The organism is Bacillus sp. 166amftsu (genome assembly GCF_900107445.1).
Classification (GTDB): domain Bacteria; phylum Bacillota; class Bacilli; order Bacillales; family Bacillaceae_G; genus Bacillus_A; species Bacillus_A arachidis.
In genome coordinates this window covers 1-57,671 of record NZ_FNQA01000010.1, presented here as the reverse complement: position 1 = coordinate 57,671, position 57,671 = coordinate 1, and the positions used below count along the sequence as shown (strand labels likewise).

At 35.2% G+C, this 57,671-nt stretch carries 52 protein-coding genes and 2 pseudogenes (1 of these 54 running past the window's edge); 38 read left to right on the top strand and 16 right to left on the bottom strand.

Annotation, left to right across the window (positions count from 1 at the left end):
• From BLV40_RS19380 to BLV40_RS19365, 4 genes are all read left to right on the top strand, one after another.
• Positions 1-1,011: the 3' portion of an amino acid permease gene (locus BLV40_RS19380; protein WP_026593941.1), read on the top strand. The gene continues 405 nt to the left of window position 1, outside the view; only the last 1,011 of its 1,416 coding nucleotides appear in the window; the start codon falls outside the window, past its left edge; its stop codon occupies positions 1,009-1,011.
• 124 nt (positions 1,012-1,135) lie between these two features.
• Positions 1,136-1,696 (top strand): class I SAM-dependent methyltransferase, encoded by a 561-nt coding sequence (locus BLV40_RS19375; RefSeq protein ID WP_090692935.1) that lies wholly within the window; start codon positions 1,136-1,138, stop codon positions 1,694-1,696.
• 232 nt (positions 1,697-1,928) lie between these two features.
• Positions 1,929-2,306 carry an ArsR/SmtB family transcription factor gene (locus tag BLV40_RS19370; RefSeq protein ID WP_026593939.1) on the top strand — a complete coding sequence of 126 codons (378 nt, stop codon included), beginning with the start codon at positions 1,929-1,931 and terminating at the stop codon, positions 2,304-2,306.
• A gap of 27 nt (positions 2,307-2,333) precedes the next feature.
• Positions 2,334-4,694 (top strand): heavy metal translocating P-type ATPase, encoded by a 2,361-nt coding sequence (locus BLV40_RS19365; RefSeq protein ID WP_090692933.1) that lies wholly within the window; start codon positions 2,334-2,336, stop codon positions 4,692-4,694.
• A gap of 29 nt (positions 4,695-4,723) precedes the next feature.
• Here the strand turns inward: BLV40_RS19365 and BLV40_RS19360 are convergent, their stop codons facing one another.
• The 3 genes from BLV40_RS19360 to BLV40_RS19350 form a co-directional block, all read right to left on the bottom strand.
• The gene (locus BLV40_RS19360) at positions 4,724-6,187 is read right to left on the bottom strand and encodes a nicotinate phosphoribosyltransferase (protein ID WP_026593937.1); all 1,464 of its coding nucleotides are present in this window, start codon (positions 6,185-6,187) and stop codon (positions 4,724-4,726) included.
• Positions 6,188-6,389: 202 nt separating this feature from the next.
• Positions 6,390-7,484 carry a DUF1648 domain-containing protein gene (locus tag BLV40_RS19355; protein WP_090692931.1) on the bottom strand — a complete coding sequence of 365 codons (1,095 nt, stop codon included), beginning with the start codon at positions 7,482-7,484 and terminating at the stop codon, positions 6,390-6,392.
• Entirely contained in the window at positions 7,468-7,872 is a 405-nt protein-coding gene (locus BLV40_RS19350) for a GntR family transcriptional regulator (protein ID WP_090692928.1), read from the bottom strand. Before BLV40_RS19350 ends, BLV40_RS19355 begins: the two co-directional genes overlap by 17 nt.
• A gap of 160 nt (positions 7,873-8,032) precedes the next feature.
• Between BLV40_RS19350 and BLV40_RS19345 the strand changes: the two genes are divergently transcribed.
• The 5 genes from BLV40_RS19345 (at position 8,033) to BLV40_RS19325 (ending at position 12,316) form a co-directional block, all read left to right on the top strand.
• On the top strand, positions 8,033-9,304 hold the full coding sequence (locus BLV40_RS19345) for a helix-turn-helix transcriptional regulator (RefSeq protein WP_026593935.1): 1,272 nt from the start codon (positions 8,033-8,035) through the stop codon (positions 9,302-9,304).
• Between the two features lies 1 nt (position 9,305).
• Positions 9,306-9,434: an NprX family peptide pheromone gene (locus tag BLV40_RS19340; protein WP_090692926.1), complete on the top strand. Its 129-nt coding sequence runs from the start codon at positions 9,306-9,308 to the stop codon at positions 9,432-9,434.
• Between the two features lie 177 nt (positions 9,435-9,611).
• Positions 9,612-11,312 carry a M4 family metallopeptidase gene (locus BLV40_RS19335; protein ID WP_090692923.1) on the top strand — a complete coding sequence of 567 codons (1,701 nt, stop codon included), beginning with the start codon at positions 9,612-9,614 and terminating at the stop codon, positions 11,310-11,312.
• Between the two features lie 160 nt (positions 11,313-11,472).
• A complete protein-coding gene (locus BLV40_RS19330; RefSeq protein ID WP_016115627.1) occupies positions 11,473-11,787 on the top strand; it encodes a PadR family transcriptional regulator in 315 nt (104 codons plus the stop codon).
• 1 nt (position 11,788) lies between these two features.
• The gene (locus BLV40_RS19325; protein WP_090692919.1) at positions 11,789-12,316 is read left to right on the top strand and encodes a DUF2812 domain-containing protein; all 528 of its coding nucleotides are present in this window, start codon (positions 11,789-11,791) and stop codon (positions 12,314-12,316) included.
• 224 nt (positions 12,317-12,540) lie between these two features.
• Here BLV40_RS19325 and BLV40_RS19320 read toward each other — a convergent pair whose 3' ends face one another.
• Positions 12,541-13,089, bottom strand: coding sequence for a TVP38/TMEM64 family protein (locus BLV40_RS19320; RefSeq protein WP_090693080.1), 549 nt, complete (start codon positions 13,087-13,089; stop codon positions 12,541-12,543).
• A 434-nt stretch (positions 13,090-13,523) separates the two neighbouring features.
• On the opposite strand from BLV40_RS19320, the gene BLV40_RS19315 reads away from it, so the two are divergent.
• Together BLV40_RS19315 and BLV40_RS19310 are read left to right on the top strand one after the other, a co-directional pair.
• Positions 13,524-14,042 (top strand): RNase A-like domain-containing lipoprotein, encoded by a 519-nt coding sequence (locus BLV40_RS19315; RefSeq protein ID WP_026593930.1) that lies wholly within the window; start codon positions 13,524-13,526, stop codon positions 14,040-14,042.
• 15 nt (positions 14,043-14,057) lie between these two features.
• Positions 14,058-14,330, top strand: a complete 273-nt coding sequence (locus BLV40_RS19310) for a hypothetical protein (RefSeq protein WP_090692915.1) — start codon at positions 14,058-14,060, stop codon at positions 14,328-14,330.
• A 4-nt stretch (positions 14,331-14,334) separates the two neighbouring features.
• Here the strand turns inward: BLV40_RS19310 and BLV40_RS19305 are convergent, their stop codons facing one another.
• The 3 genes from BLV40_RS19305 to BLV40_RS19295 form a co-directional block, all read right to left on the bottom strand.
• Positions 14,335-15,588, bottom strand: coding sequence for a VanW family protein (locus BLV40_RS19305; RefSeq protein ID WP_090692912.1), 1,254 nt, complete (start codon positions 15,586-15,588; stop codon positions 14,335-14,337).
• A gap of 242 nt (positions 15,589-15,830) precedes the next feature.
• The gene (locus BLV40_RS19300; protein WP_090692910.1) at positions 15,831-16,844 is read right to left on the bottom strand and encodes an LCP family glycopolymer transferase; all 1,014 of its coding nucleotides are present in this window, start codon (positions 16,842-16,844) and stop codon (positions 15,831-15,833) included.
• 193 nt (positions 16,845-17,037) lie between these two features.
• Entirely contained in the window at positions 17,038-18,216 is a 1,179-nt protein-coding gene (locus BLV40_RS19295; protein WP_090692907.1) for a NupC/NupG family nucleoside CNT transporter, read from the bottom strand.
• Positions 18,217-18,307: 91 nt separating this feature from the next.
• Here BLV40_RS19295 and BLV40_RS19290 point away from each other — a divergent pair, with 91 nt between their 5' ends.
• The 3 genes from BLV40_RS19290 to aspA all read left to right on the top strand — a co-directional run bounded on the left by BLV40_RS19290 (position 18,308) and on the right by aspA (position 21,792).
• A complete protein-coding gene (locus tag BLV40_RS19290) occupies positions 18,308-18,694 on the top strand; it encodes an SMU1112c/YaeR family gloxylase I-like metalloprotein (protein WP_026593925.1) in 387 nt (128 codons plus the stop codon).
• Positions 18,695-18,855: 161 nt separating this feature from the next.
• Complete coding sequence (locus BLV40_RS19285) at positions 18,856-20,172, top strand: hemolysin family protein (protein WP_090692905.1); 1,317 nt, start codon at positions 18,856-18,858, stop codon at positions 20,170-20,172.
• Between the two features lie 186 nt (positions 20,173-20,358).
• Entirely contained in the window at positions 20,359-21,792 is a 1,434-nt protein-coding gene (gene aspA / locus BLV40_RS19280; protein ID WP_090692902.1) for an aspartate ammonia-lyase, read from the top strand.
• A 112-nt stretch (positions 21,793-21,904) separates the two neighbouring features.
• Here the strand turns inward: aspA and BLV40_RS19275 are convergent, their stop codons facing one another.
• Positions 21,905-23,533, bottom strand: a complete 1,629-nt coding sequence (locus tag BLV40_RS19275) for a lactate permease LctP family transporter (RefSeq protein ID WP_090692899.1) — start codon at positions 23,531-23,533, stop codon at positions 21,905-21,907.
• Between the two features lie 739 nt (positions 23,534-24,272).
• On the opposite strand from BLV40_RS19275, the gene BLV40_RS19270 reads away from it, so the two are divergent.
• Positions 24,273-24,560, top strand: a complete 288-nt coding sequence (locus BLV40_RS19270) for an ArsR/SmtB family transcription factor (protein WP_026593921.1) — start codon at positions 24,273-24,275, stop codon at positions 24,558-24,560.
• Between the two features lie 116 nt (positions 24,561-24,676).
• Entirely contained in the window at positions 24,677-24,856 is a 180-nt protein-coding gene (locus BLV40_RS19265) for an acid-soluble spore protein H (RefSeq protein ID WP_026593920.1), read from the top strand.
• A 28-nt stretch (positions 24,857-24,884) separates the two neighbouring features.
• Here the strand turns inward: BLV40_RS19265 and BLV40_RS19260 are convergent, their stop codons facing one another.
• Together BLV40_RS19260 and BLV40_RS19255 are read right to left on the bottom strand one after the other, a co-directional pair.
• Entirely contained in the window at positions 24,885-26,276 is a 1,392-nt protein-coding gene (locus tag BLV40_RS19260) for a peptide MFS transporter (RefSeq protein ID WP_026593919.1), read from the bottom strand.
• A gap of 378 nt (positions 26,277-26,654) precedes the next feature.
• Positions 26,655-27,620, bottom strand: coding sequence for an ABC transporter substrate-binding protein (locus tag BLV40_RS19255; protein ID WP_026593918.1), 966 nt, complete (start codon positions 27,618-27,620; stop codon positions 26,655-26,657).
• Between the two features lie 173 nt (positions 27,621-27,793).
• On the opposite strand from BLV40_RS19255, the gene BLV40_RS19250 reads away from it, so the two are divergent.
• From BLV40_RS19250 to BLV40_RS19240, 3 genes are read left to right on the top strand one after another with little or no spacing between them, the layout of a single operon-like run.
• Positions 27,794-28,798, top strand: coding sequence for a FecCD family ABC transporter permease (locus BLV40_RS19250; protein WP_090692897.1), 1,005 nt, complete (start codon positions 27,794-27,796; stop codon positions 28,796-28,798).
• Positions 28,795-29,853, top strand: coding sequence for a FecCD family ABC transporter permease (locus BLV40_RS19245; RefSeq protein ID WP_090692894.1), 1,059 nt, complete (start codon positions 28,795-28,797; stop codon positions 29,851-29,853). Before BLV40_RS19250 ends, BLV40_RS19245 begins: the two co-directional genes overlap by 4 nt.
• Before the next feature lie 54 nt (positions 29,854-29,907).
• Positions 29,908-30,735, top strand: a complete 828-nt coding sequence (locus BLV40_RS19240) for an ABC transporter ATP-binding protein (RefSeq protein WP_026593915.1) — start codon at positions 29,908-29,910, stop codon at positions 30,733-30,735.
• A gap of 26 nt (positions 30,736-30,761) precedes the next feature.
• Here the strand turns inward: BLV40_RS19240 and BLV40_RS19235 are convergent, their stop codons facing one another.
• The gene (locus tag BLV40_RS19235; protein WP_090692891.1) at positions 30,762-31,493 is read right to left on the bottom strand and encodes a class I SAM-dependent methyltransferase; all 732 of its coding nucleotides are present in this window, start codon (positions 31,491-31,493) and stop codon (positions 30,762-30,764) included.
• Positions 31,494-31,706: 213 nt separating this feature from the next.
• On the opposite strand from BLV40_RS19235, the gene BLV40_RS19230 reads away from it, so the two are divergent.
• Both BLV40_RS19230 and BLV40_RS19225 read left to right on the top strand, forming a co-directional pair.
• Positions 31,707-32,897, top strand: a complete 1,191-nt coding sequence (locus BLV40_RS19230; RefSeq protein ID WP_026593913.1) for a glycine C-acetyltransferase — start codon at positions 31,707-31,709, stop codon at positions 32,895-32,897.
• A gap of 46 nt (positions 32,898-32,943) precedes the next feature.
• The gene (locus BLV40_RS19225; protein ID WP_090692889.1) at positions 32,944-33,909 is read left to right on the top strand and encodes an L-threonine 3-dehydrogenase; all 966 of its coding nucleotides are present in this window, start codon (positions 32,944-32,946) and stop codon (positions 33,907-33,909) included.
• A gap of 86 nt (positions 33,910-33,995) precedes the next feature.
• On the opposite strand, the gene BLV40_RS19220 is transcribed toward BLV40_RS19225, so the two are convergent.
• Entirely contained in the window at positions 33,996-34,274 is a 279-nt protein-coding gene (locus BLV40_RS19220) for a hypothetical protein (RefSeq protein WP_035415677.1), read from the bottom strand.
• Positions 34,275-34,489: 215 nt separating this feature from the next.
• Here BLV40_RS19220 and BLV40_RS19215 point away from each other — a divergent pair, with 215 nt between their 5' ends.
• Complete coding sequence (locus BLV40_RS19215) at positions 34,490-34,912, top strand: NUDIX hydrolase (protein WP_090692885.1); 423 nt, start codon at positions 34,490-34,492, stop codon at positions 34,910-34,912.
• 91 nt (positions 34,913-35,003) lie between these two features.
• On the opposite strand, the gene BLV40_RS19210 is transcribed toward BLV40_RS19215, so the two are convergent.
• The 3 genes from BLV40_RS19210 to BLV40_RS19200 all read right to left on the bottom strand — a co-directional run bounded on the left by BLV40_RS19210 (position 35,004) and on the right by BLV40_RS19200 (position 39,464).
• Positions 35,004-36,884: a vWA domain-containing protein gene (locus BLV40_RS19210; protein WP_090692882.1), complete on the bottom strand. Its 1,881-nt coding sequence runs from the start codon at positions 36,882-36,884 to the stop codon at positions 35,004-35,006.
• 3 nt (positions 36,885-36,887) lie between these two features.
• On the bottom strand, positions 36,888-37,781 hold the full coding sequence (locus tag BLV40_RS19205) for an ATP-binding protein (protein ID WP_026593908.1): 894 nt from the start codon (positions 37,779-37,781) through the stop codon (positions 36,888-36,890).
• Between the two features lie 153 nt (positions 37,782-37,934).
• The gene (locus BLV40_RS19200) at positions 37,935-39,464 is read right to left on the bottom strand and encodes a cardiolipin synthase (protein ID WP_090692878.1); all 1,530 of its coding nucleotides are present in this window, start codon (positions 39,462-39,464) and stop codon (positions 37,935-37,937) included.
• A 338-nt stretch (positions 39,465-39,802) separates the two neighbouring features.
• Here BLV40_RS19200 and BLV40_RS19195 point away from each other — a divergent pair, with 338 nt between their 5' ends.
• Positions 39,803-40,141 carry a hypothetical protein gene (locus BLV40_RS19195; RefSeq protein ID WP_026593906.1) on the top strand — a complete coding sequence of 113 codons (339 nt, stop codon included), beginning with the start codon at positions 39,803-39,805 and terminating at the stop codon, positions 40,139-40,141.
• 172 nt (positions 40,142-40,313) lie between these two features.
• On the opposite strand, the gene BLV40_RS19190 is transcribed toward BLV40_RS19195, so the two are convergent.
• Entirely contained in the window at positions 40,314-41,738 is a 1,425-nt protein-coding gene (locus tag BLV40_RS19190) for an amino acid permease (protein ID WP_090692873.1), read from the bottom strand.
• A gap of 450 nt (positions 41,739-42,188) precedes the next feature.
• Here BLV40_RS19190 and treR point away from each other — a divergent pair, with 450 nt between their 5' ends.
• From treR to BLV40_RS19115, 15 genes and pseudogenes are all read left to right on the top strand, one after another.
• On the top strand, positions 42,189-42,899 hold the full coding sequence (gene treR / locus BLV40_RS19185; protein ID WP_026593904.1) for a trehalose operon repressor: 711 nt from the start codon (positions 42,189-42,191) through the stop codon (positions 42,897-42,899).
• 157 nt (positions 42,900-43,056) lie between these two features.
• Positions 43,057-44,484: a PTS system trehalose-specific EIIBC component gene (treP, locus tag BLV40_RS19180; RefSeq protein WP_090692871.1), complete on the top strand. Its 1,428-nt coding sequence runs from the start codon at positions 43,057-43,059 to the stop codon at positions 44,482-44,484.
• 13 nt (positions 44,485-44,497) lie between these two features.
• The gene (treC, locus tag BLV40_RS19175) at positions 44,498-46,159 is read left to right on the top strand and encodes an alpha,alpha-phosphotrehalase (RefSeq protein ID WP_090692867.1); all 1,662 of its coding nucleotides are present in this window, start codon (positions 44,498-44,500) and stop codon (positions 46,157-46,159) included.
• A gap of 311 nt (positions 46,160-46,470) precedes the next feature.
• A pseudogene (locus BLV40_RS29415) lies at positions 46,471-48,018 on the top strand (histidine kinase); the annotation flags it as partial.
• Positions 48,018-48,314 (top strand): annotated as a pseudogene (locus tag BLV40_RS19165) (TasA family protein); the annotation flags it as partial. The pseudogenes BLV40_RS29415 and BLV40_RS19165, both read left to right, overlap by 1 nt.
• Positions 48,315-48,539: 225 nt before the next feature.
• Positions 48,540-49,511 carry a phosphotransferase enzyme family protein gene (locus tag BLV40_RS19160; protein ID WP_090692860.1) on the top strand — a complete coding sequence of 324 codons (972 nt, stop codon included), beginning with the start codon at positions 48,540-48,542 and terminating at the stop codon, positions 49,509-49,511.
• Positions 49,512-49,674: 163 nt separating this feature from the next.
• A complete protein-coding gene (locus BLV40_RS19155) occupies positions 49,675-51,135 on the top strand; it encodes an alanine/glycine:cation symporter family protein (RefSeq protein ID WP_026593899.1) in 1,461 nt (486 codons plus the stop codon).
• A 143-nt stretch (positions 51,136-51,278) separates the two neighbouring features.
• On the top strand, positions 51,279-52,007 hold the full coding sequence (locus BLV40_RS19150; protein WP_026593898.1) for an amino acid ABC transporter ATP-binding protein: 729 nt from the start codon (positions 51,279-51,281) through the stop codon (positions 52,005-52,007).
• Positions 52,008-52,019: 12 nt separating this feature from the next.
• Positions 52,020-52,856 carry a glutamate ABC transporter substrate-binding protein gene (locus BLV40_RS19145; RefSeq protein ID WP_026593897.1) on the top strand — a complete coding sequence of 279 codons (837 nt, stop codon included), beginning with the start codon at positions 52,020-52,022 and terminating at the stop codon, positions 52,854-52,856.
• Positions 52,857-52,922: 66 nt separating this feature from the next.
• On the top strand, positions 52,923-53,579 hold the full coding sequence (locus BLV40_RS19140) for an amino acid ABC transporter permease (RefSeq protein ID WP_090692855.1): 657 nt from the start codon (positions 52,923-52,925) through the stop codon (positions 53,577-53,579).
• Complete coding sequence (locus BLV40_RS19135; RefSeq protein ID WP_026593895.1) at positions 53,580-54,224, top strand: amino acid ABC transporter permease; 645 nt, start codon at positions 53,580-53,582, stop codon at positions 54,222-54,224. It abuts the gene before it with no gap.
• A gap of 231 nt (positions 54,225-54,455) precedes the next feature.
• Positions 54,456-55,880 carry an amino acid permease gene (locus BLV40_RS19130; protein WP_090692852.1) on the top strand — a complete coding sequence of 475 codons (1,425 nt, stop codon included), beginning with the start codon at positions 54,456-54,458 and terminating at the stop codon, positions 55,878-55,880.
• Complete coding sequence (locus BLV40_RS19125) at positions 55,858-56,238, top strand: OsmC family protein (protein WP_090692849.1); 381 nt, start codon at positions 55,858-55,860, stop codon at positions 56,236-56,238. The genes BLV40_RS19130 and BLV40_RS19125 overlap by 23 nt, the downstream gene beginning before the upstream one ends.
• A 244-nt stretch (positions 56,239-56,482) precedes the next feature.
• Positions 56,483-57,022: a DUF3967 domain-containing protein gene (locus BLV40_RS19120; RefSeq protein WP_026593892.1), complete on the top strand. Its 540-nt coding sequence runs from the start codon at positions 56,483-56,485 to the stop codon at positions 57,020-57,022.
• Positions 57,023-57,218: 196 nt separating this feature from the next.
• A partial coding sequence (locus BLV40_RS19115) for a hypothetical protein (protein ID WP_139265571.1) occupies positions 57,219-57,671 on the top strand: 453 nt, incomplete at its 3' end.

The following is a 57,671-nucleotide window of genomic DNA, read 5'->3' as shown; positions in this document are numbered from 1 at the left end:
GGATTGGGAATTGAAATTCCAAAAGCCTTGTTAACGATTCCATCGCAAGGTGGTATGGTGAACTTACCAGCAGTTATTGTTACATTGGTGATAACTTGGCTATTATCACGAGGTACGAAAGAAAGTAAGCGTGTGAATAATATAATGGTATTAATTAAAATTGGTATTGTTGTTTTATTCATCGCAGTCGGTGTATTTTACGTGAAACCAGAAAACTGGGTACCATTTGCACCGTACGGTTTAAGTGGAGTTTTCGCGGGGGGAGCAGCAGTATTCTTTGCTTTCTTAGGATTTGATGCATTAGCAACTTCAGCAGAAGAAGTAAAAAATCCACAGCGTGACCTTCCAATTGGTATCATTGCTTCGTTAGTTATTTGTACGATCATTTATGTTGCAGTTTGTCTTGTTATGACTGGTATGGTTTCTTATAAAGAATTAGATGTACCAGAAGCGATGGCTTATGTACTGGAAGTTGTAGGGCAAGATAAAGTGGCTGGTGTAATTGCTATTGGAGCTGTAATTGGTATTATGGCTGTAATTTTTGCATACATCTACGCAACAACACGTGTATTCTTCGCTATGAGCCGTGACGGTTTATTGCCAGAATCTTTCGCGAAAATTAACAAGAAGACAGAAGCGCCAACATTTTCAGTTTGGTTAACAGGAATCGGTAGTGCTTTAATTGCTGGATTTATCGATTTAAAAGAATTGTCGAATTTAGCGAATATTGGAGCGTTATTAACATTTGCGATGGTTGGTGTATCAGTAATCCTTCTTCGTAAAACACATCCGAAATTACAGCGTGGATTTATGGTGCCACTTGTGCCAACTTTACCGATCATTTCAATCGTGTGCTGTCTATTCTTAATGGTAAACTTACCATTAACGACATGGATATACTTCGGTGCTTGGTTAGCAATTGGAGTAGTCGTATACTTTGTTTATTCGAAAAAACACAGTCATTTAAAAGAAGATGAAAGTTCGCAAGATAGCTTAGAAAAAGCTAATTAAGGGGATATAAAACATGTAAGCCTTGTGCGTCTAGGGAGCGCGCAAGGCTTTTTCTTTTGGCCAAAGGAGGAGAAAATAGCAACTTATGGAATTTGTATGTTGAAATATTCAAAGGGGTGAAATGATGGTTGTAAAAGAAGAATTAAAAATCGTTGTGGGTGCAGGGGAATTTAACAATAACCCGGGTTGGTTACATACAAATGAAGAAGAATTAAATTTATTAAAAAGAGAAGATTGGATAAAAAAGTTTGATCCTAGCTCTTTAGCAGTAATTTTAGCAGAGCATGTATGGGAACATTTATCATATGAAGAAGGCATAGAAGCAGCGAAAGTATGCTATGAATTTTTGAAGCCGGGTGGTTATATTCGATGTGCGGTTCCGGATCGCTTTTTCCCAGATGAAGAATACCAAGAAGGGGTAAAAGTTGGAGGACCTGGACCGTTAGATCATCCAGCAGCGAGCCATAAAATTGTTCATAATTATAAAACGATGACATCTATGTTTGAGAGTGCGGGGTTTCAGGTGAAACTTTTGGAGTATTGTGATGAAGATGGAGAGTTTCATTATAATGATTGGGATGAGAAGGAAGGGTTTATTTATCGTTCTAAGCGTTTTGATTATAGAAATCAGGACGGAAAGTTAGGGTTTGTTTCTTTAATTGTTGATGCTGTAAAGAGTGAATAGATAAGAATAAAGAGGATGTGCTAAAGGGATACGGTTTTAGCAACATCCTCTTTTGTATGAAGCATATAAAGTGTGAGGAGAATATGTTATATATGCTTTCGTTTAAATGTGAACAAAATATTCGAAAAAATGATTGTGGATTTTATTGACACATATGAACGGACGCTCATATAATAAAGGTATAAGATATATGAATGGTTGTTCATATGTTTAGATAAAGAGGTGAGCTATAATGGCTGAAAATAAAGTGGAAACATGCCAAGAGGCGTGTTCTCAAACGATTATCCATGAAGACGTTGTGGATCAAGTGAAACAAACAATTCCGAATGATGAAAGCTTAAGTAAAGTAGCGGAGTTATTTAAAGTGTTAGGCGACCGTACACGTACGAGAATTTTACACGCATTATTTGAAGCAGAAATGTGCGTGTGTGATTTAGCATATTTACTTGGAATGACACAGTCGTCTATTTCACATCAGCTTCGTGTATTAAAACAAGCAAAGCTTGTGAAAAACCGTAAAGAGGGAAAAGTGGTTTATTATTCATTGGCGGACCATCACGTAATCGGTATCTTTGAGCAAGCATTTGAACACGTAAATGAAGAAGAATAGAAAATAAAAGCACAAGGAGGGAGAAAGATGGCAGAACCACTAGTGAAACGAAAACTTGTGTTAGAAGGACTGGATTGTGCGAACTGTGCGATGAAAATCGAAAAAGGCGTTGGGGGATTAGATGGTGTCTTATCTTGTTCCGTGAACTTCGCAACTAAGACAATGGTGTTAGAAACAGAACAAAATAACGAAAAACATGTTATTACTGAGGCGATGCAACTTGTTACGAAATTAGAGCCTCATATTAAAGTACAGGAAGAACAACAATCAAAAGTTGCGAAAGAAGTATTTGTATTAGAAGGATTAGATTGTGCGAATTGTGCGATGAAGATTGAAACAAAGGTAAAGGAAATGCCTTCTGTTTCAAATGCTACAGTGGATTTTGTATCGAAGAAATTAAAAATAGAAGTTGCAAATAAAAAAGAACTTGAAACGACAGTACAAGATATCAAAATGATTGTTCATAAGTTAGAACCAGATGTAAAAGTTGTTCGCGAAGAGAAGGAAAGCCATAATCGTAGCCACGACCATGGTGAAGGAAATGTGAAGAAAATGATTTGGCGTTTAGCAATTGGTGGCGTTTTAACAGGGATAGCTGCACTAGCGGGATTACCACAAATGATGACAATTCCACTTTTTGTTATTGCGTACCTACTAATTGGTGGAGATATCGTTTGGCGAGCTGTAAGAAATATAACACGCGGCCAAGTATTTGATGAAAACCTTTTAATGGCGATTGCCACACTTGGAGCTTTTGCGATTGGGCAGTATCCAGAAGCAGTTTCTGTTATGCTCTTTTACCAAGTAGGTGAATTATTCCAAAGTATCGCTGTAAATCGTTCTCGAAAATCAATTACTTCATTAATGGATATTCGTCCTGATTATGCAAACGTGAAAGTTGGAAACGAAACAAAACAAATTTCACCAGAAGATGTTAAAATCGGTGACTACATTATTGTAAAACCAGGTGAGAAAGTACCGTTAGATGGAAAAGTAGTTGAAGGAGCATCGATGGTAGATACTTCAGCGTTAACAGGCGAATCTGTACCGCGTGAAGTAGAGGTTGGTAATGATGTATTAAGTGGTTTCGTGAATCAAAATGGTGTATTGACAATTGAGGTAACGAAAGAGTTTGGTGAATCTACAGTATCTAAAATTTTAGACTTAGTGCAAAATGCAAGTAGTCGAAAAGCACCAACAGAAAACTTTATTACGAAATTTGCTCGTTACTATACGCCAGCTGTCGTAATTACAGCTGCAGTATTAGCGTTTGTTCCACCTCTCATTTTAGAAGGTGCTACATTCTCAGATTGGATTTATCGAGCTTTAGTATTCCTTGTTATTTCTTGTCCTTGTGCGTTAGTAGTGTCCATTCCACTTGGATTCTTTGGCGGTATTGGTGGAGCATCTAAAAACGGGATTTTAATCAAAGGTAGTAACTATTTAGAAGCGCTAAATGATGTGAAACATATCGTCTTTGATAAGACAGGAACATTAACAAAAGGTGTTTTCAAAGTAACGAAGATGGAGCCAAGTGGAACAACTACAAAAGAAGAGCTTCTTGAGTATGCGGCATTTGCAGAAGTGTACTCAAATCATCCAATTGCGCAATCTATTCGGAGTAGCTATGGAAAATCAATTGATGAAAATATGATTGAAGATTATAGTGAAATCTCTGGTCATGGTACAGTTGTAAAAGTGCAAGGTAAAGAAATTTTTGCAGGTAATGCAAAATTAATGAAAAAAGAAAGCATTACATTTGAGCAGCCACAAACTGTAGGTACTCTTGTTCACGTTGCTGTAGATGGTGCATATGCAGGGTATATTGTCATTTCGGATGAAGTGAAAGAGGACTCAAAACAAGCGATTCAAAAATTAAAAGAGCTTGGGATTAAGAAAACAGTCATGTTAACAGGTGATGCAAAGTTAGTTGGAGAAGCGGTTGGTAAAGAGCTTGGTTTAGATGAAGTTCATGCTGAATTATTGCCACAGCAAAAAGTAGAAGAAATTGAAAAAATTGATGGAGCAAAACAAGCAAAAGAAAAAATTGCGTTCGTTGGCGATGGTATTAATGATACACCAGTATTAGCAAGGGCAGACGTCGGAATTGCGATGGGTGGATTAGGATCTGATGCAGCGATTGAAGCAGCGGATATTGTAATCATGACAGATGAACCTTCTAAAATCGCAACGGCTGTCAAAATTGCCAAACGTACACGCAATATTGTATGGCAAAATATTATCTTTGCACTTGGTGTAAAAGGGCTTGTCCTATTACTTGGTGCATTCGGAATTGCAACAATGTGGGAAGCAGTTTTCTCAGACGTGGGTGTTACATTACTTGCTGTATTGAATGCGATGCGTGTGCTTAGAGTGAAAGATTTGTAAAATAAAAAGAGAAGCGAAGGCTTCTCTTTTTATTTTTGTATATTTTTTGCAACTTGATCTCGTACTGTTTGAATATAATTCATTTTATGATCCCAGCACTCTTGACTTAAATCTACAGGATATTCTTCGGGATTTAGCGTTCTCATATATTCTTCCCAGAATAGTGCTAAGCTGCTTTTAGTGTATTTTTGAATGTCTAATATATTTGGTAATTCGTATGTTCTTCTACCATTTGTGAAAATGGCATGATGAAGCTCGCGTGCTTCAAAGTTTGTTACGAATTTACTAATATACGTATGAACAGGATGGAACATTTTTAAACGCTCTTCCTGTTGAGGTTCTTCGGATTCTAAAGCGATATAATCACCTTCTGCATGATTGTTCACGCGATTAATGATTCGATAAATTCGTTTTAATCCTGGTGTTGTGATCTTTTCAGGGTTAGAAGAGATTTTAATTGTGTCATTTAATATGCCATTTGCATCTTCAATCGCAACTAATTTATAGACAGCGCCTAATGCAGGTTGTTCAAATGATGTAATCAGTTTTGTTCCGACGCCCCATACATCAATTTTTGCTCCCTGTGATTTTAAATGCATAATTGTATATTCATCTAAATCACTAGAAGCAATAATTTTTGTATTTGTAAACCCAGCTGCATCAAGTAGTTTTCGTGCTTCTTTTGATAAATAAGCCATATCGCCACTATCGAGACGAATGCCATAAAAATCAATGTGGTCACCGAATTCCTTAGCAACGCGAATCGCATTTGGTACACCAGATTTTAACGTATCATATGTATCAACAAGAAAAACACATTTTTGGTGCGTTTCAGCGTACTTTTTAAATGCAACATATTCATCACGATACGCTTGGACAAAAGAATGAGCATGCGTACCAGCAACTGGAATACCAAAGCGTTTTCCAGCACGGACATTGCTTGTAGAAGAAAATCCACCGATAAAGGCCGCTCGTGTACCCCAAAGGGCAGCGTCAAATTCGTGAGCGCGGCGGGTACCAAACTCTAAGAGTTCATCATTGTCCGCTGCATGTTTCATGCGAGCTGCTTTTGTAGCGATTAATGTTTGGTAATTCACAATATTTAACAAGGCGGTCTCAATAATTTGAGCTTCACCAAGAGGTGCGTCAACACGCAATAATGGTTCGTTATTAAAAACAACTTCTCCTTCTTGCATACCACGAATTGTCCCAGTAAATTTCATGTTTTGTAAATAATGTAGGAACTCTTCTTCAAATTGTAGTTCTTTTAAATAAGCGATGTCACTTTCGGTAAAACGAAAAGTCTCTATGTATTCTATAATTTTTTCAAGACCAGCAAAAATGGCGTAACCATTTTCGAATGGGAGCTTTCGGAAATATAAATCAAAAACAGCACGGCGATTATGAATCTTGTCTTTCCAATATGTATAAGCCATGTTGATTTGATATAAATCTGTGTGTAAGGCGTAACTATCATCTTTATAATGATTCATTGTGAAAACACCTCCGTAATTTGGTTATATTATATCGTTTATTTGTAGTTTATCCCGCATTAACCGGCAGTAATACTTTCACCTCAAAATTCAGCGAAAGCATTGTCCGGCTAATAATCAGAGGGGGATGAAGCCCCCTCTGATTAAAGTTTCACTTTATGCCAAAGCAGCTACTTCAATTAAGAGTAGATTTTACCCGGGATTATGCAGTTAATAGAACAATTCCAAAAATGAGCACGAGAGGACCGAATAAAATCCCCCATGCTATGGTGCGAGCGAAATTGAAAGTCCATCCAAGTCCAAAGCGCTTTTCTAACATGAGTGTAGGATCATTTCGATTGTAATAAAATTGTCCCAGTTTCCAAAAATGATCATCATCTTGTTGAATAGAAAAATTTTCATTGCTTGATAAAGTATCTTGATTTATTGGTTTTCGTGCAATAATGATTGCCCAAGTAATTGTTATTGTAGTTATGATAATGGTGCTAATGATTAATTTAAGAGGTGAAAATGGAACGATATAAGAAATTTGGAACAAAGTGAATAGAAATACAGACAGCAAGGAAGATCCAATCATAAATAATGACCACTTTCTGCGGGATTGAATGCTAGAAATTTTAGATGCATCTGCATTTTGAACATTGAGTTGTTGCTTAGCGCGTTTTAATAGTATATTGATACCCATAAAAAGCAGAATTGTTACGAATTGAATAAGTGGAAAAACAGAGAAAAGCCCGATTGTTTTTTCACTATAGGTTGTTATAGTGCCATCCCAATTGAATTTCGTTGGGATTTGATTTGGCAATTCAGGATAGAACGAGATAGTAATAAGAATTGTTATAAAACATATGAATGCATGAATGGAAAATAATCCGTTAGAATAGGTTAATTTTTCATTTCGAAAAGATGTATCAATTACAATAGGTTGCTTTTTTTCAATAGCCCAATTCATATTATTTCGGATGACTTTCATTTTTTTATGACAATGTAAATAAATAAAAAAATCGGCAATTAGAAATCCGATAATACAAATAATAAGGCCTGTTGCTTGTGCTGCTTCATTTGAAAAATATACTGAAATACTGATGAAAAAGATTGTAAATAACAAGCTGAAAAGCAAGTGGGTGTTCCGAAATTTTTTACGCAAGAGGACAATTTCATCTAAGTTATATGCGTTTTCGGGGATTCGGATACCAAAACTATATATATTTGGAGTCATTTGTGGCGTAAAAGTAATAATGAGGAAAAATGGTGCTAGTATCGCTACAAATAGAATGATATTAATCCATATGTCCATGTTTTGTTTCCTCCCATTCAAAATGATTCGCTAAAGATTGTACAAATTGCAAGAGTGCTTTTTTTGAAATACCACGACATTTTGCTTCTGCTATAAATGGTTGTAGAGTCAGTTCACTCCTCTCAAAAAATGCGGAGTTATCATGTAATTGTGTTGTATTTACAGTAGCTCCTTTTTGTCGATGAATTTGAATAAATCCTTTTTGTTTTAGCAGTTGATACGCTTTATTAACAGTGAGCATATTTACACCTAAATCAGAAGCAAGTAATCGAACAGAAGGTAAAGTTTCGCCTTCTTTTAGTTCTTCTTTGGCAATTCCTTCGATAATTTGATGAACGAGTTGTTCGTATATTGGAATATTAGACTGTATGTTAATCGTTATAAACATGTTGCACCTCCTTTGTCGCTATAACTGTTATACATATAATATAACAGTTATAGCGACAAAAGGCGAAAAATGTTTAGAAAATTTACATTTATCAATTTATATTTTTGGCATTTTTATGTATTATTAAAGTAGTGGGGGTAAATGAGAATGGAGGAGGACAATGCAACAAACATTAGAGAAAATCGGGAAACAAGTTTTTTATAAGCGACTGCAGCAAAAAATGACACAAGAAGAATTATGTCAGGGCATTTGTTCCGTCTCATATTTAAGTAAGATTGAAAATGGAAAGATAGAAGCATCAGAAGAAATCTTGCAGCTGCTCTGCGCGAGGTTAGAGATTGCTGTGTCGGATTTGAGAGATGTAGAAGAAGAAGTGAAAGAGAAGTTAGATGATTGGTTAAACGCGTTAGTTCATTTGGACAAAGGGCAAGTTGAACGCATATATAATGAGTTACAAGGTGAAATGAAGCATGTTTTAGATTTTGAAATCATAAACTATTATAAATTACTCTATACTCGTTATTTAATTATGAAAAGAGATCTTCCTGCACTTGAAGAAGAACTAGAGAAGTTGAGAAAAATGTATAAGAAGTATTCTCCGTTTCAAAAAATGTTATATACGTATAGTAGAGGGATATTATATTGTTTGCAATATAAGTGGAAAGATGGCCTCGATTATTTACTAGAGACAGAAGTGATGGCTAAAGAACAAGGGTATTATGAAACTGGGATTTATTATAATATTGCTCTTACATATACTCATTTAGAAATTCATCATCTTGCACTGCATTTTGCTAATGTTGCATTAGAGGGATTTCGAGGTGAATACAAGTTTAGGAATGTGATTAACTGTCAAATTCTTATTGCACTAAGTTATGCGGAAAAAGGTCAATATAAAGAGGCTTTGGAAATGTACGAAAGTATATTGAGAGAAGCATCATCTTTTGCAGACGAAGATGTACTTATAGCTATTACTTTAAGTAATATTGGAAATATATACTATAAAAAAAGACAGTATCAGCGGGCGAAAGAATGCTATTTAAAAAGTTTGCAATTTCAGAATCAAATAGATTTAAATTATATAGATACATTATATGAAATGGCATTACAATGTATTAAACTAGAGCAGCTAGAAGAAGCGAAAGAATGGATTGATAAGGGAGTTATTGCTGCTAAGCAGGAAGAAAGGTTTAATACAAAGTTATATCTACTTCTTATGCTTCGGTATAAATATTTTGAAGACGCAAAAGCCTATAAATCATTTTTGGAAGCAGAAGCTATTCCTTTTTATAAGTCGGCAGGAAATAAAATTGAATTAAAGAAAGTATATATAGAGCTTGCGGAATATTTCGCTCGGTTACTACATTTTGAAGAAAGTAATCGATATTATAAGTTAGTTATTGAAGTGCTAGAAGATCATAAGGAGGGTTAAAATGAAAAAAATATTAGCAGGAATTTTAGTGGTCGCAGTAGTATTTACCGTGGTAGGTGGTGTGCAATATACGAGTAAACCTGATACTTTTGGATTAGACTCTAATTTATCACAAACAGTAAATGTATAATAATAACCAAAAGGCCCTTTCCAAATTGGAAAGGGCCTTTCTCAATAATTGCTCCCCAAAATTCTACAAAACTTGAGAAAAGAATTTTTTGAATTTTTAGTATATAAATAGTGGAAACTAGATGATAATATAAAACTACTCTTTTTCAAAAAAATTTTTTATTAGGGGGAAGGTTATATGAAAAAGAAGAGTTTAGCATTTGTATTAGCGGCAGGAATGGCAGTTACAACATTTGGAGGGACAAGCTCTGCGTTTGCAGATTCAAAGAACGTACTCTCTACGAAAAAGTACAATGAAGCAGTGCAGTCACCTGAGTTTATCTCTGGAGATTTAACAGGAGCAACTGGAAAGAAAGCAGAATCTGTTGTGTTTGATTATTTAAATGCAGCAAAAAAGGAGTATAAGTTAGGAGAAAAGAGTGCAGAGGATTCTTTCAAAGTGAAACAAGTGAAAAAGGATTCTGTAACTGATGCAACAGTGGTACGTATGCAACAAGTATATGAAGGTACACCGGTATGGGGGTCTACCCAACTAGCGCATGTTAGTAAAGATGGTTCATTAAAAGTATTATCTGGAACAGTTGTACCGGATCTAGATAAAAAAGAAAAATTAAAAAATAAAAATAAGATTGAAGGTAAAAAAGCGATTGAAATCGCACAGCAAGATCTAGGGTTAACCCCTAAATATGAGGTAGAGCCATCAGCGGATTTATATGTATATCAAAATGGTGAGGATACAACTTATGCATATGTTGTGAAATTAAATTTCTTAGATCCGAAGCCAGGTAACTATTATTATTTCATTGAGGCGGATAGCGGTAAAGTGTTAAATAAATACAATACAATTGATCATGTAACAGATGAGAATAAATCGCCAGTTAAGCAAGAGGTTGCAAAACAAGATGCGAAAGCAGCTGCAAAACCTGTTACAGGAACAAATAAAGTTGGGACAGGTAAAGGTGTACTAGGAGATACAAAATCTATTAATACAACATTATCTGGATCTACTTATTATTTACAAGATAATACACGTGGAGCGCAGATTTTCACATATGATGCGAAGAATCGCACTACGTTACCAGGAACGTTGTGGGCAGATACAGATAACGTTTTCAATGCAAGCCGTGATGCGGCAGCGGTAGATGCTCATTATTATGCAGGAGTAACATATGATTATTATAAAAAGACGTTCAATCGTAATTCATTTAATGACGCTGGAGCACCGTTAAAATCAACGGTTCATTACAGTAGTGGATATAATAATGCATTCTGGAATGGCTCACAAATGGTATATGGAGACGGGGATGGCTATACATTTACTGCATTATCAGGTGGATTAGATGTAATTGGGCATGAGTTAACGCATGCGGTTACAGAATATAGCTCAAACCTGATTTATCAAAATGAGTCAGGAGCATTAAATGAAGCGATTTCTGATATTTTTGGTACTTTAGTAGAGTATAGTGATAATCGTAATCCAGATTGGGAAATTGGAGAGGATATTTATACGCCTGGTACATCGGGGGATGCACTTCGTTCTATGAGTGACCCAACAAAATATGGTGATCCAGACCATTATTCTAAGCGTTATACTGGTTCAAGTGATAATGGTGGCGTTCATACGAACAGCGGTATTATCAATAAAGCGGCTTACTTACTTGCAAATGGTGGTACGCATTATGGTGTAACAGTGAATGGTATTGGTAAAGATAAAGTAGGTGCAATTTATTATCGTGCAAATACACAATACCTCACTGAATCTACTACATTTAGTCAAGCTCGTGCTGGCTTAGTACAAGCTGCAGCTGATTTATATGGTGCAAGCTCTGCTGAAGTTACAGCAGTGAAGCAGTCATATGATGCAGTTGGTGTAAAATAGGTTCCACTCCTGTGGATTGTAAATAAAGTTTGATAAGGATTGCCCTTAAAGATGGAATGAAATTGAATATTCATTCCATCTTTTTATTGTTCATTATATCACTTTATGATATATTATCTTTAGATATATCATAAAGTGATATAATGAAGGTAGGGAGAAAATGAAATCATTAGAACAGTTAACCGATTCTGTGTTTTATATTATGGCAGGATTTACAAAACCAAGACATGGCTATGCAGTGATGAGCTTGATTGAAGAATTAACAAAGGGGAAAGTAGTAATTGGGCCCGCATCACTATATACAATTATTAAAAAGTTAATAACCGAATCCTACATTGAATTATTTGATGATTCAGACTCACGTAGAAAAGTATATGTTTTGACAGATAAAGGTAGAGAAGTGTTGGAACAGGATATTTTGAGACGTAAAACGATGCTTGATTTTGCTGAAAATGGATTAAAAGGGGAGAACTAAAATGGGGAAAACAAAATACATAATGTCAAATGGGATTGCTTTTTCAGAAGAACAAGATTTAAAAAAGCTAAGAAAGTATGCTACAAAAGGATGGATTGTGAAACGTTTTAAACGAATGGGATATGAATTAGAAAAGGGTGCTGCTGAAGATACTATATTTAGTCTTGATATAAGACCATTAGCAGAAAACGAATTAGAAGAATATATTGAAATGTTTGAATTGGCAGGTTGGGAATATGTTTGTTCGAGTTATTATGATGTGCACCTATTTAAGGCCAAACCTGGTACAAAACCAATTTATACAGATAAAGAAACAAAACAGGAGAAAATAAAAACACTTAGACAACCAGTTATGTCAGCAGTTGCAATTAGTATGGCTATGCTGATTGTAAGTTATTTCGTTCATTCGGTAAGTTCAGGGGTATTAAGTACAATATTTTCGATAGTTTTCTTATTTTCCCTTGTCATTACCATTCCAATGTTAATGACATTAATGGCGACCTACTATCATTCGTTTAGAACAAAATAGTATAGAAAGAGAATTTCTAAGCTTATAAAGAAGTGGTAGTTATTATAATTTATTTTCCTGTTAAAATAAGCAATCTTTTTATAAAATTTTTGAAAGATAAGTTATAAATCCCTTATGTTTTGATCAACTTTTGTTCAAAATATAAGGGATTTTTTTATGATGAAATGAATGTTTTCAGCAACTCCCTTTGATAGAGAATAAAAAAGGAACAATTGCTCCTTTTTTTATTTTTTCTTCCACTTCTTCCATACATATAATACTCCGATACAACCAGCAATCGTTATAATCCACTTCGCTTCGCTTGTTCCGTTCATTACATGGTATGCAGAATACACTTCAATGAATAATGCTGGTACTTTTCCTATTGCACTTGCAATACTGAAAGAGAATAACGACATTTTTCCTAACGCAGCAAATAAGGTAATAATGCCAGATGGAATAAATGGGACAAGTCGGAATGATAGAACGAGAAAAAATGCTTCTTTACCTTGTACATAAAGAAGACGTTCTATTTTTGGATAGTTGTTTATTTTGTTATGGGCCAATTTTTGAAAACCTAGTCGATAGAAATAAAATGAAACAATTGCTCCCAATACTTCGCCTGCGATCGAAATTATTGTTCCGTCTGTTAAGCCAAAAAGCTGTATGTTGATTGCTGTTAAAAATATGCTTGGAATAAAGCCTGCCAAACTGATGATGATATTGAATAGAATACTAAGTGGAATTGCAATCGTGTAATGCTCTGTGAGTAAATTGTGAATCATTTCTTGCATATCGTTATAGTCCTTTGTCTTTTTTTGCATTACACCACATTTAATCAGTATAGGCAAGTGTAGATTTTAATAGAAAATATAAATTTTCATAATAAAAACCGAAAAATATACCCATTACAGGTATATGGTACGGAAGGTAGGGGGTATATTTTTCGGTTATTTCTTAAATCAAGAGAAGGTAATTCCATACATGGATAGGAAGAAGCTGAGAAAGTTGTAAAATGTTTAAAAAAGATAGAGTATAGATTAGAAAAAAACATTTAAGAAAGTCAGTATTATGTGGACGGACTGATTCACCCCTTTTCTGTGCAAGTAATATGAAATAAATGAGTTTTTTCGTTGTTAAGCGACATGCAAATCATTGGTGTACGCTTTTTTTATATAAAATTGACTTTTTGTGAAGTTATGACGATAATCATGAAAGAGGTGATATGATGAAACGATTATGGAGTATTTTCTTAAGCGGCTTACTTGCGATGATACTTGTTTTAAGTGGTTGTGCAGGACAAGAACAGAAAAAAGAAAGTCCAAAAGGAAGCGATTCAGCATCAATAGGGAAAATTAATGATAATATTTTAGATGAAATGGAAGGACCGCCGAAAAATGGTCATACGATAGAACGTCATGTCGGAAAGACAGAAGATCAGCTAAAAGAACGATTACGTACAGATAAAGTATCGGCCGCAAGTACATACTACGATAAAGAGACGGCAACAAAAGCTGTTAAAGATAGTTTGAAACAGCATGAGCAGGAAATTGAGAAGTGGTTAAAGAATTCCAAAGAAAATCGTCTCGTATTAAATACGAAGCATTCGTTTCCTGTTGGAAAAACGGTATTAAAGAAAGATATGAGTGTAAAAGATAAGCTTATGAATACAGTTACTGTTTTAGCAAGAGATAAATCAGGGTCATTAGGATTTAAAATCATTACTTCCTATCCATCAGACAAGTAAGAAAGGGAGAGTAGTATGTATCCAACACTTCAATATTTCTTAAAAACATATTGTACGTTAAGTGTGCATGAGGATGAGATAATCAATGTAATGACTGAGTTCTTAGAGGAAGAAGAGCAAGAAACCGTTGCTAAATTACAACATGAGCTATTACATATAAAGCAAGCGAAGGCGTGGGAAGAAGGATCTTTATTAGCGGCTAAACAAGGAAACCGTATATGGTCGTTAGAAGAGGCGAGGGAACATATAGAGGCATTTATATGTTTACTGCAAAACAAAAAGGCGTGAATCATCACGCCTTTTTGTATACACTTTTTGAGATTTGGCCATTTGAGATCACTTGACCGTTTTGTGTTACTTTTTTATATGTAACAGCTGTAATTTTATTTCCAGTATCACTAATTACTTTTGATGAAACTTCTACGTCCTTACCAGTAGGTGTACCGAAAATACGTGTAGTTATACTGCCACCATTAGAGAAGGCTTGAATGTAAATATATTTTCCCGTATTGTTTTGGAATTTTAGATCCGGTCCATAATCTGCTACAGCGGCATCTTGGCCAAGTGGTAAGTAATGAACAGGCATAGAGTGGTTACTACGAGCAACAACTCCTAAATCAGCACGTAATGCTGCACCATATAGCGTACTACTAACTTGACACACACCCCCACCAGCACTTTGGACAACTTTACCATTCAAATATACAGCAGCGGATTTATAGCCATGCGCAGCATCTGTAATACCGACGCGTTCATTGAAACTAAATGTTTCACCAGGTGCTACGAGTGCTCCACTTAAAGTATTAGCAGATTTGTTTACATTAAAGGATTGGCTCCCGTTTCGACCAGCCATAGGAGTAGAATATTCAGCGATCACTTGTGTAATACCCATGTTTTTTATATCTTCTGTAGATCGTTCGGGTTTTGTGGATGCAATTGGAAGTTGAATATCTTGTGTACCAGTAGTAATTGCTTTTGCCGTTAATTCTTTTAATTTTTCTTTATCAACTTTTTCGCCATTTTGACTTTGACTAATGTTTACTGTTGTTCCGGAAACACTTAATTCAGCGTTTACAGGTTCCTTTAATGTTTCGTTATATTTTTCTTTTATAAAAGCCTCATAAGCTGTTGAGTTCAGTTCTGGTGTTAGTTTATATTCACGTTTTAACTCGCTGTTTTCAGCTTGTTTTCGCATGTTATAGCGATTCATAACATTCCCTTTTTGCTCGTTAAAGATTTTTTCGAAAATGTCTTTTTCTTTATAGTCAACACCTAAGTCTTTCCACGTATAAGTTTGTGTATTACTCGGTAATGCATAGTTAAGAGATTTTTTGTTTAATTCATCTACTTTTTGTTGAATAATTTCTTGCACGTCTTTTTTACTTTTACCATCAAGAGAAGTACCTTCAAATGTAGTGTGCGGTAATACGGTTGTATCGAGTTGTTTGTTTAACTTAGAAACGTATTGATAACCACCAATCCCACCTGCACATAGCAATATTCCACCTGCGACAGCAGAACCAATCAGTAAGTTACGTAGCTTCATTTACTTCCCCCCAAAAAGTTAATATATAAGGTTATATGTATTCGTTTTTTATGTATGAATGATAAAAATAGTATTATGTACTAGTATACTATTATTTTAATCGTCGGTGTAATGTTTTTATAAAAAATGTTACATTGTTGTAATAATTGTCTCTTTTTGTCATTATTTGCGTAAGAAAATGGAAGTGTTTTGTTGGAAATTATAATAAAAAGGCTACTGGGAAAGTCCTAGCAGCCTTTTTATTATAATTTTTTATGTTCAGTTTTATTCGTAACATCGAGATGTTCTTTTAATGTTTTGGATATGTCCTGTACACTTTTTTCATCAGGAATGTAGTAGTAGATGCCGCCGATATATTTATCGCTACCTTTTACTTGGAGTTTATCCATCCTTAAGTTTGATCCCATAATGTTTGTCGTAATTGTCATCATGTCATCAAATGTTAAGTTTGTTTTTAAATCATGATCAACAGCATCTAATAAGCTGCCAATTTTATTAATAGAGTTTATAGATAGTGCTTTTTGAGCAATTGCTTCCAAAACAAGTTGTTGACGCTGACCACGCATATAATCACTATCAATGTGACGTGTTCTTGCTAAAGCAAGTGCTTCCTCACCATTTAAATGTTGGCGTCCTTTTTTTAGGTGAATGGCACCAGGCTCATCCTTACTATTTTGTTCTGTAAACTCAACAGGAACGTCTACGTCGATGCCACCAAGAGAATCGACAATTTTTATAAATGATTTAAAATTAAATTTTACATAGTAGTCGACAGGAACATTTAAAAAGTTTTCGACTGTATTAATTGTACTATCTACGCCCCCAAATACGTGAGCATGTGTGATTTTATCTTGTTTATCACGTGATTTAATATATACGCGAGAGTCACGGGGGATACTAACAAGTTTTACTGATTTATCATTTTTATTAATTGTAGCAAGCAATAATGCATCTGTACGTGTTGCTTTGCCGTAAGATTTTTCACGAAGGTCACTTTCATCTACCCCCATAATAAGGACAGAAACGTTGTCGGTCATCGGTTTAACAGCTTTATCTCGTTTATCAGATTTATCTCCTCTATCTAGTTCGGAATATGCATTATTTACAATTGATTTTGCTTTACTGTATATGTGGAAGAAATAGCTTCCACCCCCAATTGTTACAATGAGTAATGGAATGAGAACAAACCATAGTAGGCGTCTTTTCTTAAATCGCCTCTTTGAAGTTCTATTTTTGTTTTCTACATCTGAATTCATTCTTTAGTTCTCCTTCAAATCATTCAATTTGTATATTTTCTTATAATGTGTAAACGAGACACATAAAAGATATTGTACGCTAAATAGATATTGTTGTACATGCATAAAAAATAGATGTCTCGATTATTTATGAGACACCTATTCGTATTGTATACAAAAAGGATGAATAAAAAAAGGATAAAAATTTACCTTCTTATAGCATAATGCTTACCATAATTGCGGATAAAATGCTGACGAGTGTTGCGCCGTACAACAGTTTTAAACCGAAACGAGCAACGACATTCCCTTGTTCTTCATTTAATCCTTTAACGGCACCAGAAATAATTCCGATAGAAGAGAAGTTTGCAAAGGATACAAGGAAAACTGAAATAATACCTACTGTACGAGGAGAGAGACTGGTTGCAAGTTTGCTGAGATCCATCATGGCTACAAACTCATTCGTTACAAGCTTTGTAGCCATAATACTTCCTGCTGTGACAATTTCTTTACTTGGTACACCAATAAGAAAAGCGATAGGTGAGAAAACATAACCAAGTAACTGCTGAAATGTAATTCCAAAAATAAGATGGAATAAATCATTAATACAGCTAATTAAGGCAACAAATCCAATCAACATAGCGCCAACAACAACAGCAACGCGAAATCCATCTAGAATATATTCTCCGAGCATCTCAAAAAAGGTTTGCTTTTCGCCTTTAATCTCTAGAATGTCCTCTTCTTCTCTAACATCATACGGATTAATAATGAGTACGATAATAAAGCCACTAAATAAATTTAAGACAAGAGCGGTTACTACATATTTTGGCTCAATCATTGTCATGTAAGCACCGACAATTGACATCGATACGGTCGACATGGCAGAAGCGCAAAGTGTATACAAGCGATGTTTTGGAATTTGCGCAAGCTGTTTTTTTAGGGTAATGAATACTTCTGATTGGCCTACAATAGCAGAGGCAACGGCGTTGTAAGATTCCAGTTTCCCGAGTCCGTTTATTTTGCTAAGGAAAAACCCAATCCAACGAATACAAAATGGCAATATTTTAAAGTGTTGCAAAATACCAATTAGGACAGAAATGAAGACAATTGGCAAGAGAACATTTAAGAAGAAAGGCATTTCGCCTTTATTCGCAATACCACCAAATACGAAATTCACCCCGGATGCAGCATAGTTCAATAACTTCGTAAATAAATTAGAAATCAAGGTTACAAGCACAAGTCCAATTTCTGTATTTAATAACAAATAAGTTAAAATCAACTGTATAATAAGCATGATGAAAATTGGTTTGAATTTAATATGCTTTTTATTATTACTTGCGATAAAGGCAAGAAAGAAAACAACGGCAAGGCCGAGAAAAAAAGTAACAAATTTCATAGTAAACCTCCTTATGAGATGTTCTGTTACATAGGTTTTTCATTTTGAGGGAGAATATGCATGTTTGATAACGAGAGGAATGACGTAGAGCGTGGATATATCTAAAGTGCATCATATTGCAATTATATGTTCTAACTATAAAATATCTAAAAAATTTTATACTGAAATATTGGGATTTAAGGTGTTGAATGAAGTTTACAGGGAAGAAAGGGATTCTTATAAATTAGATTTATGTGTAGGAGGACAGTATCAAATTGAGTTATTTTCATTTTCAGATCCTCCTAAACGGAAAAGTTTTCCTGAAGCAGCTGGTCTTAGACATTTAGCATTTGCAGTTACAGATATACAAGAAGCTGTTCAGCATCTAAAGCGATGCGGAATAAAAACAGAGCCAATACGTGTGGATGAAATAACAGGGAAACAGTTTGTGTTTTTTCAAGATCCAGATGGTTTACCATTGGAGTTATACGAGGATTAAAAATTGGGGAAATTTATATAGGTTTGCTTTTTAACAAATGAAGAGAATAAGAACAAAGTGAAACTTCCATTCGTTTTTTATTCATTCATTTGTTTTGATTGAGAGAAAACTTCTTTTAAAAAGGAGGTGTAACTTTAGCTAAGAAAAGCTAAAGGTGTTCTTTGGAAATTACTAAATTAATCATGGTTGTTATTCTTATTGCATTAACTGGTTTTTTTGTGGCAGTTGAATTTGCAATTATAAAAGTACGCAGTAGTCGCGTGGATCAGCTTGTAGGAGAAAAAAAACGAGGGGCATTAGCAGCTAAGAAAGTGATTTCAAATTTAGACGAATATTTATCAGCATGTCAGCTTGGAATTACAATTACAGCTTTAGGATTAGGGTGGTTAGGCGAACCGACGATAAAGCATTTATTGGAACCGTTATTTTTAAAGATGGAACTTTCACCTGCGATTGCAAGTACAGTTTCGTTTATTATTGCCTTTGCTGTTATTACATTTTTGCATGTCGTGATTGGAGAGTTGGCCCCGAAAACACTTGCCATTCAAAAAGCGGAACAAGTGAGTTTGTTACTATCTCAGCCGCTTATTTATTTTTATCGTATTATGTATCCGTTTATTTGGGCTCTCAATGGTTCATCTCGCCTCGTGACTGGTATATTTGGATTGCATCCTGCTTCTGAGCATGAAGTTGCACATTCAGAAGAGGAGTTAAGACTTATTTTATCGGAGAGTTATGAAAGCGGAGAAATTAATCAAGCGGAATTTAAGTATGTAAATAATATTTTTGAATTTGATAATCGGTTAGCAAAAGAAATTATGGTTCCGCGTACTGAAATAGTCGGTTTATATGAAGATGAACCGTTTGAGACACATGTTAAAGTGATTGGACAAGAAAAGTATACAAGGTATCCTGTATTTGGAGAAGATAAAGATGAAATTATTGGGATGGTCAATGTAAAAGACTTATTTATTCATTATATGGATGGTGAACAAGAGGAAGACCGCTCCATTACTTCGTATACAAGACCTGTTATTGAAGTGCTAGAAAACATTCCAATTCATGATTTGTTATTGCAAATGCAAAAAAAACGAATACCGCTTGCAATTTTATATGATGAATATGGAGGAACAGCAGGAATTGTGACACTTGAAGATATTTTGGAGGAAATAGTCGGTGAGATTCGAGATGAATATGATGAAGATGAACATCCGCCTGTCGAACATATAAGCGAAACATATAAAATTATTGATGGAAAAGTACTCATTAGTGAAGTGAATGATTTGCTTGGTTTACATCTAGTTGCTGATGATGTAGATACGATTGGGGGGTGGATCATGATGCAAAAACAAACAATCACTGAAGGTGATATCATGGAGACAAATGGATGGGTTTTCAAAGTTCTTGAAAAAGATATGCATCAAATTAAACGAGTGGAAATAAAGAAAATTGGGGGAGAAGATACAGCAATAGCGTAATCTTTATACACCAGAAAGAAGTATGAGTGCGGAATCGATTTTGCAGAAAAATGGTATTGTTTGCGCTTTCAAAAAAGGTGAGATATAGTGGAGAAAGATATGGAAATATATCTCTTACAAAAATCATATTTTCATAGAAAATATTTCTAGGTCATTGATTAGAATGAAAAGTATAGGTGATAAAAAATGATAGTAACGAAAGATATACGTATTGAAAAAGACTTTCTGGGGGAAAAGGAAGTACCAAGTGCAGCTTATTATGGTGTTCAAACATTAAGAGCTGTAGAAAATTTTCCGATCACAGGATATCGTATTCATACGTCATTAATTACAGCAATGGCAATAGTCAAAAAAGCGGCAGCGCTTGCAAATATGGAGACAGGTTATTTGCAAGAAAATATTGGGGAAGAAATTGCAAAATCAGCTCAAGAAATTATTGATGGGAAGTTTCATGAGCAATTTATTGTAGATCCGATTCAAGGCGGGGCAGGAACTTCTATTAATATGAATACAAATGAGGTTATTGCAAACCGTGCACTTGAGAGAATGGGTTATGAAAAAGGGAACTATGCAACTATTAGTCCAAATACACATGTGAACATGGCACAATCAACAAATGATGCGTTCCCAACAGGAATTCATATTGCAGTGCTTATGATGCTAGAAGAACTCCTTATTACCATGGATGCATTGCACAGTGCATTTACTGATAAAGCAAAAGAATTTGATCATGTGATAAAAATGGGACGTACGCATTTGCAGGATGCAGTTCCAATTCGTCTTGGACAAGAGTTTGAAGCATATAGCCGAGTACTTGGGCGCGATATAAAACGCATTAGGCAATCTCGTCAACATTTGTATGAAGTGAATATGGGCGCAACGGCTGTTGGGACAGGATTAAATGCAAATCCAATTTATATCGAACAAGTTGTAAAGCATTTACGCAATATTAGTGGATTTCCACTTATTGGTGCGGAGCATTTAGTGGATGCAACGCAAAATACAGATGCGTATACGGAAGTATCAGCCGCACTAAAAGTATGTATGATGAACATGTCTAAAATTGCTAATGACTTGCGTATTATGGCATCTGGTCCACGTGTCGGGCTAGCTGAAATTCAATTACCAGCTCGTCAACCAGGATCATCTATTATGCCAGGAAAAGTGAATCCAGTTATGGCAGAAGTGATTAATCAAGTAGCCTTCCAAGTTATTGGAAACGACCATACAATATGTTTAGCATCAGAGGCAGGACAATTAGAATTAAATGTAATGGAGCCGGTGTTAGTATTTAATTTAATTCAATCTATTAGTATTATGAATAATGCATTCCGCGTATTTCGTGAATATTGTATTAAAGGTATTACTGCAAATGAAAAATTGTTAAAACAATATGTTGAGAAAAGCGTTGGAATTATTACAGCGGTGAATCCTCATATTGGGTATGAGACGGCGTCTCGTATTGCTCGGGAGGCAATTGAAACAGGGAAATCTGTTCGTGAGCTTTGCTTAGAACATGGTGTGTTAACAGAAGAAGAGCTCGATATTATTTTGGATCCATATGAAATGACGCATCCAGAGATAGCTGGGGCATCGTTATTAAAAAATAAAAAATCCTGATACGTGTGTATTGGGATTTTTTATACAAAAGTATAAGGTATTCTCACCCGTGTTCGTGATGTGAAAAAGAAGGAAATAAAAACGATCCCTATACAGGGATCGTTTTCATCTTTTAAAAGATATTAAATATAGAGTTAAGTTGAAGTAAGCTAATTACAAGTAAGAAAATTAAACTATATTTCATCGCTGTTTTAAATAGAGCAGATTCTTTACCAACTAGTCCAACTGCTGCACAAGCAACTGCTACAGATTGTGGTGAAACCATTTTTGCCATTGTACCGCCGACTACATTTAGTGCAACGAGTGTAGATGGTACGATATCTAATTGTGCTGCAGTTACTGCTTGAAGCGGTGCGAATAAAGAACCACTTGATACTACTGAACCAGTTAAGAATACGCCGATCCAACCTAAGATTGGAGATAAGATTGGGAAGGCATCGCCTGTAGATGATAAAGCTAGTCCAAGAGTAGAAGACATACCAGAATAGTTTGTTACATATGCTAATGCAATTACACTACAAATTGTATAAATCGGAGCCTTCAGTTCTTTTAATGTTTCAATAGTTAATTCTTTAACCAATTGCCCTTTTGCACGATATACAAGTAAAGATACGATGATTGCCAATACAATTGCAGTAGTTGTAGATGAAAATACATCTAGTTTGAAGATTGCTGCAAATGGTGTATCTGCACTTACAATTGGTGTTGTTTTAATAACGTGATTGTGTAAGCCAGGAATTTGGATGTTCCATACTAAGCTTCCTAATGCACCATCTGGAGCGAATAAACCTTTAATTGCTTTTAAATTGAAAATTGTTACGAATGCAGTTAAGAAAGCAAATGGTGACCAAGCATATAAAATTTGTTTCATTGTGTAACTATGTTTTTCCGCCTGCCCAGCTTCAGCTTGAGATTGAGCTGAAGATTTTGGCTGCCATACACGTAAGAATAAAGCTAATGAAACCATGCTGACAACAGCAGCAAAGATATCAGTTAGTTCTGCACCAAGGAAGTATGTTACAAGGAATTGTGTAATGGCAAAGGAACCACCACTTACAAGGATACCTTGCCAAGTTTCTTTAATTCCCTTAAAACCGTCTACCATTGCAACAAGTAAAAATGGTAGTACAAAGCTAATGAAAGGTAATAATGTTACAGTTTGACGCCCAACAATTAATGGATCTATTTGAGTTAATTGAGCAGGGACTGTAACTGGAATACCCATTGCTCCCATTGCTCCACCAGCAATATTTGCAACTAAACAAATACCTGCTGCTTTTAATGGATTAAAGCCCATACCTACAAGTAATGCTGCTGTAATTGCAACCGGTACACCAAAGCCAGCTGCACCTTCTAAGAAAGCACCGAAAGAATAAGCAATTAATAACACTTGAAGACGACGATCGTTTGTAATACTGGAAATGCTGTCACGAATAACATTAAATTGCTCAGTTTTTACAGTTAATTTGTAAAGGAAGATTGCTGCAATAACAATTGTACAAATTGGATAAAATCCAGCTGCTACACCAAATGCAGCTGATGATACTGCCATAGTTGCTGGCATTTTGAAAACAAAAATAGAAAGAATAATTGCTAAAATCACACTATAAAGTCCTGATAAATATCCTTTGATCTTAAATACTGTTAAACAAAGAACGAAGAATAAGATTGGAAGAGCAGCAACGATTGCTGATAACCAAATGTTGTTTAACGGGTCATAAATTTGTGTCCAAGTACTCATAATAATGACAACTCCTATCTATAATATGTGAAGGTATTCACATTAATTTGTGAAATGATTCACAATCAACTTACATGCTAAGTATATTCTTGTTCAACACTATTGTCAACGTGAAAAAGTATATTTATTCCATAATAGTATTAACTGTAAAAATTCCGCTACATTTTGTTCATAAACTAGACAAAAAGAGAAATCGTGTGTACGAAAGTACACGATTCCCGGTTTATCAAGAATGAAGGAGGAATGCTTAGAATTTGATATGTCACATCTTTATATTTAATAGAACAGTCTGGGGTTGTATAGCCTAAGTACAATACGAATTAAATTTATTATGAACCACTTTTTCATTTTGCATTCTTTTCCTTATCAAAACTTTACTTTTTTATGGTAGCAAAGGGAGAGATAAATGACTAAAAAGATTGCAAGGATATATCATTTGAGAAAAGTATTTTACAATACCATTACAATGATTATTTTAAGGAAGGAATATAACAAAAAGGTTGATAAAACAGCTTTTAGAAGCAAAGTATTCCTATCTGTTTTTTTTGCTTTTTCACTAAAGCGTGTAGTATAATATTCAAAATCAGCAGGGGTTATTGCTCTTAATGGTATGTTGATAAAAGGAGGAAATAATTTTTTTATTTTGGGTTGATAAAGTTGTGTCGTAACAGGAAATATAAAAACAAATATATAAAAATAAATAAAGAGAAAATAAAAATGAAAAAATGAGGGGAACTTTATGAATCAAAATCAATTTGATTGTCGTATTTCAGAAGAGGATGTACAAATGCTACGAGCGTTAGCTCACCCGCTTCGACTCCGCCTTGTAATGGAGCTTATGGAACGCGGTACTTGTAACGTAACACAATTGCAGGAAGTTTTAGAAATTCCGCAATCTACTGTTTCACAACATTTAACGAAATTAAAACAGAATAAAGTTGTTCGTTTTGAAAGACGTGGCTTAGAAGTATATTATCAAGTGCATAATGAGAAAGTAAGTGAAGTTGTAAAGACATTATTTTTGTAAAATTTTAATATTATGGAAAAAGGCGTATAGAAATATACGTCTTTTTCTTATGGAATATAGTTCAAAGAAATATGAAAAGATAAAAAGAGTGTTATAAATGGAAGGAGAGATACTGAATGGATGTAAAGCGTGTAAAACAAATTTTGTCATCTTCAAGTAGAATTGATGTAACTTACCATGGTGTACCGGTTTGGATTGAAAGTTGTGATGAGGGACGTGGAATCGCAAATGTACATGATGTGAAGACACCGCATGAGACGGTACAAGTAGATGTGACAGCATTAGAAGAGGAATAAAAAAGGCGGAGAATTCTCTCCGCTTTTTTTATTCCATCATATGTGCAATTTTTTTAGAGAACATAAGAAGTATTAAGCCTAGTACGATTACGATAATACCGATACTTGCGAATACTTCTAAGTATCCTAAAGATTGTGTGAAGGAAGCTAATTTACCAGCTAGCCAGTTTGCGCATCCAGTACCAGCCATCCATACACCCATTAATAAAGAAGCTAACTTTATAGGTGCAATTGCACTTACCATTGATAGACCGATTGGTGATAAGAATAATTCACCAATTGTATGGAACAGGTATGTGAAAACGATGAATAATAAATTTGCTTTAGTAGCAATGTGTGCTTCGTCGCTACCAGTTTTCAGAACAGCTAATGTTAAAACAAGGTAACCGATACCTAATAAAATCATACCAAGTGCCATTTTTGTTGGAACTTTTAAGTCACCACGTTTTGTTTTAGAAAGCTTTATCCATAACATAGAAACAAATGGTGCTAATAAAACGATAAATGCTGGGTTAACAGATTGGAACCAAGATGTTGGAACTTCCCATCCGAAAATTGTGCGATCAACAAAAGTGTTTGTATATAGTGTTAAAGAACTACCGGCTTGTTCAAAACCTGCCCAGAAGAAAACAACGAAGCAAGTTAAAATGATGATTGCCCAAGTACGGTTCTTTTCTTGTTTTGTTAAAGGTTTTTTCTCAATAACTTTTGCATTTGTATCTTTTGATTTTTTACCTACAACTGTTGTGCCTGCTTTACCAAGGTAACGTGGAGCTAATAGGTTAAAGAAAATCTGACCGATAATCATACCGATACAAGCAGCCAAGAATCCATATTTATAACCCATAACCATAACGCCATCAGCACTTGTTTTAAAGAAGTCTTCAGCTAGGAAACCACAAATTAGTGGTGCGAAGAAAGCGCCGACGTTGATACCCATGTAAAAGATTGTAAAAGCACTGTCACGACGTGAATCATTTTCACCGTACAGTTCACCTAACAATGTAGAAATATTCGGTTTAAAGAATCCATTACCAATAACTAGTAAGCCTAATCCTAAAAAGAGTCCAGTTTTTGTATTCATCGAGAATAGTACGAAGTTACCAAGTGCCATGATAATACCACCAAGAGTGATTGCATGGCGTTTTGTTATGAAGTGGTCAGTTAACCAACCACCAATAATTGGTGTGAAATATACAAGCATTGTAAATGTACCATAAATTTGTACAGCTACTGCTTTATCAAATCCTAAACCGCCACTAATAGCAGCTGTTGTTAAATAAAGAACTAAAAGACCACGCATTCCGTAATAACTAAATCTTTCCCACATTTCTGTTAAGAACAACAAGTATAATCCAGGTGGATGTTTTTTTGGTGATTGTTGCTCTCCAGCTTTTTCTACTTTTAAAGCTGCATCCATATTGTTTCCCCCTAATCCTGTATAACGGATATTTATGTAATCATTTTAATTTACAAAATATTTAGAAGTCAATAGAATTATATGGAAATAGAAAGAAAATTTATTTAATAATCTATTGAAGCTTCAACCGTTACTGTATTTTTCCCTGAAAACTAGATAATAAGCGTTTTCAAATGTAGTATTTGAATTCCAAAAGAAAATAAAATAATGACTAATCAGAAAATTTAGATTAAAATAACTCTTCTGATATAGAGAAAATATATTTTATTTACTATTACAATATAACATATTGAGAATAAAAATACAAAATGAAATAATGTGACACTTCAATGAAATTAAAAAACAGCTCCCAAGAAGGGGAGCTGCTTTAGAAGAATGTTATTTTACAAATCGTTTTTCAATATCATCTAGCATTAAGTTTGCTGCCATTACACCGCCAGCTGTATTCCAAATGACATCGTCAACTTTATATACTTTCCCATTTTTAGAAGCATTTAAGTTTTTGAATAGAGGATCATTGATATATTCTTTCTCTAATTCAGAACCTTTTTTCTCATTACCTTTATCATATGTGAAGTAGAAGATGATATCACCATCCATTGCAGGGATGCGCTCTTTAGATACATTGCGTTCTGCAAAGTCATTTTTGTTTTGATCACCAGGACGTTTGAAACCAAGTTCTTTTAAAATAACACCAGAGAATGTATCTCCGTGATAAATACGAACATCACCAGGCATAAAGCGCACCATAGAAATTTCTTGATTTACTTTATCACCAAGTTTGCCTTTTAAGTCTTTGATACGTTTGTCGTAATCAGCTAATACTTTTTGACCTTCTTTTTCTTTATTTACTGCTTTTGCATAAAGTTTAAAGTTATCTTTCCATTCACCGCGTAGTGTTTCTGAGAAAACAGTAGGAGCAATGCCTTTTAATTGCTCGTATATTTTTTCGTGACGCAGTTTGTTACCAATGATTAAGTCGGGTTTTAAAGAAGCAATTGCTTCTACATTGGGTTGAAGCTCGGTACCGACAGTTTTTACATCTTTCAGTTTATCTTTCGTATGTGGATACCATGGGTTACCGGTAGGTGATTCAGCAGCACCGACTGGTGTTATACCAAGGGTAAGTAAAGCTTCGGTTCCTTCATTTGTTAAAATAACGATACGCTTTGGATTAGCAGGAACTTCTGTTTTACCCATTGCATGTTCTACAGTAATCATTTCTTTCTTTTCTTCTTTTTTAGGCTCAGCCTTGTTATCAGATTTCCCACATGCCCCTAAAAGGAGTGAAAATGATAACACGAATACAAATAATACAAATGATTTTTGTTTGATGAAATTCATTATGTATCCCCCTAAATATTGAGAATAATTTTCATTAGCAAGCTTGATGTTAAGGGTTTATAAATAGATTGTCAATAGATTTAATTGAAAATAATTATTACTATCATTGACAATGCGAATTAAGTTACAATAGACTAACAACGTATCATTATACATTGAAGGAGAAACGCTGCATGTTATTAAAAACAAATCAAGCAAAATGGGTTGGATTATTTGTTGGAATCATTGGAGTTATTGCTTGTATTTGGGGAAGTATTATTTTTGGATATACAAATACAAGTGGGAAATTAGCACTTGATGCTTTTTTTCATTTTAATGGTTCGAATGAACATATTATTATTCAAAATGTACGTCTTCCAAGGGCGTTAATTGCTGCTAGTGTTGGTGCTAGTTTAGCTATCGCTGGTTGCTTAATGCAAACTTTAACTAAGAATCCACTTGCTGCTCCAGATTTTATTGGATTAAACTCAGGTGCTGCCTTTTTCATTGTTGTAGCAATTGTTGTTTTTTCGATAACATCTTTGTCAGCGTTTACCTGGATTGCCTTTTTAGGTACAGCGGTTGCTGCTGCACTTGTATTCGCATCTAGTTCCTTAGGGAAAGAAGGGACAACCCCACTTAAGCTGACTTTGGCAGGGGTAGCAATTAGTGCTTTATTCTCGTCTTTAACACAAGGTTTGCTCGTATTAAACGAGCAAGCATTAGAAGAAGTACTATTTTGGTTAGCTGGTTCTGTACAAGGGAGAAAGTTAGAAATATTACAGTCTGTATTTCCTTATTTATTAATAGGATGGATCGCTTCTCTGCTAATGGCAGGAAAAGTAAATACATTAATGATGGGAGAAGATGTTGCGAAAGGATTGGGGCAACGAACTGTTTGGATGAAATCTTTGGTACTACTCATTATTGTTTTACTGTCTGGCGGCTCAGTTGCTGTTGCAGGTCCAATTGGCTTTATTGGAATTATTATCCCTCATTTTGCAAGAGCTCTTGTCGGTGTAGATCATCGTTGGAGAGTTCCATATAGTGGGTTGTTAGGTGCCATTTTGTTATTACTTGCAGATATTGCTGCAAGATATGTCATTATGCCACAAGAAGTTCCAGTAGGGGTTATGACAGCATTTATTGGTGCACCATTCTTTATTTATATTGCACGTAAGAGAGGGCTTAGCAAATGAAGAAGTATATTCCGTTTCGTATAGGAAAAGACGGCCTCTCGTTTTTAATGTATAAACGAGTTTTTCTCGTCTTGTCAGGTTTATTAATTGTTTTAATCGGATTATTTTTCGCAAGCGCGGGTATGGGGGAGATGAAAATAGTCCCATATGATGTATGGCAAGCAATTACCGGGAACGGTGATGCAATGTCTAATATGGTCGTAAATAAGTTCCGTATGCCGCGTATTTTAATTGCAATTCTTGTAGGGATAGCTCTTGCTGTAGCTGGTTGTATTTTACAAGGGCTCGTTCGAAATCCACTTGCGTCTCCTGATATTATTGGGATTACGGGGGGGGCAAGTGTAGCAGTTGTCCTATTTCTTGCTTTATTTAGTGATAAAAATAATGCATTAACGGTAAGTATTCATTATATGCCACTGGCAGCCTTTATTGGGGCAACCATCGTTGCACTTTGTGTATATTTATTTGCATGGAGAAATGATGGGTTGTCGCCAATTAGCCTTGTTTTAATTGGTGTTGGATTTTGGGCATTAACGAAGGCAGCTACGACTTTATTTATGTTGTTAGCACCTATTTATCAAGCGAGTCAAGCAAACGTGTGGATTACTGGTACTGTTTACGGTTCATCATGGCAAAATGTAGGGGTGCTAGCACCTTGGGTTCTTATTTTAACAGTGATTGCATTTATATCGGCGAGACATTTAAATGCCCAAGAACTTGGTGATGATATCGCGACTGGACTTGGTATTCGTTTAACGAAATCAAGATTCTTCCTTTTGCTCCTTAGTACAGCGTTAATTGGAGGAGCGGTTGCTTTTGCTGGTGGGATTGGCTTTGTCGGTTTAATGGCACCCCATATTTCAAGAAGATTAGTTGGTTCTTTATATGGTGCGTTACTTCCCGTAGCAGCTATTGTAGGTGCTATTTTAGTACTTGCTGCTGATTTAATTGGCCGTACAGTTTTTGCCCCGCTTGAAATTCCAGCAGGTGTATTTACATCAGCAATTGGTGCTCCGTATTTTATTTATTTACTTTATAAAAGTCGAAATTCATAAAGGTAAAAAGTACATAGATGGCTTTCTATCTATTAAAAAACGGAGTAAGGGGAGATGAACATGCAAAAAGCATTAGAGACGAAATCGTTAACATTGTCTTATGGTGAAACAATTATTATTAATGAATTAAATTTAGAGATCCCAAAAGGGAAAATTACGATTTTTATCGGTTCTAACGGCTGTGGGAAATCAACTTTATTACGCTCGCTTGCTCGTTTATTAAAACCGACATCCGGCGATATTTTATTAGAGGATAATGCGATTCAAAATATGCAAACAAAGCAAATTGCTCGCCAAATGGCAATTTTACCACAAGGGCCTCAAGCTCCAGAAGGACTTACTGTACTGCAACTTGTGAAACAAGGGCGTTATCCATATCAAACATGGCTCAAGCAATGGTCAGAAAAAGATGAAGAAATGGTACAAAAAGCACTTGCAGCAACAGGTATGACTGAATTTGCTGAGCGTGATGTTCACGCACTTTCAGGTGGACAACGTCAGCGCGCTTGGATTGCAATGACACTTGCACAAGATACAGATATTATTCTGTTAGATGAGCCAACAACATACTTGGATATGACACACCAAATTGAAGTGTTAGATTTATTATTTGAATTAAATGAAACAGAGCAAAGAACAATTGTTATGGTACTACATGATTTAAACTTAGCATGCCGCTATGCTGATAATATTGTAGCCATTCAAGACAAACAAATTTATGCACAAGGCAAACCAGAAGAAATTGTCGATTGTAAGCTAGTTCGTGATGTATTCCGTATGGATTGTCAAATTACAACAGATCCTTTATTTGGAACACCGCTATGTATTCCACAGGGAAGAGGAAGATGTTTGCTTCCGCAGAAAGGGCGAGTGGTGAAATAAAAAAGCGATGAAAATTCATCGCTTTTTTATTTTTTACAAGAAAACAAGAGAAAGAGGGGAATACGCAATCTGCGCTTATATTCTTCTTCATTTTGGAAATGTTTTCGCTTTGGTGTTGCTTCTTGTAAGTCTGTAATTGTAAATCCAGCTTGTTGTAAGAGGGTGAAGTACTGTTCAGTAGTACGATGGTATTTGATTACCTCTTGGTCAATCCACGGTTCTGTACGTTTCCCAATTTTAAAATAATCATCAATAAGCCAGCTTGTACGTTTCCCACTACTTTGTAAGCTCTCAAAGGAAGAGGTAATAACGGGATGTTGTACACTAAAGGTGAAAATTCCATCTGTTTTTAAAGTTTGATAGACGTTTTGAAAAATAATATCAAGATGCTCAATATAGTGCAGGGCGAGTCTAGATGTAACGAGATCAAAAGTAGAAGAGGGGTATGTATAGTCTTTGAGGTTCGTGAAATGGACAGTGCCATTTACGTTTTCGAGTTGTTTGATAGCTTCTGTATACATAAGGTAAGAGCCTTCAATACCAGTGTAAGATAGGCAGCCTTTTTGCAATAATTCTATACCAAATTTAGCATCACCGCATCCTAAGTCAAGAATGTTCTTTCCTTTCATGTCCCCGATGAGCTGTAATAAAGCTGGCTTTTCCATTGCTTCATTTGGATTGTCTTTTCGATATCTGCGCTTCATGTACTGTTCAAAAAAAGAGTCATTATTATATACTTCAGATTCTGTAAATGCCATTTTCTCAGCTCCTAAAAACATTTTTTTATTCTATCAAACAATTGAAGTAAATCATAGATTTCTTGTATGTAATCCTATATAATTAAAAGTTGTAAGCGTTTTCTCTAAGCTATTTTTCTATAATAAATTCTGAAAACGTGTTAAGCTAGTATTGGAATTATTGGAATTGTTAAGATAATGATTCGCTTACATGAACGATGGGGAGGCTTCACGATGTCTAGTAAAACACTTGCAAACTTTTTAGAAGAAAATTTAGAGGATTTAAAAGCAAAAGGGCTTTATAACGTAATTGATCCGCTGGAAAGTCCAAATGGACCGATCATTACAATTGGCGGGAAAGAATATATTAACTTATCTTCAAATAACTATCTTGGTTTAGCAACAGATAATCGTCTGCAAGAAGCAGCAATTGGTGCGATTCATAAGTATGGCGTTGGTGCAGGAGCGGTTCGTACAATTAACGGTACTCTTGATTTGCATATCAAATTAGAAGAAACAATTGCGAAATTTAAACATACAGAAGCAGCAATTGCATATCAATCAGGATTTAACTGTAATATGGCAGCGATTTCAGCTGTTATGGATAAAAATGATGCAATTCTCTCTGATGAATTAAACCATGCGTCTATTATTGACGGTAGTCGTTTATCAAAAGCAAAAATTATTGTGTATAAACATTCTGATATGGAAGATTTACGTAAAAAAGCAACCGAGGCGAAGGAATCGGGGCTTTATAATAAATTAATGGTTATCACAGATGGTGTGTTCTCAATGGATGGTGATGTTGCGAAACTACCAGAAATTGTTGAGATTGCAGAGGAACTAGATTTAATGACATATGTTGATGATGCACATGGTTCAGGTGTACTTGGAAAAGGTGCAGGTACTGTAAAACATTTCGGTCTTTCTGATAAAGTAGATTTCCAAATTGGTACATTATCAAAAGCGATTGGTGTAGTCGGTGGATATGTAGCAGGAAAACAAAACTTAATTGATTGGCTAAAAGTTCGTTCACGTCCATTCTTATTCTCAACAGCGCTAACGCCAGCAGATGCAGCAGCTTGTATGAGATCGATTGAGATTTTAATGGAAAGTACGGAATTACATGATCGCTTATGGGAAAATGGTCGTTATTTAAAACAAGGTTTAAAAGAACTTGGATTCAATATTGGCGAAAGTGAAACACCAATTACACCTTGTATCATCGGCGATGAAGTATTAACACAAGAATTTAGTAAACGTCTAAATGAAGAAGGCGTATATGCAAAATCTATTGTGTTCCCGACTGTAGCAAAAGGGACAGGTCGTGTTCGTAATATGCCAACAGCAGCTCATACGAAAGAAATGCTGGATGAAGCGATTCGTACGTATGAAAAAGTGGGTAAAGAAATGGGAATCATTTAACACAATTACACATCTTTTGAAAGCTTGCAAATGAGGAGTGGAGAAAATGAAAAAAATTCTAGTAACCGGTTCTTTAGGACAAATTGGTTCTGAGCTTGTGATGAAACTTCGTGATGTATACGGCGCATCAAACATTATTGCAACAGATATTCGTGAAACGGACAGTGAAGTGGTAAAGTCTGGTCCATTTGAAACATTAGATGTAACTGATGGTCAAAAACTACACGACATTGCGAAACGTAATGAAGTGGATACAATTATTCATTTAGCAGCTTTACTTTCAGCAACTGCAGAAAAAAATCCGCTATTCGCTTGGAATTTAAATATGGGTGGACTTGTAAATGCATTAGAAGCAGCACGTGAACTAGACTGTAAATTTTTCACGCCAAGTTCTATTGGCGCATTTGGTCCAACAACGCCAAAAGATAATACACCACAAGATACAATCCAACGCCCTACTACGATGTATGGAGTAAACAAAGTAGCAGGAGAATTATTATGTGATTATTATCATCAAAAATTTGGCGTTGATACGCGCGGTGTACGTTTCCCAGGCTTAATTTCTTATGTAGCTCCTCCAGGAGGCGGTACAACTGATTATGCAGTTGAAATTTATTATGAAGCAATTAAAAAAGGTACCTACACCTCTTACATTGCGGAAGGCACCTACATGGATATGATGTATATGCCAGATGCACTGCAAGCAATTGTTTCTTTAATGGAAGCAGAGCCAAGTAAGTTAATACACCGTAACGCTTTTAATATTACTGCAATGAGTTTCGAGCCAGAGCAAATCGCAGCAGCAATCCGTAAGCATATTCCGACGTTTACAATAGATTACGCTGTAGATCCAGCTCGTCAAACAATCGCAAACAGCTGGCCGAATTCAATCGATGCAACCGCAGCGAAAGAAGAGTGGGGCTTTAAAGCGGAGTATGATTTAGATAAAATGACAGCTGATATGCTGGCGAAATTAAAAAAAAAGTTAACAGCTGAGTTAGTGCTTAGTTAATGAAAAAAGAGTCGATTCAATTCTTTGAATCGGCTCTTTTTTTCAACATACTTAAACTTAGTCTGAGGAAGAAATAAGTTTTCTCGTTATATAGATTTTACCTTATTCGTATCTACACTTCTTGGTTCGGTGCTAGCCTCAGGATATTGCTGCTTTGTTTCTTCATAAGGTTTTTCATATTCGTAACTAAATGCCTTATGTGTTTTTTGATCATCCTCCCAAGGAGACGATTTTCCTAACTTTCTGTTAGTGGAGGAACCGTAAGGCCCATCAGGAAACTCTTCGGGAATGACAAATTCATGTCTTGCTTCAGCAACTGTAACATCCGTATATTGTTCATCCTTTTTTGGGGACAAATGAAACATCCTTTCAAATATATTTGATAGTAGACTTCTTCCTTAATATACCCAAAAAGATTTCTATGAATTTTTCATTATTCAGAAAGAGGAATAAGGAAGATACGTGGGGAACAGGCTGATAATTAGTAGGGGATGAAGAAAACACCACTGATTAAAGTTTCACTTTATCGGAAATTGAATCAGGATTAGATATGTAAAAAGTACAATAGGGGGAAACACATATGAAAAGAGTCGATGTTGTATATGCACTTATTTATAATAAGGCACGAGATCAAGTATTAATGGTACATAATGTAGAACAAGATGTTTGGTCATTGCCAGGAGGCGCAGTGGAAAAAGAAGAAACATTAGAAGCTGCAGCTGTAAGAGAGGCAAAGGAAGAAACCGGTTTAACTGTAGAGATACAGGGGATTGCAGCAATAAACGAAAAGTTTTTTACTGACGTAGGCAACCATGCATTGTTGATTACTTTTCACGCCAATGTGATAGATGGGGATATTGATGTACAGGATGTGGATGAAATTTCGGCAATAGAATGGGTTGATATGAAAGCGGCAAACGAGCGGTTTCCATATTATGATGGGGGAATTGAATCGTTATTAAAAACATCTATTCCATATAAATTTCAAAAAGAAACAAAATAGTAAATGGAATTTTATCGGCAATTCGAAAGGAGAACATCGACTGCTCAACAAATAACGACTAAAAAACAGGGCCCATATAGGACCCTGTTTGCTATTCAATCGTCTTCAGTAATAATTTCTTCAATAACGGCTTAATCTTCAATCGTAAATCTTCAGCATGATTGGCAACTAGGAAATGATGATTGTAAATATTTTTCATTAACTGATATGTCGCTTCTTTCGCTTCGCCTTCTTCGATAAAGATACCGATAACTTCCATACCGCTTTTACGAGCGAGTTTAACAGCTTCATGTGTGTCTAAAATACCATCTTGTTGGTAGTCTAAAGCAGATGGTTCACCGTCTGTAAATACGAGTAGGAACTTATGTTTCTCTGGTCTTTTTGCAAGTTTTTCTGAAACGATACGGATAATGTAACCGTCACGATTATCTTCTTCTTCGCGAAGTTGCATAATCTCAGGTCCAACGTTTGGAAGGGTTGAATTCTTGTATGTTACTACTTCATGAATCACGTTTGGTTTATCTTCTGGTGTCGCACTAGAAGCATCTTCCCAAAATCCGCTAATTGCATGTGGAATTTTCAATGACTTTAACGCTTCATGGAACAGAACAACACTTTTTTTCGTTTCTTCCATTTTGTTATACATAGAGCCCGAGCAGTCTACTAATAGCTGAAAGGCAACATCAAGCTCCTGTGATTCCTGCCCTTTTTTATAAAACATCCGCGGTTGCTTTTCTGTATAAATACGAAGGAATTTTTTACGAAGTCTTCCGTAATATTTATCACTATTTGCGTTGGTTTTATTTTCAATCGTCTTCTCAATGATTTTCTTTAACTCTTTTACATCTTTATTAATGACTGATTTGATCGCTTGATAATCTTTTTTATCATCAGGATTTGGCTTGCGTGCTTCTTTAAATGTATGAGAGGCACCGACGTTATATTTACCATATATGCCTTCATTTTGACTAGAAGCGTGTGAAGCTTTCGCATCTTGCGCATCTGCCTGATCGAAGTTTGATTGCGTACTTTTTTGAGAAGTCCCCTGTACAGAACCAAGTGCTTGATCGCCATCTTCTGATTCACGAGCAGTATCACCCATCATATTTGTTTTTGTTCCGCTTTCTAATTCAAAGCGTAAAAAGTTCTCGTTTTCGTTATTTTTATTTTCACGATGCCATGTCGAGAAGCTTTCATTAATTTTATTTTTATTCTCATCATCTACGATTTGAGTATCATCATTTGCTAAATCTTCGACGCGCCCATCTTTTTCTTCGGCAATAACAGATAAATATAGCGGTGCGTGTCCAAAGTAGTTGTTAATCATATCATTTTCAAGAAAACCTTCTAAGCGATAGCGAATTTTTTCAATGATATACATTGTATCTTCTGTATTACGAGCTTGAAATGTTTCATGTAAAATAGCTTCAATTTGCTCAAAATATTCGTTGTGAAACATTTCGTATTTATCGCTTGTTAAAGAAAGATAGCATAGACAAAATAGACGGTCTCCATGATAGTTACGAACACGGTTGATTTCATTTTGTGAACCGAAGTAATTACGGTACATCTCTTTACGTCTTTTAAAAATGTGTTTTGTACCAGGACGTAAGTTTTTGACAATTTCCTCTACGCGTAAATCTTCTAACAGAACAAATAATTGTGTTAAAAATTTTTTAAGAGGAGAATCTTGCAATTCAATTGCATAAGAACGAATGAGCTTCATGTCTGAGTAATGTTTATTACCAAGTGCCTTTAAAAACACTTCGCTTTTTAAGCCGATTACCATATCCTCTTCTTTACGATCATCCCAAAAGTGACTGATGACAACTTTCTTTTCGATTTCGTCGTAATATGCCTTATAGCCATACTCTAAGTAAGCATCATCTTCTTTTAGAAGAGCATACATTAAATTTTCCATTTGAAGAAACAGCGACGCATCAATTTTTTTGTCACTAAAAATTTGTCTCATGAATTATCCCTCAAAGAAATAGCTTTCTGCTAATTCACGGACAGTCATTTGTTCTGTTTCATCATTTAATTTTGCAATAATGCTTCGCTCAATTGCACGTATAACAGGAATATATACACCTAAGTCACATGCGTCAATAATACCACGAATACTTGCTGCTTCTTCACTTACGCGTCCGTCACGGGCAAGTGGCATGAGGTCACTTGCGAATGCAACAAACTTTTCAATTGTTGCAATGTCTTTCAATTTTGATTCAGATAATAATAGTTGTTTTAATGTATTACCTTGAATATAAGGAACTTCAATGATAACAAATCGATTTTTTAATGCTTCATTTAATTCGCTTGTTCCAACGTAACCTTCGTTGATTGCAGCGATTACACGGTATTCTTCATCACCATATACAACTTGTTGTGTAAATGGGTTTGTGATCATTTTACGGTAATCTAATGCACCATGAAGAAGAGGAAGTGTTTCCGGTTTTGCCATATTAATTTCATCGATATATAGGAAGTGTCCATTTTTCATCGCTTTCATAAGAGGACCATCAACGAAGGAAACTTCAGATGCTCCGTCTTTTGTTTTTAAAGTATTATATCCTAAAATACCCTCGACATCTAAATCGACAGAACAGTTAATACTGTGCATTGGTTTTTGGAATAAGGAAGATAGCGTTTCTGCAAGAACGGTTTTTCCACTTCCAGTTGGTCCTTTTAATAAAATATTTTTGCCAAGCAGAAGGGCTGTAATTGCATCTTCAATAATGCTGTTATCCGATGCTTTGTACATTTTTGTTCCGATTAAATGTGCATTTTCACCAACTACTTGTTTATTTTTTTCGTGAATTGTTGCTAATTGCTGTTTTAAATCAGCATGTATATGAAATTGTTCTAACATGTATTTCCCACCTAACATTATTTTCATAAAGTAAACAATACATCTTATGATAACTTGTTTTAATATGGTATGCAAAGAAAAGGAGAGGGGAGAAGAGTACGACATTATAAAAGAAAAAAGTAACCAAATTTACTTTGATTACTTTTTTCATATTTATAGTAAAGGGGAAATTAGACGCATTAGAGATTCTAGTATTCGTTTTTTAATACTTCTTTTTTTGAATGACTTCCATCTAATTTCAGTGGAATGGTTAAAATCTTCTTCAAAATCATGTTTAATATCAAGAACTGTTTTGGATTCATAAAGTACGCTAATGATTTCATAATTTAGTTCAAAGCTGCGGACATCCATATTTGCCGTGCCAATTGTTGCAATTGTATCATCAACGAGTACAATTTTAGCGTGCATAAAACCATCTTTATAGCTGTAAATTGAAGCTCCTGCTTTTAGGAGTGGTGTAAAGTATGATTGAGATGCTTGATCACTAATGATACTATCACTTTTACCCGGATATAGAATGCGGACATCTATTCCAGCCAGTGCACTTAAACGAAGTAATGTTAATGTTTCTTGATCAGGAATGAAGTAGGGTGTCGCAATCCAAATTGATTTCTTAGCAGAAGCTATAACAGCAAGTAACGTATTGCGAATGCTTGTATCATCTGAACTTGGTCCACTTGCTACAATTTGAACAGCACCTTCTGCATCAGAAATTTCTTTGCCAGGAAAGTATTTTGTATTCATAAATTGATCCCAAGAATATGTATTTAAACCACTAGAGGCATAGAGCCAATCCTCAAGAAATATTGCTTGTAATTTGTACAATGCTTTCCCATCTATTCGTAAGTGACTGTCACGCCAAATTGGGAATTTTTTAGAACGACCAAGATACTCATCACCAACGTTGAGTCCGCCGGTAAAACCAATTTCTCCGTCGATAATGATGATTTTACGATGGTTACGATAATTGACTGTTTCAAGTAGCCACGCTGAGAATATAGGATCGAATTCCACAATTTCAATTCCAGCATCTTTCATAGGCTGTAAGAAGCGTTTTCGCAACGTATTGCTTCCGAGTCCATCATAAAGGAAGCGTACAATTACACCGGAATTTGCTTTTTTTATTAAAGCGTCTCGAATTTGTGTACCAATTTCATCAGCTCGATAAATGTAGTATTGAATATGTATATGGTGCTTCGCCTGTTCAATCGCTTGTAAAATTTCTGGAAATGTTTGTTCACCGTTAGTTAAAAGTTTTGTGGTTGTTGCATCGGCAACAGGGCCGCCTCCAAATTTTTGCACCACTTTTGTTAAATGTGTTGAGTGTTCACTTAGGGAAGATATGGCTAATATATCTTCACGTCTGCCTTCTAATATTTCACGGAACAATTTTCGCTGCTCTTCTGAACGGTGGAGATGTTTTTTTCTTCTCCAGCGACTGCGGCCAAAAATAGAGTATAGAAGTACACCGATAATAGGGAGAAGAGCCAATACTAAAAACCATGCTAATGTGCTTTGTGGGGAACGATTTTCAATGAAAATTACGAAAGAAATTCCGATAATTGTAATAGACCATAAAGCACCAATAAAAGTATATAGTGAAATATTGGATGTATCTAAAAGGAAAAGCACAATCGATATAATGGTAAATACAAACAATAACTGAACGATGGGTTTTTTCATCTGTATAAATTTCACCTATTCTTTCTTAAATATATGCTTCTTATATGGAAGCTGTCTTCTAACATTTCTATTATAAACGTTTTATTTTTTTGTACCAACATAGATATTTTGCTCATGCCTTCCACATTTGTCCCACATAGCGTATATTATTACGTTTTTATATGAAAAGGAGTTTGAATGATATGCATAGAATCAGTCGTCCATTTGGTTGATATGGCTATCCATACTATTCATATAGCCCATATTGATGGAAGGAGGAGAGTGAGGACTACTTATAATTTCTATATTTGTCAGGTTTATGGTAGTGAATAATTAGAACAAAGGGAGATGAAGATAAAATGAATGAGATGCGGAACCATAGTGGACATCACCATAATCACCACGGAGGTCACAATCATGGAGGTTATCATCACCATAATCACCACGGAGGCCATAATCACGGAGGCTATCATCACCATGGCGGCGGTAGTAGTTGGGGATGGGGAGGAGGCACATTTGCCCCAGTTGGAAGTTTTGCGGGCGGGATGCTAGGCGGACTAACAGCTGGAGCATTAACGAGCGGCGGAGGCTATTATCCGGCGCCGTATCCAGCACCATATCCAATGCCGGTCCCTACACCATACCCAACAACATATCCAATACCGTATCCAACACAATATCCATATGGGGGTTATTAATAAATAAGTGATAAAAAACAGACTATTGTAATCTGTTTTTTAGTAGTTAAGGCAATCGTGCGTATAGCTAATCTAATTCGTAAGTAAGCGGAACTTTAGATGCGACTGATTAAAAAAAGCTGTTAACTAACAACTTATTTTTTAGATAAATTGTAGTTAACAGCTTTTTGGATTAGCTAATTTTCGTATTTTGTTGCTTTGCCATGGATGATGCTGAATTTTTCATAAGAATTGGGTAAAGAATGAGTCCTAATATAAATAATCCAATGCCTAAGAAAAATGTTTTCAGATCAGCTGTTCCTGTTTTAATTACCCAAATAGAGTATCCGAGTGCAAGTACGGTAATGATTCCATCTTTTATTCGAGAGCCTGGTGTTATATCGTATGTTTCTCCTGTAACAACAAGTTTTAATTGGTATAGAGTGGAAACAAGGTATGGAATTAAATAAGCTAAAGTTGCAACAACAATGGCAAAATTATAAGCTTCTGAAACCGTGCCAGATATTGTTGAGAACAGGAAAATTTGCGTCATAATATTTGTAACAAGCAATGATTTTGACGGACTGCCTTTTTTGTTTGTTTTTCCAAAGAATTTTGGGAAAAGTCCGTTCTTTGCTGCTTGATAAGGAACTTCTGAACTTACAACAATCCAGCCAACGGTAGATCCGAATAATGATACAAGTGCAAGCAATGCCATGATGTAAGCACCTTTATTACCGATTGCTAGGTTTAAAGCATCTACTAACGGTTTTTGAGAATCTTTTAAAGCATCTTGCGGAAGGGCACCCATTGTTAGTAAAGTAATTGACATGTAAATAAGAAGGGCAATGATTAACCCGAAAATTGTTGCCTTTTTCACATCACGCTGAGACTTTGCACGGTTGGATAGCATAACTGCTGATTCAATCCCTATAAATGCCCAAAGTGTTGCAATGGCAGCAGCATTTACTTGACCACCTAATGGAATTGCCTTTCCAGCCTCGTTCATAAATGTTTGCCCATCGCCAAAATTAGAAGCATTAAAAATAAATAGTGTGATGACAATGAACATTGTAAATCCGATAATTTTTGCGATTGTTGCAAGTAGGTTCATGTTACCTGCACGATCAATATTTTGAGAAAGAATATATTGAATGCCCCATAGCATAATGCTACATACAGCAAATGTTAATCCTTTTCCGAGTTCTAATGAAAATCCGTTTAGCGAAAAAAGAACTTGCTTACTTTGTAAAACTGGGAAGAATGTAGATAGGTATCCTGCAAATGAAATAATAACAGAAGCAGTTGCAGCCCAGTTAGCAGCCCAGTATCCCCATGCCATACTATATCCAGCAACCTTACCGGCCTTTTGCGAGGTGAACATTGCTTGTGCATAACTTTGTGGACCAGCTTTTAATTCCGGTTTACGAACTGCAAGGTTACCAAATACAAGAGCAATCATAAATACACCAAGTCCTGTAATTGTCCATGCAAGTGTTGATCCCATTGGTCCTGATACTTGCGCTAAATTCGATGGAAGCATAAATACGCCGCCTCCAACCATATTTCCAACAACAAATGCTGTTAAAATCCATAAACCCCATTTTTTCGTTTCCATGTTTGGCTATCTCCTTTGTAGTAGTTTTGCTTATTCATCATCTTTTTACTAACGTTTTTTGAAAATAAAAAAGAGCCATGTAGATAAAAAATACCTACATGGCTCTTTTTGCCTAACGTAGGTACAACGGGAATAACCCTTGTACCTACGCGTAATTTTTCCGCTAGGTTTCAAGGGTTAAGTATGATGATGATGTTTTTGTGCAAATGTAACTACAGTTGTATTCATAAGCATAGTTCTTTGCTCCCTTTCTCCTCTGATTTTGAAGTTAGTATACTACATGTTTTTTGGAATGAAAAGAGAAATCTGAAAAAAATTATAAAAATGCGCATTGGTGACTAAATATTTATATAGATATTTCTTGTGCTGGAAAATAAGTAAGAGATTGGCATGAATTTCTGTCATGCTATAATACAAGTAGAAATAGAAGGTGACGAGGGGTTATTCAAAATGATGAGTAAGTATGAACAGATTTATACGGAGATAAGTGATTCAATTGATAATCGCAAGTTAACAGAGGGGTGCAAAATCCCATCTGAAACAGAATTGATGAAGCAGTATGAAGCGAGCCGTGGGACGGTAAGAAAAGCTGTTGATTTATTGCAGGAACGTGGATACGTACAGAAAATACATGGTAAAGGTGTTTTTGTTTTAAAACGAAAAAACATTGAATTTAACTTTGGAGGTATTGTGAGTTTTCAGGAGGAAAATGAACGATTAGGGCGCCAATGTATAACAAATGTAGTAGAGATGGAGAAAATCTTAGCGACGAAAGAGCTAGCAAAATTATTGAATGTAAAAACGAGAACGAAGATAGATCATATTAAACGTGTTCGAAATATTGACGGAGAAAAGGTAATCTTAGATGTGAATTATTTTGTATCTGAACATATTCCAGAGTTAACAAAGGAAATAGCTGAGAAATCGATTTATAAATATATTGAGAAAGAATTAGGATTACATATTAGTTATTCACAGCGTGTTATTGAAGTGCAACCTTGTACAGATGACGATAGAAAGTATTTAGATTTAAATGGAACTGACTATGTTGTTGTTGTGAAAAATTTTACGCATCTTTATGATGGTAGTCAATTTGAATATACAGAATCACGTCACCGACTTGATATTTTTCATTTTTCTGATGTGGCGCGGAGAAAATAAAAAGATGAAACCGTACAGTGTTTCATCTTTTTTTGTATATTTTGAGAACAAATAAAAAAATACATATTAACTCGTATATACGAGTGTTGACTAACTTATATATACGAGTTAATATGTATTTGTAAACGGTATCAAAAAAAGAAAAGAGGGACGGAGTATGGGGAAGGATTATCGTAAGATAGCAGAACAAGTGTTGCAATATATCGGTGGGAAAGAAAATATTGACCAAGCAGCGCATTGTGTAACGAGATTACGTATTGCACTGAAGGATGAAAGTAAAATAGATAACGATAAATTACAAGCGGTTTCATTAGTGAAAGGTGTATTTCATAACGCTGGTGTATTTCAAATTGTTATTGGCCCAGGAGATGTAGATCGAGTATACGCAGAATTGATAACGCTTGCAGGTATGGAGGAATCGACAGTAGCGGATGTAAAGGATTCGGGGAATCAAAAATTAAATCCAATGCAAAAGTTTGTCAAAATATTTTCTGATGTATTTATGCCGATTTTACCAGCAATTGTTACAGCTGGTTTATTGATGGGTGTTAATAATTTATTAGGCGCTAAGGATTTATTTTTTGATGGAAAGAACTTATTGGAGGTATATCCAAACTTAGGTGGACTATGGGATTTAATTAATATGATGGCGAATACGGCATTCGTATTTTTACCAGCACTTGTTGGTTGGTCAGCGACGAAACGGTTTGGCGGCAGCCCGATACTGGGTATTGTTATGGGGTTAATGCTTGTACATCCTGATTTATTAAATGCATGGAATTATGGAAAAGCAGCAGCAGGCCTAGATGGACAAAAAATAGAGTACTTCAATATTTTAGGATTATTCCAAATTGAAAAAGTAGGTTACCAAGGACAAATTTTACCGATATTAGTAGCGGCATTTGTTTTAAGTAAAGTTGAGATTTTTCTTAAGAAACGTGTACCAAATGCGATTCAATTATTAGTTGTTCCGATTACAACAATTGTTGTAACTGGTGTATTAGCGTTAGGAGTTATTGGCCCAGTTACACGTCATATCGGTGATTTATTAACAGCTGGCTTAGTTGGCGTATATGAAACAGTTCCTGTACTTGGCGCAGTATTATTTGGCGCATTGTATGCACCGTTAGTTATTACGGGTATGCATCATATGTTTATTGCAATTGATTTACAGTTAATCGCGCAAAATGGTGGTACATTTATTTGGCCAATGATTGCACTTTCTAACCTCGCACAAGGTAGTGCAGCGCTTGCAATGTTTTGGATTTCTAAAAATCAAAATGATAAAAGTATGGCGTCAACATCGGCGATTTCAGCATACTTCGGTATTACAGAGCCAGCGATGTTTGGGGTGAATTTAAGAAATAAATTTCCGTTTTATGCAGCTATTACAGGATCGGCAGTTGCAGCAGTATTTATCACGTTAAATGGGGTATTAGCACCAGCAATTGGAATTGGCGGATTACCAGCATTTATTTCTATCATTCCGAAATCGATTCCAATGTTTGTGGTTGGTATGGTAATTGCGATAGTGATTCCATTTGTTTTAACATGGTTATTTGCAAAACGAGTAAAACAGAAGTAGGAGGCAGGGGAGCATGAAAGATTGGTATAAAAGCGTTGTCTATCAAATTTATCCCAAAAGCTTTAATAGCTATTACAATACAGAAACAGGCGATATAAAAGGTGTAACAGAGAAATTAGGTTATTTAAAAGAACTAGGTATTGATTATATTTGGTTAACACCAATTTACCGTTCACCGCAAAATGATAATGGCTATGATGTGAGCGACTATTATTCAATAGATCCATCTTATGGAACGATGGAGGAATTTGAAGAATTACTAGCAGAAGCGAGAAAACATGAGATTGATATTATGCTTGATATCGTTGTAAATCATAGTTCAACGGAGCATAAATGGTTCAAAGAAGCGAGTGAAAATAAAAATAGCCCGTACCGTGATTTTTATATATGGCGCGATGAAAAGAATAATTGGCAGTCTAAGTTTGGCGGCTCCGCTTGGGAGTATGATGAGAAAACAAAGCAATATTATTTGCATCTATTTGATAAAACACAGGCTGATTTAAATTGGGAAAATGAACAACTACGAAAAGAAGTATACGAGATGATGCGCTTTTGGCTTGAAAAAGGGGTTAAAGGATTCCGTCTTGATGTAATTAACTTAATTTCGAAAGATCAACGATTTTTAGATGACGAAGGAACGGCGGCTACAAGCGACGGACGTAAATATTATACAGATGGACCGCGTGTTCATAAATATTTACAAGAGATGAATTACGAAGTGTTTGAAGGAAAAGATGTGATTACAGTTGGAGAGATGTCCTCTACAACAATTGAGAATTGTATCAAGTATTCGGATCCAGGGCGTAGGGAATTAAGTATGACATTTAGTTTTCATCATTTAAAGGTAGATTATCCAAATGGAGAGAAATGGACAAGAGCAGATTTTAATTTCGGTCAATTAAAAGAAATTATGTCGAAGTGGCAAACTGAGATGCAAGATGGTGGAGGATGGAACGCATTATTTTGGTGTAATCATGATCAACCGCGCATCGTATCGCGTTTTGGTAATGATAAAAAATATAGAAACGAATCAGCAAAAATGTTAGCTACTGCGCTGCATATGTTACAAGGAACACCTTATATTTATCAAGGTGAAGAAATTGGGATGACAAATCCAGGGTTTGATAATATAGATTTATATCGTGATGTGGAATCTTTAAATATTTATGAAATGAAGCAGGAAAAAGGAATGTCAGATGAAGAAATCATTGGCATTTTGCAGCAAAAATCTCGTGATAATTCGCGTACGCCTATGCAGTGGAATACAGAAGAAAATGCTGGCTTTACAACAAATACACCGTGGATTTCTGTTGCAGAGAATTATAAAGAAATTAATGTGGAAAAGGCACTTGAAGATAAACAATCTATTTTCTATCACTATAAAAAGCTAATTGAACTTAGAAAGAAATATAATGTTATTACAAATGGTAAATATGCAATTATAGATGCAAACCACCCAAATGTATGGGTATATACACGTGAGCTAGAAGATGAAATGCTACTCGTTGTCAATAATTTTTATGAAGAAACAATTGTATATTCTGTACCAGACAAAGTTATAGGAAACGAAATAAAGCAAGAAATATTAATATCAAATTATGAGGATTCAGGTGAAGATATTAGAAACCTTGTACTTAGACCATATGAATCTATTGTGTATCGATTTACTAAATAATTGGAATAAGAGGTTTGATGCTAATAGCATCAAACCTCTTATTAATTTAAAACACCGCTACTTCAGGAGTAAATTACACCATTCATATATACCTTTTGTACTATAGAGATTACGTCCAATGATATGTACAATTACATCATTTGATTAATAGGAAATTTATGAAAAGCGATTTATACTAGTATTGTGTCTTGCCTTTTTAGGTTTCGTACACAGCCGGTGATTGGCTAGTGGAGGTTTTTCCATTTTGCCAGTGCCGGTTTTTTGTTGGATAATAGAGAAAATATATTTTTACAAAGAAAGAAGGGACTGTTTTGAAAGATGTAGATTCTATTTCTATGAGAGAAAAAGTTGCTAGTTTTTATCTTTATTTTATTTCTTTTCTTTTCTTTTCTTGGTTTGATTACTATAACTATATCTTTACTTGAAATTAAAATCCCTTCTCATCCAACGATAATAGTATTGTTAATACTATTTATGGGGATTACTGAGTATTTTCCTGTACGATTCTGGAGGGGAGTAAGCTCACTTAGCTTTCCAATCATTTATTCTATGCTTTTGTTGTTTGGCACACATATAACTGTGCTCTCTCTTGTGTTTGTTACATTAATTATCCACTTACTCCGCCGTTCGCCGGTAGAAAGGATAATTTTTAATAGTACTCAGCATGCTCTTAGCCTTATACTAGCAGAATGGTTTTCTAGCAAATGTATGCTTTTGTTGACGAGTGGGATGAATATAGCAGTTTTATATGAAAAATTAATATTTTTACTGTTGTTTAGCATATTCTTTTGTTTTTTCAACAACCTTTTTTATGATTTATTAATAGTACTCCTTCCTCAGCCATATTCGTTGCGTCGATGGAATCAAAAAAACATATCAGTATTTCTTTGTGAAAGTTTTTGTTTATTCTATGCTGCTCTTATGCATATATTAGGTACGCAATATCGTTTAGAAATGAATGAAATTGTATTTTTTTTCTTCTTCTTTCCGCTTGTGGCAATTTCTATTATTAGTTCATTTTCTGCACGAGTACGGATGGAAAAAGAAAGATTGTATGAATTCTTTCTTATTACGACCGAAATAAGCCGTGGATTATCTGATGGAAATCTGCAACATATAAAAAAATCACTTAAAGGATTTCTAGGGATACAAGCATATGTATTATGGACAAAAGACGAAGATAGATGGAGTATTCAGTTGAAAGATGGCAAGTTGAAGGAAAAATAACTGATTATTCTAATGATTAAGAAAAGTTCGAGGGGATAACTAAAAATATCGTTTTTAATAATTGGAAAATTGGTACAGCACCGGGAGATGGAGTGTTTGAGGACGTTATACGCTCTCTTGTTTATTTTCCTCTTATTGTAAATGATGAGTTAATCGGAATGTTTGTTACGGGAAAAAGTAGAAGTTCTGGCTTTTTTCCAGAAGACGTGCAGCTATTAGAAACTTTTTCTAATCAATTAGCTAACATAGTTAAAACGAGAATACTTATTTCCGAACAAGAAAAAAGGATGATTTTAGAAGAAAGAAATCGAATTGCACGCGAAATTCATGATGGTATAGCACAAGCATTGGCCGGGGGGATATTTCAACTAGAATCAGCTCAGAAAAAATACCGTGATAAACCAACTGATATGCAGCAAGTAGTGGAGAAAAGTATAAGGAAATTAAGAGGGAGTTTAAGCAAAATTCGCTATTCTATTTATGCTTTAAAGCCATATCCAACACAACAATTAGGGCTCAAGCAAGCAATAGCAAGTAAAATAAAATCTGTAAAACAAGAATATGAACTAGACATTAGATACCATGAAAGAGGACATTCCCGCACACTCAGTTTTTCTAAAGAAAGGGTCATTTTGGTGATCACATCCGCGTCGATTTCTTATGGAACTTGGACAAAAATACAGTGCCTGTATGGTCTACTACATTGTCTGAGTTGAAGAAAGCTACGCAAAATGGAAATGTACTTGACCTTGTGCAAAAAGGTGTTGTAGATCGAGAAGGAGATGGACTTGCTCCTGGTGATGATGACACATTCTATGTCATGTTCACATTTGTAGATAACGGTGAAGATCAAAATATGTTCCAAGGAGATGCATTGAAATTGAACTGGACATTCAACTCAATGCAGACAGAAGGTGAGGATAGGTAAATATAAAGATTCTCGTACTTATACAAGGATAAGGTGATAGCGTTATATCCTTAGCTATAATTTAAACATTTTTTGGATAATTTCTTTCAAATATTGTACAGATTGATTTGATAAATCAATCTGTTTTTTGTTGTCAGATAGAGTTTGAGTTTTTTAATCATCATAGCAGTATTTTTTCATATTCCTATCGAATTAAATATAAGGATACATAAAGGGGGAATACATATGGAAATAGCTGTAGAGAGAGTTTTTACAACTGAAATTTTGGATGAAGCTGCAAGACGATTTAACGTTACAGTGGAAGAAACACCACTTGGTGATTTTGAAAACTATATTTTTCATGCAAAGCATGAAAGCGGGGAATCTTACGTATTAAGATTAACGCACTCTTCTCATCGATTTAAAAAACAGGTGGAAGCAGAGTTAGACTTTTTACGGTATCTTGCAGAGAACGGAGCTAAGGTTGCTGCGCCACATTGTTCAATATCTAAAAAACTTGTAGAAGGGATACAAGCAGCAGATGGAACTATCTTTTATACTTCTCTTTTTACATATGCCAAAGGAGAGAGAGTAAAAGGAGAAACATCAGTGTATTGGGGCGATGATTTTTTTGAAGCATGGGGAAAAGCGATTGGTCAACTGCATCGTCTTACAATTGATTATCCAAAAACGGAATATCGTGATACCTGGGAAGTAGAGGAGAAAGCGATTATTAATGAGCTAGAAGATAGACAAGTAAAAAAGATTGCATATGCATTAATTGATAAAATAAAGATGCTTCCGATAGAAAAGGGAACTTTTGGACTTATGCACGGCGATATTCATCAAGGGAATTTCCATTATGATGGGAAAGAATTGACAATTTTTGATTTTGATGATGCAACGTATAATTATTTTATTCATGATTTAGCGATGGTTATTTATTATTCTGTTCTTTCAAATGCATGGACTGAACAAGAGAAAACATTGTTTGTACGTAAACAATTACAAGTATTAAGAAAAGGATATGAATTGGAACATCAATTAGAAGAAAGTTGGTATGAATCACTACCACTATTTTTACGTCTTCGTGATATTGGTTTATATGGTACGATTCAGAAAAAATTCAAAGGAAAAGAAATGCCAGTATATTTCCAAGAACTAGCAGAAGCACTTTATGTAAGGATTATAAAGCAGGAAGCCATTGTGAATATATAATACACATGTAATGTAACAAAGTATATATATCGAATATATACTTTGTTTTTTTATACAAAAATATGTTTGTTTTATCAAAATAATATTGTCATAGACTATAGATACATTTATAATTTTTATATATTCTGAATATTCTTTATAAAAGAAAAGGAGGGGGAATGGATTGGAGTCCTTTGTTACTTGGCTAAATAATATTGTATGGAGTCCCGCACTTGTTTATTTATGTTTAGGAGTAGGTTTATATTTTTCAATACGAACGAGATTTTTACAAGTTAGGCATGCAGGTGAAATGGTAAGACTGACATTTCAAGGGGAAAAATCGGAAGCGGGTGTCTCTTCTTTCCAAGCGTTAGCACTTTCTCTATCAGGGCGCGTTGGAACGGGGAATATTGCTGGTGTAGCAACAGCGATTGCTTTTGGTGGTCCAGGGGCTGTCTTTTGGATGTGGGCTGTGGCGTTTTTAGGGGCAGGCTCTGCTTATGTGGAATCAACACTTGCTCAAATATATAAAACGAAGCATCAAGGGCAATTTCGTGGTGGTCCAGCTTATTACATTGAAAAAGGCTTAGGGGTTAAGTGGTATGCACTTGTGTTTGTCGCTGCTACAATTCTTGCAACAGGGATGCTACTTCCAGGTGTTCAAGCAAATAGTATTGCTTTGAGTTTAGAAACAGCTTTTGGTATTAATACATCTGTTTCAGGAGCAGTATTAGTTGTTGTATTAGCACTTATTATTTTTGGTGGAGTTAAGCGAATTGTTAATGTAGCTCAAGTTGTTGTACCGTTTATGGCAGCTGGATATATTCTTGTTGCTTGTGTAATTGTAGCTATGAATATCGAAAAGTTGCCAGAAGCATTCATGTTGATTTTAAAAAGTGCATTTGCCTTAGATGCTGCGTTTGGAGGAATTATTGGTTTAGCGATTTCTTGGGGAGTAAAACGTGGTATTTATTCGAATGAAGCTGGTCAAGGAACTGGGGCACATGCGGCTGCAGCTGCTGAAGTATCTCATCCAGCAAAGCAAGGCCTTGTGCAAGCTTTTTCCGTTTACATTGATACATTATTCGTTTGTTCAGCAACAGCATTTATGATGATTATTACAGGCATGTATAACGTATTTGATGCAAGCGGAAAAAATTTCATTGTGAATAAACTGAATGGTGTAGAACCAGGTCCTGGATATACACAAGCTGCAGTAGAATCTGTGTTTCCTGGATTTGGAAATGGTTTTGTTGCAATTTCTCTATTATTCTTTGCTTTTACAACGATTATGGCGTATTACTACATTGCAGAAACGAATATTGCCTATTTAAATCGTGATAAGGATCGTCCATGGATGTCACTTGTTTTAAAAATTGTTTTCTTAGGTGTTGTATTCTACGGCTGTGTCAAAACAGCAGCAACAGCTTGGGCGCTTGGAGATATCGGTGTAGGGATTATGGCATGGGTCAATATCATTGCAATCATACTTTTACAAAAACCGGCACTGCTAGCACTGAAAGACTATGAAAAACAGAAAAAAGAAGGAAAAGATCCTGTATTTGACCCAAAGGAGCTAGGAATCAAAAATGCTGATTTCTGGGAACACGAATACGGAAAAGATAAGAAAGAAGAAGTGTCATAATAGAGTATTTGCAAAACAATAAAGTGGAGTGTATCTGTCCGTTATTGTTCAAATAATGGGAATTTCTATTTGCATGGCCGAATAAAATTTGAATCAGGTAAGTTTCACTTTATTAATAATTGGGTCAGAAAGGGGGAAAAAGATTGATTGCTTTTCGTAATGTAAACAAGTTTTATGGTAACTTTCAAGTTTTGAAAAATATTAATTTACAAGTCCAAAAAGGAGAAGTAGTTGTAATCGTAGGACCATCGGGATCCGGAAAAAGTACATTACTTCGCTGCATTAACCAATTGGAAACAATTACAGAAGGAGACTTAGTAGTACAAGATGTTGAAGTACATAATCCGAAAACAGATATGAATGAGTTACGCCGGAATATTGGAATGGTGTTTCAACATTTTTATTTATATCCACACAAAACAGTGCTCCAAAATATTACACTTGCACCAATAAAAGTGAATAAGACTTCAAAAGAAGAAGCGGAAAAAACAGCAATGTATTATTTAGAAAAAGTGGGAATTCCAGAGAAAGCGAATGTGTATCCGCAGCAATTATCTGGTGGACAACAGCAACGGGTAGCGATTGCAAGGGGATTAGCGATGAAACCAGAAATCATGTTATTCGATGAGCCAACTTCTGCACTTGATCCAGAAATGATTGGAGAAGTGCTTGATGTAATGAAAACCCTAGCAAAGGAAGGGATGACGATGGTTGTCGTCACTCATGAAATGGGATTTGCACGTGAAGTAGCAGACCGCATTATATTCATGGATGAAGGGCAAATCATTGAAGATACAAAGCCAGTAGACTTCTTTGCAAATCCAAAGCAAGAAAGAGCACGATTGTTTTTAAGCCGAGTGTTAAATCATTAGAGGAGGGGTTTTATGTTTAAAATGAAGAAACTGTTCGTTTTAATTGTATTTTCATGCTTATTTGCTCTTATCATAGCAGGTTGCGGGAGTAAGAAAGAAACGTCCAAAGAAGTTTCTAAGGAAACTTCAGGCGGAAAAGTGGTAGATCAAATTAAAAAGCGTGGGAAATTAGTAGTTGGGGTTAAGAATGATACAAACTTATTTGGATTAAAAGATCCTGCAACAGGGAAGGTAGAAGGATTTGATGTTGATGTAGCAAAAGCGCTTGCGAAAAAAATTCTCGGAGACGAGAGTAAATTAGAATTAAAAGAGGTAACTTCTAAAACGCGTATTCCAATGTTGAAAAACGGTGATATTGATGCGATTATCGCAACGATGACAATTACAGAAGAGCGTAAAAAAGAAGTTGATTTTTCAGATGTATATTTTAAAGCAGGGCAGTCATTACTTGTAAAAAAAGGAAGCAAGATTAAGAGTATTGATGATGTGAAAAGTGGTGTGACAGTATTGGCGGTAAAAGGATCAACTTCTACGCAAAATATTCGTAAAAAGTCCCCAGAGGCGAAAGTACTAGAATTTGAAAATTATAGTGAGGCATTTACAGCATTAAAAGCAGGAAAAGGGGATGTCCTTACAACGGATAACGCTATTTTATACGGCATGGCAAAACAAGATGCAAATTATCAAGTTGTTGGAAAGATTTTCACGGATGAACCGTATGGAATTGCTGTTCAAAAAGGAGCAACTGATTTAACAAAGGTAATTAATGATTTGTTAAAAGAGATGAAAGCGAACGGTGAATACGATAAATTATATGAAAAATGGATTGGTGAAAAACCAGAGAAGTAAAGTATAGAAAGAGTAAGAGGATGAGAGATACTCATCCTCTTCTTGTAAAGAAAGAGGGGGGAGCATTTGCCTGATTTTTCTATTCTTACAAACAATCTTGATTTGTATTTAGAAGGATTTAAATATACAGTGATGTCTAGCATTGTTGCACTGATTGGGAGTTTTATTCTCGGTACGATTATGGCAGTGATGCGAATTGCACCCATTCGAGTTTTGAATTGGTTTGGCGCAGCTTATGTAGAATTCATTCGGAATATTCCACTTGTTTTAATTGCATTTGTATTTTATTTTGCTTTTCCAGTAATAGGTGTTACATTAAATGGGTTTATTGCTGGGACGGCCGCACTTACAATCTATACAGCAGCGTTTATTGCAGAAGCAATTCGAGCTGGAATCTTGTCAGTTCCCAAAGGACAGATGGAAGCAGCGCGTTCTTCGGGCTTAACGTACGTGCAAGCGATGTATTATGTCGTTTTACCACAAGCTATTAAAATAGTAATTCCACCATTAGGTAATCAGTTTCTCAATTTAGTAAAGAACTCATCTATCCTTGGCATTATTGCCGGAGCAGATTTGATGTATCAAGGGGATTTAATTTCAACAAGAACATTTGTTACATTCGATGTATATATATTTGTTGGTATGTTTTATTTACTATTGACTGTACCGCTTAGTATGCTTGTGCGTTACTTTGAGAAACGCTTAGCGAAAGGAGCGGTGTAAATGGATTTTCGAGGTGCTTATACAGGCGATCATGTCTTATTTTTATTAAAAGGACTACTTGTTACGTTAGAAATAGCTGTTGTAGCAATTTTGCTTAGTTTTATTATTGGTAGTGTAGTAGGGACTTTACGATATACAAGAATCCCAGTCGTATCACATTTATTAGGATTTATCGTTGAAATCATTCGTAATTTACCATTACTTTTAATCATCTTCTTTACGTATTTTGCGCTTCCAGAAGCTGGACTGAAATTAGAGATTAAAACGGCAGCCATTGTCGCTTTAACAATATTTGAAGCAGCGATGATATCAGAAATTGTACGAAGCGGTTTATTATCGATTGAAAAAGGACAAATTGAAGCAGCACGTGCCTCTGGATTATCATACGTACAAACACTTTGGCATATTATTTTGCCACAAGCTTTGCGACGTATGGTACCACCGCTCGTTAGTCAATTTATCTCTTTATTAAAAGATACATCACTAGCGGTTGTGATCTCATTACCAGAACTTATGCATAACGCCCAAATTATAAATGGACAGAACGTAAATTATATGATTCCTACATTAATACTTGTTGCGTTTATGTATTTTGTTGTCAATTACAGTTTATCAATTGTATCTAGAAAATTGGAAAGTCGTTAACTCTTACATGAAATGAGATGTAAGAGTTTTTTATTTTTTACATAGTATAGGAGCTATGATTTGGAAGATATTTGTTTTTTTTTATGGGTGTAATTATAATTTAGATAAAAAAATATATATTTTATCAGAAAAGTTTTAATTTTATATAGAAATTGTAACCGCTTTCGTGTATATTTTTGTTATCAGAAAATTTTAAAAAGAGATAGAGGGTAGTTATAGGGGAGGATTACGATGCAGCAAACAACGAACGAGAAATTACATCGCACGATGAAGAGTAGACATTTATTTATGATTGCACTTGGAGGGGTAATCGGAACAGGTTTTTTTCTTGGATCAGGCTATACTATTAACCAAGCAGGACCAGGAGGAGCAATTCTTTCTTATTTAGTCGGTGGATTTATTATGTATTTAACAATGCTTTGCCTCGGTGAGCTAACAGTAGCGATGCCAGTTTCTGGTTCTTTCCAGAAATATGCGACGAAGTTTATCGGCCCGGGGACAGGATTTATGATTGGATGGCTTTACTGGCTTGGATGGGCAGTTACAGTTGGCTTAGAGCTGACATCGATCGGTTTAATGATGAAAAGATGGTTTCCAAATGTAGATGTTTGGGTATGGTGTCTTGTATTTGGAGTTATTTTATATATGGCCAATGCTATTTCAGCAAAGAGTTATGCGGAATTAGAATTTTGGTTCTCAAGTATTAAAGTTATTACAATTATTGCATTTATTGTTCTTGGTGGTAGTGCGTTATTTGGTTTCTTGCCATATGACGGAAAAGAAGCAGCACCTCTTTTTTCTAACTTTGTGAGTGATGGCGGATTGTTCCCAAATGGACTTGCAGCGGTACTTCTTACTATGATTACAGTTAACTTCTCGTTCCAAGGTACAGAGTTAATTGGGATTGCAGCAGGGGAGAGTCAAGAACCAGAAAAAACAATTCCACGTGCAATTCGTAATACAGTATGGCGCATTATGTTGTTCTTTATTTTAACGATGACGATTTTAGTAGGTTTAATTTCATGGAAAGATGCAGGGGTTATTGAAAGCCCATTCGTTGTTGTATTTGATAAGATCGGCATTCCATATGCAGCAGATATTATGAACTTTGTTATTATCACTGCTTTATTGTCTGTAGCAAATTCAGGATTATATGCAGCAACGCGTATACTATGGTCACTTGCAAATGAGGGAATGGCACCAACTTCCTTCAAAAAGGTAAATAAACGCGGTATTCCGATTATGGCATTAGTAGTTACAATTGCGGTAGCGGCACTATCTTTACTAACGAGCTTTTTGGCAGAGGATACAGTATATATGTACTTATTATCTGTTGCTGGTTTATCTGCAGTTGCAAGTTGGATTATCATTGCATTGTCACAACTTCGCTTTAGAAGCCAGTACGTAAAGGGTGGCGGGAAATTAGAGGACTTAAAATATAGAACACCGCTATATCCAATTGTCCCAATTTTAGCGTTAATTACAAATAGTATCGTTGTGATTAGTTTAGCGTTTATTCCAGAACAGCGCATGGCATTATATTGTGGTATTCCATTTATCATTTTCTGCTACGTGTATTATTATATGAGTAAGAAGCGACAGCAAATTACGAAAGTGGAGATGGGCACAACGTATGAAACTAACAATCAAGCATGATGATATTGAGGCAGAACTTTCACATGGTCAATTGTCTATTGGAAAAGAAAGTGGATATACACCGTTAGAATTACTAGTTTCTTCTATTGCAGGATGCAGTGCAATTGTATTTCGGACAATTCTAGAAAAGAAGCGTATTACATATGATACGTTTACAATTGAAACTGAAATTGGAAGAAGTGAAGTTTTATCAAGACCGGTAGAAAGTGTTCATTTGTACTATAAAGTAAAAGCAGAAGAGATTACACAGATACAGTTAGAGAAAGCGTTAGAGCTTGCGGTGAAGAATTGTACGATTGCTCAATCTGTGAAGGATAGTATAAAAATTACGGAAACAGTTGAGTTAATGGGTGAATGAACTTTTGTGAGTGGTATGTAAAGTCAGAAGAAATTGAGAATAAGATCGTATAAAGTGAAGTAAACGTCAAGTAACTCTAAAATCAACCTTTATTGTATATTTTGGAGTTACTTGACGTTTGCGTTTTTTTTACTTGTATATATAGTTTTACAACACCTTCATTAGTTTATTACTAACATTATGAATAAATGATATAATCTATTTTTATCTTAGTGTAATAAATTAATTGAAAAGGTGAGAAGGCATGGGGAAATGGTTTACACTTCGAGAAATTTCTCGAAATACATCTATACCTATTCAAACGGTAAAGCGCTATGTAGAAGATTATCAGTCATATTTAAATATGCGTAACGAAGAAGGCGTTTATATATTTCATGAAACATGTATTTCTACACTACAAGAGGTTAGACAATGCTATAAACAAGGAAAGAATAAAGAAGAAATTAAAGGGATTTTGAACAAAGTTTGTAGCAATTCCACGGCGATGATAGTCAAAGAGAGTACATGTAATGAGGACCCTGTATTATTAGGAATACATAAACATTTAGAAAAAGAAAATAATGTTCATCAAAATCTTATGAAAATGATTCGGGAGCAAAGTAAAGAGATAAGTAAACTACATCAAAAATTAAATGAGCATTTAGAACAAAAAGAGCGTATCGCAATAGAAGAAAGAGATCGTACATTAACACAGTTACTTAGAGAGATGCAAAATGTAAAAAGAGAAATAGCAAAATCAAAAAAGAAACCTTGGTGGAAAACTTTCTTTTTTGAAAAGAACTGAAATCACATTTATATACATATTTATCTCGCTATTCGCGGACAGTAAAACCTCGACTGATTAAAGTTTCACTTTATTTTTAGTGGAATCACGTATGTTTCCTTTCTTTTTGAAAATGCTAGACTTTTTTTGACGATTTTATTAAGGTAAATATTGTGCACAAAAAGGAAAGCTCAAATTTGAGCGTTGGGAGTAGTTTATGACAGAAAATAAACAACAAAAACGCTTAATATTCTTGCTAACTGTTGTGCTGGTTGCAGTATTCATATGCGTTAGTTTTCAAAACAAGAAAACAAATTCGAATAAGTCTAATAATCATGTAGCGGATGTACGTGAGGATAAAAATTCTGAAAAATCCAGTAAGAGCGATTTTTCCAACGTAAAAGTTACAAATAATGTTTCTGATCAATCACTAAAAGAGAAGCTCTCGAATTCAGAAGATGAAGGTAATATTTCGAAACAATCAATTGAGATAGATCATGCTAGTGATTTACCTCAAAATAAGAATTATAGAGATTCAAGTGAAAAAAAATTTTCTACTGAAGTACACAAGGAAGCTACTTTCGTTAAGTTAGGAAAAAAGGACAGCGACAATGATCACACTTTAAACAACATGAATAATTTAATACAACCAGTACAAGTTAGTGAGGCA

What these genes read in the sequence shown, in the direction of transcription:
- BLV40_RS19135 (WP_026593895.1), top strand. Translation starts at nt 53,580, where the DNA reads ATGGATTTTCGAGGTGCTTATACAGGCGATCATGTCTTATTTTTATTA.
- BLV40_RS19330 (WP_016115627.1), top strand. Translation starts at nt 11,473, where the DNA reads ATGAAATCATTAGAACAGTTAACCGATTCTGTGTTTTATATTATGGCA.
- BLV40_RS19195 (WP_026593906.1), top strand. Translation starts at nt 39,803, where the DNA reads ATGAATGAGATGCGGAACCATAGTGGACATCACCATAATCACCACGGA.
- BLV40_RS19345 (WP_026593935.1), top strand. Translation starts at nt 8,033, where the DNA reads ATGCAACAAACATTAGAGAAAATCGGGAAACAAGTTTTTTATAAGCGA.
- BLV40_RS19270 (WP_026593921.1), top strand. Translation starts at nt 24,273, where the DNA reads ATGAATCAAAATCAATTTGATTGTCGTATTTCAGAAGAGGATGTACAA.
- BLV40_RS19205 (WP_026593908.1), bottom strand. Translation starts at nt 37,781, where the DNA reads ATGTTAGAACAATTTCATATACATGCTGATTTAAAACAGCAATTAGCA.
- BLV40_RS19370 (WP_026593939.1), top strand. Translation starts at nt 1,929, where the DNA reads ATGGCTGAAAATAAAGTGGAAACATGCCAAGAGGCGTGTTCTCAAACG.
- treC (WP_090692867.1), top strand. Translation starts at nt 44,498, where the DNA reads ATGAAAGATTGGTATAAAAGCGTTGTCTATCAAATTTATCCCAAAAGC.
- BLV40_RS19225 (WP_090692889.1), top strand. Translation starts at nt 32,944, where the DNA reads ATGAAAAAAATTCTAGTAACCGGTTCTTTAGGACAAATTGGTTCTGAG.
- BLV40_RS19235 (WP_090692891.1), bottom strand. Translation starts at nt 31,493, where the DNA reads ATGGCATTTACAGAATCTGAAGTATATAATAATGACTCTTTTTTTGAA.
- BLV40_RS19305 (WP_090692912.1), bottom strand. Translation starts at nt 15,588, where the DNA reads ATGAAGCTACGTAACTTACTGATTGGTTCTGCTGTCGCAGGTGGAATA.
- BLV40_RS19215 (WP_090692885.1), top strand. Translation starts at nt 34,490, where the DNA reads ATGAAAAGAGTCGATGTTGTATATGCACTTATTTATAATAAGGCACGA.
- aspA (WP_090692902.1), top strand. Translation starts at nt 20,359, where the DNA reads ATGATAGTAACGAAAGATATACGTATTGAAAAAGACTTTCTGGGGGAA.
- BLV40_RS19210 (WP_090692882.1), bottom strand. Translation starts at nt 36,884, where the DNA reads ATGAGACAAATTTTTAGTGACAAAAAAATTGATGCGTCGCTGTTTCTT.
- BLV40_RS19220 (WP_035415677.1), bottom strand. Translation starts at nt 34,274, where the DNA reads ATGTTTCATTTGTCCCCAAAAAAGGATGAACAATATACGGATGTTACA.
- BLV40_RS19350 (WP_090692928.1), bottom strand. Translation starts at nt 7,872, where the DNA reads ATGTTTATAACGATTAACATACAGTCTAATATTCCAATATACGAACAA.
- BLV40_RS19130 (WP_090692852.1), top strand. Translation starts at nt 54,456, where the DNA reads ATGCAGCAAACAACGAACGAGAAATTACATCGCACGATGAAGAGTAGA.
- BLV40_RS19315 (WP_026593930.1), top strand. Translation starts at nt 13,524, where the DNA reads ATGAAACGATTATGGAGTATTTTCTTAAGCGGCTTACTTGCGATGATA.
- BLV40_RS19240 (WP_026593915.1), top strand. Translation starts at nt 29,908, where the DNA reads ATGAACATGCAAAAAGCATTAGAGACGAAATCGTTAACATTGTCTTAT.
- BLV40_RS19245 (WP_090692894.1), top strand. Translation starts at nt 28,795, where the DNA reads ATGAAGAAGTATATTCCGTTTCGTATAGGAAAAGACGGCCTCTCGTTT.
- BLV40_RS19355 (WP_090692931.1), bottom strand. Translation starts at nt 7,484, where the DNA reads ATGGACATATGGATTAATATCATTCTATTTGTAGCGATACTAGCACCA.
- BLV40_RS19320 (WP_090693080.1), bottom strand. Translation starts at nt 13,089, where the DNA reads ATGCAAGAAATGATTCACAATTTACTCACAGAGCATTACACGATTGCA.
- BLV40_RS19365 (WP_090692933.1), top strand. Translation starts at nt 2,334, where the DNA reads ATGGCAGAACCACTAGTGAAACGAAAACTTGTGTTAGAAGGACTGGAT.
- treR (WP_026593904.1), top strand. Translation starts at nt 42,189, where the DNA reads ATGATGAGTAAGTATGAACAGATTTATACGGAGATAAGTGATTCAATT.
- BLV40_RS19120 (WP_026593892.1), top strand. Translation starts at nt 56,483, where the DNA reads ATGGGGAAATGGTTTACACTTCGAGAAATTTCTCGAAATACATCTATA.
- BLV40_RS19255 (WP_026593918.1), bottom strand. Translation starts at nt 27,620, where the DNA reads ATGAATTTCATCAAACAAAAATCATTTGTATTATTTGTATTCGTGTTA.
- BLV40_RS19265 (WP_026593920.1), top strand. Translation starts at nt 24,677, where the DNA reads ATGGATGTAAAGCGTGTAAAACAAATTTTGTCATCTTCAAGTAGAATT.
- BLV40_RS19340 (WP_090692926.1), top strand. Translation starts at nt 9,306, where the DNA reads ATGAAAAAAATATTAGCAGGAATTTTAGTGGTCGCAGTAGTATTTACC.
- treP (WP_090692871.1), top strand. Translation starts at nt 43,057, where the DNA reads ATGGGGAAGGATTATCGTAAGATAGCAGAACAAGTGTTGCAATATATC.
- BLV40_RS19200 (WP_090692878.1), bottom strand. Translation starts at nt 39,464, where the DNA reads ATGAAAAAACCCATCGTTCAGTTATTGTTTGTATTTACCATTATATCG.
- BLV40_RS19310 (WP_090692915.1), top strand. Translation starts at nt 14,058, where the DNA reads ATGTATCCAACACTTCAATATTTCTTAAAAACATATTGTACGTTAAGT.
- BLV40_RS19160 (WP_090692860.1), top strand. Translation starts at nt 48,540, where the DNA reads ATGGAAATAGCTGTAGAGAGAGTTTTTACAACTGAAATTTTGGATGAA.
- BLV40_RS19360 (WP_026593937.1), bottom strand. Translation starts at nt 6,187, where the DNA reads ATGAATCATTATAAAGATGATAGTTACGCCTTACACACAGATTTATAT.
- BLV40_RS19335 (WP_090692923.1), top strand. Translation starts at nt 9,612, where the DNA reads ATGAAAAAGAAGAGTTTAGCATTTGTATTAGCGGCAGGAATGGCAGTT.
- BLV40_RS19300 (WP_090692910.1), bottom strand. Translation starts at nt 16,844, where the DNA reads ATGAATTCAGATGTAGAAAACAAAAATAGAACTTCAAAGAGGCGATTT.
- BLV40_RS19145 (WP_026593897.1), top strand. Translation starts at nt 52,020, where the DNA reads ATGTTTAAAATGAAGAAACTGTTCGTTTTAATTGTATTTTCATGCTTA.
- BLV40_RS19260 (WP_026593919.1), bottom strand. Translation starts at nt 26,276, where the DNA reads ATGGATGCAGCTTTAAAAGTAGAAAAAGCTGGAGAGCAACAATCACCA.
- BLV40_RS19375 (WP_090692935.1), top strand. Translation starts at nt 1,136, where the DNA reads ATGGTTGTAAAAGAAGAATTAAAAATCGTTGTGGGTGCAGGGGAATTT.
- BLV40_RS19190 (WP_090692873.1), bottom strand. Translation starts at nt 41,738, where the DNA reads ATGGAAACGAAAAAATGGGGTTTATGGATTTTAACAGCATTTGTTGTT.
- BLV40_RS19125 (WP_090692849.1), top strand. Translation starts at nt 55,858, where the DNA reads ATGAAACTAACAATCAAGCATGATGATATTGAGGCAGAACTTTCACAT.
- BLV40_RS19250 (WP_090692897.1), top strand. Translation starts at nt 27,794, where the DNA reads ATGTTATTAAAAACAAATCAAGCAAAATGGGTTGGATTATTTGTTGGA.
- BLV40_RS19275 (WP_090692899.1), bottom strand. Translation starts at nt 23,533, where the DNA reads ATGAGTACTTGGACACAAATTTATGACCCGTTAAACAACATTTGGTTA.
- BLV40_RS19230 (WP_026593913.1), top strand. Translation starts at nt 31,707, where the DNA reads ATGTCTAGTAAAACACTTGCAAACTTTTTAGAAGAAAATTTAGAGGAT.
- BLV40_RS19325 (WP_090692919.1), top strand. Translation starts at nt 11,789, where the DNA reads ATGGGGAAAACAAAATACATAATGTCAAATGGGATTGCTTTTTCAGAA.
- BLV40_RS19295 (WP_090692907.1), bottom strand. Translation starts at nt 18,216, where the DNA reads ATGAAATTTGTTACTTTTTTTCTCGGCCTTGCCGTTGTTTTCTTTCTT.